This is a genomic window from Shewanella sp. UCD-KL21 (assembly GCF_001957135.1).
Classification (GTDB): Bacteria; Pseudomonadota; Gammaproteobacteria; order Enterobacterales; family Shewanellaceae; genus Shewanella.
Genome location: NZ_MPHK01000003.1, coordinates 173,015 through 230,685, shown reverse-complemented (window position 1 = coordinate 230,685; position 57,671 = coordinate 173,015). Strand labels below are relative to the sequence as shown.

At 40.9% G+C, this 57,671-nt stretch carries 55 protein-coding genes (2 of these 55 running past the window's edge); 32 read left to right on the top strand and 23 right to left on the bottom strand.

The window, feature by feature from the left end:
• A protein-coding gene (locus BM739_RS04595; RefSeq protein ID WP_175609485.1) for a hypothetical protein crosses the window boundary here: on the top strand, window positions 1-1,002 show its 3' portion. 948 nt of this gene lie to the left of the window's left edge; 1,002 of the gene's 1,950 nt are visible here — the last part of the coding sequence; the start codon falls outside the window, past its left edge; it ends in the stop codon at window positions 1,000-1,002.
• Between the two features lie 115 nt (window positions 1,003-1,117).
• Here BM739_RS04595 and hda read toward each other — a convergent pair whose 3' ends face one another.
• Both hda and BM739_RS04585 read right to left on the bottom strand, forming a co-directional pair.
• Window positions 1,118-1,828, bottom strand: a complete 711-nt coding sequence (gene hda, locus BM739_RS04590) for a DnaA inactivator Hda (RefSeq protein ID WP_076537757.1) — start codon at window positions 1,826-1,828, stop codon at window positions 1,118-1,120.
• A gap of 53 nt (window positions 1,829-1,881) precedes the next feature.
• A complete protein-coding gene (locus BM739_RS04585; RefSeq protein WP_076537754.1) occupies window positions 1,882-3,012 on the bottom strand; it encodes a DUF2066 domain-containing protein in 1,131 nt (376 codons plus the stop codon).
• A gap of 186 nt (window positions 3,013-3,198) precedes the next feature.
• Here BM739_RS04585 and BM739_RS04580 point away from each other — a divergent pair, with 186 nt between their 5' ends.
• On the top strand, window positions 3,199-4,425 hold the full coding sequence (locus BM739_RS04580) for a uracil-xanthine permease family protein (RefSeq protein WP_076537752.1): 1,227 nt from the start codon (window positions 3,199-3,201) through the stop codon (window positions 4,423-4,425).
• A 159-nt stretch (window positions 4,426-4,584) separates the two neighbouring features.
• Here the strand turns inward: BM739_RS04580 and grxD are convergent, their stop codons facing one another.
• Window positions 4,585-4,926 (bottom strand): Grx4 family monothiol glutaredoxin, encoded by a 342-nt coding sequence (gene grxD, locus BM739_RS04575; RefSeq protein WP_076537750.1) that lies wholly within the window; start codon window positions 4,924-4,926, stop codon window positions 4,585-4,587.
• 233 nt (window positions 4,927-5,159) lie between these two features.
• On the opposite strand from grxD, the gene sodB reads away from it, so the two are divergent.
• The 4 genes from sodB to BM739_RS04555 all read left to right on the top strand — a co-directional run bounded on the left by sodB (window position 5,160) and on the right by BM739_RS04555 (window position 10,970).
• A complete protein-coding gene (sodB, locus tag BM739_RS04570; protein WP_076537748.1) occupies window positions 5,160-5,744 on the top strand; it encodes a superoxide dismutase [Fe] in 585 nt (194 codons plus the stop codon).
• A gap of 317 nt (window positions 5,745-6,061) precedes the next feature.
• Window positions 6,062-7,996, top strand: coding sequence for a PrkA family serine protein kinase (locus tag BM739_RS04565; RefSeq protein ID WP_076537745.1), 1,935 nt, complete (start codon window positions 6,062-6,064; stop codon window positions 7,994-7,996).
• A 70-nt stretch (window positions 7,997-8,066) separates the two neighbouring features.
• Complete coding sequence (locus tag BM739_RS04560; protein ID WP_076537743.1) at window positions 8,067-9,338, top strand: YeaH/YhbH family protein; 1,272 nt, start codon at window positions 8,067-8,069, stop codon at window positions 9,336-9,338.
• 9 nt (window positions 9,339-9,347) lie between these two features.
• Window positions 9,348-10,970, top strand: a complete 1,623-nt coding sequence (locus tag BM739_RS04555) for a SpoVR family protein (protein ID WP_083698063.1) — start codon at window positions 9,348-9,350, stop codon at window positions 10,968-10,970.
• A 79-nt stretch (window positions 10,971-11,049) separates the two neighbouring features.
• Here the strand turns inward: BM739_RS04555 and fadR are convergent, their stop codons facing one another.
• Window positions 11,050-11,781, bottom strand: a complete 732-nt coding sequence (gene fadR / locus BM739_RS04550; RefSeq protein WP_076537943.1) for a fatty acid metabolism transcriptional regulator FadR — start codon at window positions 11,779-11,781, stop codon at window positions 11,050-11,052.
• Window positions 11,782-12,226: 445 nt separating this feature from the next.
• Here fadR and nhaB point away from each other — a divergent pair, with 445 nt between their 5' ends.
• A complete protein-coding gene (gene nhaB / locus BM739_RS04545) occupies window positions 12,227-13,813 on the top strand; it encodes a sodium/proton antiporter NhaB (RefSeq protein WP_076537740.1) in 1,587 nt (528 codons plus the stop codon).
• A gap of 110 nt (window positions 13,814-13,923) precedes the next feature.
• Window positions 13,924-14,433, top strand: a complete 510-nt coding sequence (gene dsbB, locus BM739_RS04540; RefSeq protein ID WP_076537737.1) for a disulfide bond formation protein DsbB — start codon at window positions 13,924-13,926, stop codon at window positions 14,431-14,433.
• Window positions 14,434-14,440: 7 nt separating this feature from the next.
• Here the strand turns inward: dsbB and BM739_RS04535 are convergent, their stop codons facing one another.
• The 3 genes from BM739_RS04535 to BM739_RS04525 all read right to left on the bottom strand — a co-directional run bounded on the left by BM739_RS04535 (window position 14,441) and on the right by BM739_RS04525 (window position 16,309).
• Complete coding sequence (locus BM739_RS04535; protein WP_076537734.1) at window positions 14,441-14,881, bottom strand: YcgN family cysteine cluster protein; 441 nt, start codon at window positions 14,879-14,881, stop codon at window positions 14,441-14,443.
• Between the two features lie 40 nt (window positions 14,882-14,921).
• Entirely contained in the window at window positions 14,922-15,896 is a 975-nt protein-coding gene (locus BM739_RS04530) for a lytic transglycosylase domain-containing protein (RefSeq protein ID WP_076537732.1), read from the bottom strand.
• A 134-nt stretch (window positions 15,897-16,030) separates the two neighbouring features.
• Window positions 16,031-16,309, bottom strand: coding sequence for a YcgL domain-containing protein (locus BM739_RS04525; protein WP_076537729.1), 279 nt, complete (start codon window positions 16,307-16,309; stop codon window positions 16,031-16,033).
• A gap of 122 nt (window positions 16,310-16,431) precedes the next feature.
• Between BM739_RS04525 and minC the strand changes: the two genes are divergently transcribed.
• From minC to minE, 3 genes are read left to right on the top strand one after another with little or no spacing between them, the layout of a single operon-like run.
• Window positions 16,432-17,097 (top strand): septum site-determining protein MinC, encoded by a 666-nt coding sequence (gene minC / locus BM739_RS04520; RefSeq protein WP_076537727.1) that lies wholly within the window; start codon window positions 16,432-16,434, stop codon window positions 17,095-17,097.
• A gap of 28 nt (window positions 17,098-17,125) precedes the next feature.
• A complete protein-coding gene (gene minD / locus BM739_RS04515; protein ID WP_076537724.1) occupies window positions 17,126-17,935 on the top strand; it encodes a septum site-determining protein MinD in 810 nt (269 codons plus the stop codon).
• A gap of 2 nt (window positions 17,936-17,937) precedes the next feature.
• A complete protein-coding gene (minE, locus tag BM739_RS04510; RefSeq protein WP_076537720.1) occupies window positions 17,938-18,198 on the top strand; it encodes a cell division topological specificity factor MinE in 261 nt (86 codons plus the stop codon).
• A 144-nt stretch (window positions 18,199-18,342) separates the two neighbouring features.
• On the opposite strand, the gene rnd is transcribed toward minE, so the two are convergent.
• The 8 genes from rnd to BM739_RS04470 all read right to left on the bottom strand — a co-directional run bounded on the left by rnd (window position 18,343) and on the right by BM739_RS04470 (window position 27,350).
• Window positions 18,343-19,455 (bottom strand): ribonuclease D, encoded by a 1,113-nt coding sequence (rnd, locus tag BM739_RS04505; RefSeq protein ID WP_076537941.1) that lies wholly within the window; start codon window positions 19,453-19,455, stop codon window positions 18,343-18,345.
• 69 nt (window positions 19,456-19,524) lie between these two features.
• Window positions 19,525-21,198, bottom strand: coding sequence for a long-chain-fatty-acid--CoA ligase FadD (gene fadD / locus BM739_RS04500; RefSeq protein WP_076537717.1), 1,674 nt, complete (start codon window positions 21,196-21,198; stop codon window positions 19,525-19,527).
• A gap of 230 nt (window positions 21,199-21,428) precedes the next feature.
• Window positions 21,429-22,343, bottom strand: a complete 915-nt coding sequence (locus BM739_RS04495) for an alpha/beta fold hydrolase (RefSeq protein ID WP_139326815.1) — start codon at window positions 22,341-22,343, stop codon at window positions 21,429-21,431.
• 43 nt (window positions 22,344-22,386) lie between these two features.
• Window positions 22,387-23,163 carry a class I SAM-dependent methyltransferase gene (locus tag BM739_RS04490; RefSeq protein WP_254843468.1) on the bottom strand — a complete coding sequence of 259 codons (777 nt, stop codon included), beginning with the start codon at window positions 23,161-23,163 and terminating at the stop codon, window positions 22,387-22,389.
• A 165-nt stretch (window positions 23,164-23,328) separates the two neighbouring features.
• Window positions 23,329-24,015 carry a M50 family metallopeptidase gene (locus BM739_RS04485; protein WP_076537711.1) on the bottom strand — a complete coding sequence of 229 codons (687 nt, stop codon included), beginning with the start codon at window positions 24,013-24,015 and terminating at the stop codon, window positions 23,329-23,331.
• Window positions 24,008-24,424, bottom strand: coding sequence for a hypothetical protein (locus BM739_RS04480; protein ID WP_076537708.1), 417 nt, complete (start codon window positions 24,422-24,424; stop codon window positions 24,008-24,010). Before BM739_RS04480 ends, BM739_RS04485 begins: the two co-directional genes overlap by 8 nt.
• 127 nt (window positions 24,425-24,551) lie before the next feature.
• On the bottom strand, window positions 24,552-25,259 hold the full coding sequence (tsaB, locus tag BM739_RS04475; RefSeq protein WP_076537705.1) for a tRNA (adenosine(37)-N6)-threonylcarbamoyltransferase complex dimerization subunit type 1 TsaB: 708 nt from the start codon (window positions 25,257-25,259) through the stop codon (window positions 24,552-24,554).
• A gap of 147 nt (window positions 25,260-25,406) precedes the next feature.
• Complete coding sequence (locus tag BM739_RS04470; RefSeq protein WP_076537702.1) at window positions 25,407-27,350, bottom strand: ATP-dependent DNA helicase; 1,944 nt, start codon at window positions 27,348-27,350, stop codon at window positions 25,407-25,409.
• Between the two features lie 586 nt (window positions 27,351-27,936).
• Between BM739_RS04470 and hisG the strand changes: the two genes are divergently transcribed.
• The 8 genes from hisG (at window position 27,937) to hisIE (ending at window position 35,231) form a co-directional block, all read left to right on the top strand.
• Window positions 27,937-28,836 (top strand): ATP phosphoribosyltransferase, encoded by a 900-nt coding sequence (gene hisG / locus BM739_RS04465; protein ID WP_076537699.1) that lies wholly within the window; start codon window positions 27,937-27,939, stop codon window positions 28,834-28,836.
• Window positions 28,837-28,862: 26 nt separating this feature from the next.
• Complete coding sequence (hisD, locus tag BM739_RS04460; protein ID WP_076537934.1) at window positions 28,863-30,149, top strand: histidinol dehydrogenase; 1,287 nt, start codon at window positions 28,863-28,865, stop codon at window positions 30,147-30,149.
• 24 nt (window positions 30,150-30,173) lie between these two features.
• The gene (hisC, locus tag BM739_RS04455; protein WP_139326814.1) at window positions 30,174-31,235 is read left to right on the top strand and encodes a histidinol-phosphate transaminase; all 1,062 of its coding nucleotides are present in this window, start codon (window positions 30,174-30,176) and stop codon (window positions 31,233-31,235) included.
• Window positions 31,236-31,379: 144 nt separating this feature from the next.
• Complete coding sequence (gene hisB, locus BM739_RS04450; protein WP_076537696.1) at window positions 31,380-32,447, top strand: bifunctional histidinol-phosphatase/imidazoleglycerol-phosphate dehydratase HisB; 1,068 nt, start codon at window positions 31,380-31,382, stop codon at window positions 32,445-32,447.
• Between the two features lie 3 nt (window positions 32,448-32,450).
• A complete protein-coding gene (hisH, locus tag BM739_RS04445) occupies window positions 32,451-33,095 on the top strand; it encodes an imidazole glycerol phosphate synthase subunit HisH (protein WP_076537693.1) in 645 nt (214 codons plus the stop codon).
• Window positions 33,092-33,829 carry a 1-(5-phosphoribosyl)-5-[(5-phosphoribosylamino)methylideneamino]imidazole-4-carboxamide isomerase gene (hisA, locus tag BM739_RS04440; protein ID WP_076537691.1) on the top strand — a complete coding sequence of 246 codons (738 nt, stop codon included), beginning with the start codon at window positions 33,092-33,094 and terminating at the stop codon, window positions 33,827-33,829. The genes hisH and hisA overlap by 4 nt, the downstream gene beginning before the upstream one ends.
• Window positions 33,811-34,584: an imidazole glycerol phosphate synthase subunit HisF gene (hisF, locus tag BM739_RS04435; protein WP_076537688.1), complete on the top strand. Its 774-nt coding sequence runs from the start codon at window positions 33,811-33,813 to the stop codon at window positions 34,582-34,584. The genes hisA and hisF overlap by 19 nt, the downstream gene beginning before the upstream one ends.
• A 23-nt stretch (window positions 34,585-34,607) precedes the next feature.
• Window positions 34,608-35,231: a bifunctional phosphoribosyl-AMP cyclohydrolase/phosphoribosyl-ATP diphosphatase HisIE gene (hisIE, locus tag BM739_RS04430; RefSeq protein WP_076537685.1), complete on the top strand. Its 624-nt coding sequence runs from the start codon at window positions 34,608-34,610 to the stop codon at window positions 35,229-35,231.
• 116 nt (window positions 35,232-35,347) lie between these two features.
• On the opposite strand, the gene BM739_RS04425 is transcribed toward hisIE, so the two are convergent.
• Window positions 35,348-35,794, bottom strand: a complete 447-nt coding sequence (locus BM739_RS04425; RefSeq protein ID WP_076537682.1) for a DUF4826 family protein — start codon at window positions 35,792-35,794, stop codon at window positions 35,348-35,350.
• Between the two features lie 261 nt (window positions 35,795-36,055).
• Between BM739_RS04425 and BM739_RS04420 the strand changes: the two genes are divergently transcribed.
• From BM739_RS04420 to BM739_RS04410, 3 genes are all read left to right on the top strand, one after another.
• Complete coding sequence (locus BM739_RS04420) at window positions 36,056-37,087, top strand: Glu/Leu/Phe/Val dehydrogenase (protein ID WP_076537679.1); 1,032 nt, start codon at window positions 36,056-36,058, stop codon at window positions 37,085-37,087.
• A gap of 349 nt (window positions 37,088-37,436) precedes the next feature.
• Window positions 37,437-37,859, top strand: coding sequence for a CBS domain-containing protein (locus BM739_RS04415; RefSeq protein WP_076537676.1), 423 nt, complete (start codon window positions 37,437-37,439; stop codon window positions 37,857-37,859).
• Window positions 37,860-38,111: 252 nt separating this feature from the next.
• Window positions 38,112-38,456, top strand: coding sequence for a hypothetical protein (locus BM739_RS04410; protein ID WP_076537673.1), 345 nt, complete (start codon window positions 38,112-38,114; stop codon window positions 38,454-38,456).
• Window positions 38,457-38,639: 183 nt separating this feature from the next.
• On the opposite strand, the gene BM739_RS04405 is transcribed toward BM739_RS04410, so the two are convergent.
• On the bottom strand, window positions 38,640-39,032 hold the full coding sequence (locus tag BM739_RS04405) for a PliI family lysozyme inhibitor of I-type lysozyme (RefSeq protein WP_083698062.1): 393 nt from the start codon (window positions 39,030-39,032) through the stop codon (window positions 38,640-38,642).
• Window positions 39,033-39,514: 482 nt separating this feature from the next.
• Between BM739_RS04405 and BM739_RS04400 the strand changes: the two genes are divergently transcribed.
• Complete coding sequence (locus tag BM739_RS04400; protein WP_076537668.1) at window positions 39,515-39,973, top strand: nuclear transport factor 2 family protein; 459 nt, start codon at window positions 39,515-39,517, stop codon at window positions 39,971-39,973.
• 537 nt (window positions 39,974-40,510) lie between these two features.
• Here the strand turns inward: BM739_RS04400 and BM739_RS04395 are convergent.
• Complete coding sequence (locus BM739_RS04395) at window positions 40,511-41,203, bottom strand: SDR family oxidoreductase (protein ID WP_076537665.1); 693 nt, start codon at window positions 41,201-41,203, stop codon at window positions 40,511-40,513.
• A 134-nt stretch (window positions 41,204-41,337) separates the two neighbouring features.
• Window positions 41,338-42,504, bottom strand: a complete 1,167-nt coding sequence (locus BM739_RS04390; protein WP_076537663.1) for an MFS transporter — start codon at window positions 42,502-42,504, stop codon at window positions 41,338-41,340.
• Between the two features lie 192 nt (window positions 42,505-42,696).
• Between BM739_RS04390 and BM739_RS04380 the strand changes: the two genes are divergently transcribed.
• The 3 genes from BM739_RS04380 (at window position 42,697) to BM739_RS04370 (ending at window position 45,889) form a co-directional block, all read left to right on the top strand.
• The gene (locus BM739_RS04380; RefSeq protein WP_076537659.1) at window positions 42,697-43,578 is read left to right on the top strand and encodes a LysR substrate-binding domain-containing protein; all 882 of its coding nucleotides are present in this window, start codon (window positions 42,697-42,699) and stop codon (window positions 43,576-43,578) included.
• A 115-nt stretch (window positions 43,579-43,693) separates the two neighbouring features.
• Window positions 43,694-44,791, top strand: a complete 1,098-nt coding sequence (locus tag BM739_RS04375; RefSeq protein WP_076537656.1) for an alkene reductase — start codon at window positions 43,694-43,696, stop codon at window positions 44,789-44,791.
• 9 nt (window positions 44,792-44,800) lie between these two features.
• The gene (locus BM739_RS04370) at window positions 44,801-45,889 is read left to right on the top strand and encodes an alkene reductase (protein ID WP_076537653.1); all 1,089 of its coding nucleotides are present in this window, start codon (window positions 44,801-44,803) and stop codon (window positions 45,887-45,889) included.
• A gap of 98 nt (window positions 45,890-45,987) precedes the next feature.
• On the opposite strand, the gene BM739_RS04365 is transcribed toward BM739_RS04370, so the two are convergent.
• The 4 genes from BM739_RS04365 to BM739_RS04350 all read right to left on the bottom strand — a co-directional run bounded on the left by BM739_RS04365 (window position 45,988) and on the right by BM739_RS04350 (window position 52,374).
• Window positions 45,988-48,384 (bottom strand): fatty acid cis/trans isomerase, encoded by a 2,397-nt coding sequence (locus BM739_RS04365; protein WP_076537931.1) that lies wholly within the window; start codon window positions 48,382-48,384, stop codon window positions 45,988-45,990.
• An 815-nt stretch (window positions 48,385-49,199) separates the two neighbouring features.
• Complete coding sequence (locus BM739_RS04360) at window positions 49,200-50,390, bottom strand: class I SAM-dependent rRNA methyltransferase (protein ID WP_076537650.1); 1,191 nt, start codon at window positions 50,388-50,390, stop codon at window positions 49,200-49,202.
• A 387-nt stretch (window positions 50,391-50,777) separates the two neighbouring features.
• Window positions 50,778-51,206, bottom strand: coding sequence for a DUF2057 family protein (locus BM739_RS04355; RefSeq protein WP_076537647.1), 429 nt, complete (start codon window positions 51,204-51,206; stop codon window positions 50,778-50,780).
• Between the two features lie 247 nt (window positions 51,207-51,453).
• Window positions 51,454-52,374, bottom strand: coding sequence for a LysR family transcriptional regulator (locus BM739_RS04350; protein WP_076537644.1), 921 nt, complete (start codon window positions 52,372-52,374; stop codon window positions 51,454-51,456).
• Window positions 52,375-52,585: 211 nt separating this feature from the next.
• Here BM739_RS04350 and BM739_RS04345 point away from each other — a divergent pair, with 211 nt between their 5' ends.
• From BM739_RS04345 to BM739_RS04320, 6 genes are all read left to right on the top strand, one after another.
• A complete protein-coding gene (locus BM739_RS04345) occupies window positions 52,586-53,275 on the top strand; it encodes a type 1 glutamine amidotransferase domain-containing protein (RefSeq protein WP_076537641.1) in 690 nt (229 codons plus the stop codon).
• Window positions 53,276-53,297: 22 nt separating this feature from the next.
• On the top strand, window positions 53,298-54,455 hold the full coding sequence (locus tag BM739_RS04340) for an iron-containing alcohol dehydrogenase (RefSeq protein ID WP_076537639.1): 1,158 nt from the start codon (window positions 53,298-53,300) through the stop codon (window positions 54,453-54,455).
• 417 nt (window positions 54,456-54,872) lie between these two features.
• Window positions 54,873-55,190, top strand: a complete 318-nt coding sequence (locus BM739_RS04335; protein WP_076537636.1) for a TetR/AcrR family transcriptional regulator — start codon at window positions 54,873-54,875, stop codon at window positions 55,188-55,190.
• Complete coding sequence (locus BM739_RS04330; protein ID WP_076537634.1) at window positions 55,187-55,540, top strand: hypothetical protein; 354 nt, start codon at window positions 55,187-55,189, stop codon at window positions 55,538-55,540. The genes BM739_RS04335 and BM739_RS04330 overlap by 4 nt, the downstream gene beginning before the upstream one ends.
• Before the next feature lies 1 nt (window position 55,541).
• Window positions 55,542-56,894, top strand: a complete 1,353-nt coding sequence (locus tag BM739_RS04325) for an efflux RND transporter periplasmic adaptor subunit (protein WP_076537632.1) — start codon at window positions 55,542-55,544, stop codon at window positions 56,892-56,894.
• On the top strand, window positions 56,891-57,671 hold the 5' end (the start) of the coding sequence (locus tag BM739_RS04320; RefSeq protein WP_076537630.1) for an efflux RND transporter permease subunit. It continues 2,327 nt past the right edge of the window; only the first 781 of its 3,108 coding nucleotides appear in the window; its start codon is at window positions 56,891-56,893; the stop codon falls past the right edge of the window. Before BM739_RS04325 ends, BM739_RS04320 begins: the two co-directional genes overlap by 4 nt.

The following is a 57,671-nucleotide window of genomic DNA, read 5'->3' as shown; positions in this document are numbered from 1 at the left end:
AACAGTGATTTTATCAAGCTATTACAATCAGTAAGTGCTGTTGTCATTAGCTATGATATTAGACCATCGTTTTACTGGGTGGCTACAGGCGCGATTTACCTCGACCCTGAATATTTATGGTTAACTCCAACTGAAAGAGACACCATCAATGAAGCACCTGATTATCGTAGCGATTTCGGTAACGATTTGAACTTCATTATGCCGTGGCGTTATGTGAAAAATAATGACTATGTGTCTATTCGCTATGATCGGGCAATCCGTCAATCTCGCACTATTGCAGATCTTACACCGCGCTTAGCCAGTTTGATGTATCACGAATTAGCCCACGCTAATGACTTTTTCCCGCGCTCTACCCATAGCCAGTTACAAGGCCCGACTTTAATTGATGACTTCTATCGTAGAACAGATAGCAATTCACTGGTATCTGATCAATTGCAAAATATTGAGCCATTAACCAGCGCTGAAATGTATGATTTAGCCGCCGTCAGCTTTTTAGGTGAAACCGCTGACGCGACTCAAAAAGCCTATGTGCCTAGTGATGTCACTAGCTTCTTTTTGACCGATCATGCTAATGATTTTTATAACTACTCGTCTACTCGTGAAGACGCTGCAATGCTGTTTGAAGAAGCCTTTATGAGCCATCGTTACCAAATTCAAAGGGATGTGGCAGTCACTGATACCGATGCTTTAATAGTAGATTGGGGACAGCGAGGCCGCATTGGCGCTGACGAACTCTCAACCAGAGCGGCATTTGTTATTAATCAAATGATGCCTGAAGTGGATGGTGAATCGTTATTAAATGGCTTACCTGCGCCAATAAACATGATTACCGGTCAAGATTGGTTTGATAATGTCGATATCTCTCCCAGCCTGTCAAGAAGCATGTCTAGAGCCAGCACAATGTCAAACATCAGTTCAGACGCTAACGCGGTGACACCAGCTAATAGGCCTGCGATACAAGTGGATCGTGAGCACAGAGATATGCCTATACCTTCGCGTTAACCAAATCAAAAAATGACCACTATCTTTTGTGGCAGCCAACAAAAAACCACCTTAATCGGTGGTTTTTTATTTAAAATTGGTAAGCTTTTATAAAAGCGTAAAACTCAATTGTCGCTTACAATCGCAGCATTTCTTTAATGAAAGGAATCGTCAATTTACGTTGATGCACCATAGACGCTTTATCAAGCTTATCGAGCACATCGAATAAAGTACGTAAGTCTCGAGCCATGCGAGTTAACAAAAATCGGCCAACCTCATCAGAAAGCTGCAAACCACGCATCGCTGCACGTCGCTGTAATGCCACTAATTTTTCTTCGTCTGCCATGGGTTGTAATTGATATATCAAGCCCCACTGCATCCGTGAAATTAAATCAGGTAATGCAAAACCAGCTTCTGTAGGCGATGAGGTACCGCTCACAATCAAGCGGCAATCTTGCTGCTCTTCAATACGATTGTATAAATGGAACAGCGCCTCTTCCCATATTGGGTGTCCTGCAATGGCATCAATATCATCGATACAAATTAATTGTAGCGACTCAATACCTTCAAATAGCTCAGGAGAAATACTGGCGTGAATGCCAAGTGGGATATATAAAGTACGGCGTTCTAAATCGTTCGCATGTGCACAAGCTGCGTGCATTAAGTGAGTACGGCCAGATTTTACCGGACCATATAAATACAAACTAGAAGCAAGGCTGCCTTCAGCGGCAGCCTGTAGCTTTTGGATTAACTCATCGTTACCTACGGCTGGGTAATAACTCTGAAAAGTTTCATCATCAGGTAAATAAACAGGTAACGATAATTGTTTTGGTGAGTTTTGGGTCACTCAAAAATTCTCTAATAATTGATACAAGCGTTAGTTAGTATAACACATTCAATCTAATGCCATTGATACAATAATGACACTGATGCTTCAGAATCTAGATTAGGATCAACATTATTCATACTGCTATCTTGTCCAGCATTAAAATTTACTGGGTTCTTGGCGTTAACAGCATCAATTTGCGTCAGTCTTTTATTAATATTCAGTAATTTTTCTAAATCGCTGGCATCCCCAAATAACGATAAGTTGTAAGTAACGGTATCAGCTTTAAACTGGCTTAAACTCACCGACTTAATCGCACTTAATTGGGTTAAGTAAGCTTCAATGTCAACTAACTGCGCCATAGATTGAACCCCTACTAGGGTTAACTTAGTTTGGGCGCTGTTTCCTGAATCAGCAAAAGCATATTGGCTAACAAAATATCCCGCTAGCGTTGATAAGATTTCATCAGTTGCCTGCTCATAATCCGCGACTTCTGCTTGGTGGCTAATTAAAGGCTGCATAACACCGTTAGCATTGGCTTTATCAAATAAAGCCACATTAAAGCGCACAAAACCGCCCACTTGATCAATATCGGCCATGGCAAAATAGTCCGCTTGGTAGCGTTTTGATGCACTGGCAACCACATCGGCAAACATGCCGCGTACATCAGAGACATTAACTTGCATCACGTCGTCTAAGTCCATCACGGGTAACAGGACTGGAATGCCTTTATTGTTGGCATCTAAATCGATTTGCGATCTAATATCAGATTCAGCAGCATCCGCTAAAATTGCTCTATCACCAGCATTTTCAATAGACATCCATAACAAGGTTGATGGACGTTGACGGCCCCACACTGGTAATTCTGCTTCACGAAGGGCTGCAATAATACGTTTATGATCAAAGTTTGCCTTTAACAGTAACTCATCATCCACTTGGCTGTAGCCGTATTGGGTCAGTAAGGATTCAGGCTTGTTGATATGACTTTTAATCAAGGGGTGTTCAAGCACTGAAGTTAAGCCAGAATTTTTTATAAATACAGTCGATAGCGCTTGTTTTAAGGCAACTTGTCGTTCATTTGTGGCTCGAGAAGTTACCACAACATCAGCTTCATCGAGTAAAGCGATTTCAGCAGCAATAACAGTAAAGCTGTTTAAGCTAAACACACAACTAATCACAAAGAACTGAATTAAAAGTTTTAACATGGCAAAGTAAACGCAATCTAAGAAAAGTGTTCGAAGTGTAGCATATTAATTTTACTTCTAAAATTACATTACTGTGCAGAAATAGCCATCAAACGGCAGTTAAAGATGATCTAAAATACAGACATTATCAGCAATTTCACTTATCTTAAATTCGAAACTCTCATTTATTACCAACATAGGATTTATATGAAACGCTTGTTCATACCCTTACAGGGCGCACAAATGCTGTTTGTTGCATTTGGTGCCTTAGTATTAATGCCATTGTTAAGCGGGCTTGATACAAGTGTCGCCCTATTTACTGCCGGATTTGGCACACTTTTATTTCAAATCATCACTAAGCGCCAAGTGCCTATTTTTTTAGCCTCATCATTCGCGTTTATAGCGCCAATTATGTATGGGGTACAAACATGGGGCATTCCCGCCACAATGGGTGGACTCATGGTGGCTGGTTTCGTTTATGTGTTGTTAGGTTTGATGGTCAAGGTCAAAGGAAGTGGCTTTATTCATAAGCTTTTACCTCCAGTTGTTGTTGGGCCTGTCATTATCATTATCGGTTTGGGCCTTGCGCCTATGGCCGTGAACATGGCGCTGGGTAAAACAGGTGATGGTAGTACCGTTATTGTTGAACAAGACATTGCACTATTTATCGCGCTAATGTCATTAGCGACCACGGTATTAATTGCCGTTTTTGCTAAAGGTGTGCTTAAGCTAATGCCGATCCTTGCCGGTATTTTGGTGGGTTACGGCTTAAGCTTGGCGTTCGGTATTGTCGATTTTAGCCCAGTTGCACAGGCAAGTTGGCTTTCTGTACCCAAATTTGTTGCCCCTGAATTTCACTGGCAAGCGATACTGTTTATGATCCCAGTGGCCATAGCGCCAGCCGTTGAGCATATCGGCGACTTATTAGCCATTTCGAATGTGACAGGTAAGGATTACTTTAAAAAGCCAGGTCTACACCGTACGTTAACAGGTGATGGCGTAGCCACCATTGCAGCCTCAGCATTAGGCGGACCACCAAACACGACTTATAGTGAAGTCACCGGCGCCGTAACCCTGACAAAAAACTTTGACCCGCGAATTATGACTTGGACAGCCATCACGGCGATCACCTTAGCCTTTATTGGTAAATTAGGCGCATTAATGCAAACCATTCCGTTACCTGTCATGGGTGGCATTATGTGTTTATTATTTGGCTCCATCGCCGCAGTTGGCTTAAACACCCTTATTAGAAATCAGGTAGATTTAAATGAGCCACGTAATCTCAGCATTGTTGGGGTAACTTTAGTGTTCGGTATTGGGGGAATGGCTTTTGGTATTGGAGAGTTTAGCCTGACAGGCATTAGCCTATGTGGCTTAGTGGCGATTGTAATGAATTTAGTCTTACCTATGCCAAAAGAGCCTAAAGCCGATTAAGTTTTCATCTCACATTACTATTGTAGGCAACAAATTGTAGACAACAAAAAACCCTTAATTTAAGCAAATTAAGGGTTTTTACTTTAAATGTTCATCTAGCCAGTGTTTAAGCTTTGAAAAATTCCAAGCTAACGCGTACTGGCGCAACAATAAAGTGACTTATTCAGCGTCTTCTTCAGTGCGGAACTTATCTGCTGTTGCTGTGATCATTGGCTGTAACTCACCTTTTTGGTACATCTCAGTGATGATATCGCAACCACCGATAAGCTCACCTTCAATCCACAACTGTGGGAATGTCGGCCAATTAGCGAATTTTGGCAATTCAGCACGGATATCTGGATGCTGTAAAATGTCTACGAAAGCAAACTGCTCACCACAGTTGATCATAACCTGCGCGACTTGAGATGAAAAACCACAGCTAGGTAACTTTGGTGACCCTTTCATGTATACAATGATTGGGTTTTCACTGATTTGCTGCTTAATTTTGTCTACTGTTTCCATTTTTATTCCTAAGTGCTACTTAATAATATAAGGCTATTGTACGCCAGCTTTCATCATAACAAAATCCCACAGTTTGTAGGGTTTTGTTAGAAAATGATTTTTTCGATTGACTGTATCGACATATTTCATCAAACAATGATTCACATCACAAAATATTTAAGTACAATGTCATGGTGAGCATGTCATACCAAAAGGTATATAAAACGATAACCTAAGTCCATGGAGAGATACTAATGGCTTTCGAATTACCAGCATTACCATATGCTAAGAACGCACTTGTACCACATATTTCTGAAGAAACTATCGAATTCCATTACGGTAAGCATCACAACACTTATGTTGTTAAGCTTAATGGTCTTGTTGCAGGTACTGAATTTGAAAACAAAACTTTAGAAGAAGTTGTTAAAACTTCAACTGGTGGCGTATTCAACAATGCAGCTCAGATTTGGAACCACACTTTTTATTGGAACTGTCTAGCACCTAATGCTGGCGGCGCTCCAACGGGTGCTATCGCTGAAGCAATTGATGCAGCTTTCGGCTCATTTGAAGAATTCAAAGCGAAATTTACTGATTCTGCAGTAAACAACTTTGGTAGTGCTTGGACTTGGTTAGTTAAAAATGCTGACGGTTCTGTGGCTATTGTTAATACAAGCAATGCTGCGACTCCTTTAACTGACGAGTCAGTAACACCATTGATGACTGTTGATGTTTGGGAACACGCTTATTACATCGATTACCGTAACGTTCGCCCTAACTACCTAGCAGCTTTCTGGGAATTAGTTAACTGGGAATTCGTTAACGCAAACTTCGCTGGCTAAATGCTAACAAGTTTACAATGAGATGAATAAAAGGAGCTAATTAGCTCCTTTTTTATTGGTTTATGCTTAGTGTTTCTGTTTCATCTTTACTGCTCAAACCAAGCAACTACATTTGCAACAGTTGCATTTGCAACGTTTTATCTTTGTTTTTATTAGAATTTTTTACAATTCCCCATTCGCTAATCTCAAATCCCTGACCTAGACTTTATCTAACGGCCATTAAAAAAGCACCACTATTTTGTTTAAATTAAAACCGGCTTAACACCATAAATGCGCTGTCACTCAAGTACTTTCACCTTAGTTTAAAGGGGTTTCTTATGGGCATATTCGAACATTACCAACAACGTTATGAGCAAAAACTAGACGAAGAATACTCACTACAGCAGTTTCTTGAAATCTGTAAGGAAGATAGAAGTGCTTATGTGTCGGCGGCCGAACGGATGCTAATGGCCATCGGTGAATCTAAAACCATCGATACTTCAAAAGACCCTAAACTCAGTAGAATTTTTTCTAATAGATTAATTTCTTACTACCCAAGCTTTACTGATTTTTATGGAATGGAAGAGTCCATTGAGCAAATTGTCTCGTACCTTAAACATTCCGCTCAAGGTTTAGAGGAATCAAAACAAATCCTCTACCTATTAGGGCCAGTAGGTGGTGGTAAATCATCATTAGCAGAAAAACTTAAAGCCTTAATGCAAAAGGTACCTATTTACATCTTAAGTGCCAATGGCGTACGCAGCCCCGTTAACGATCACCCTTTATGCTTATTTGACCCCGATGAAGATGCTGAGCTGCTCACTAACGAATATGCCATCCCACCACGCTATATTAAAACCATCATGTCACCATGGGCAGTAAAACGTTTACATGAATTTGGTGGTGATATTACTAAATTCAAAGTGGTTAAGGTTTACCCTTCGATCTTAGATCAAACCGCTATCGCAAAAACAGAACCCGGTGATGAGAATAACCAAGATATTTCTGCATTAGTGGGTAAAGTTGATATTCGTCAGTTAGAGCATTTTTCACAAGATGACGCCGATGCTTATGCTTATTCAGGCGCATTATGCCGTGCTAACCAAGGGGTGATGGAGTTTGTGGAAATGTTTAAGGCACCGATTAAGGTGTTGCATCCACTGCTTACCGCTACACAAGAAGGCAACTATAACGGTACTGAAGGCTTATCTGCTTTACCTTATAACGGCATGATCTTAGCTCACTCCAACGAATCTGAGTGGACCACCTTTAGAAATAATAAAAACAATGAGGCATTTTTAGACCGGGTTTATATTGTAAAAGTGCCCTACTGTTTACGCGTGTCTGAAGAGATAGAGATTTATCAAAAACTACTGTCAAACTCAGAACTCTCTAAAGCGCCTTGTGCCCCTGGCACCTTAGAAACCTTAGCTCAGTTCAGTATTTTGTCGCGCTTAAAAGTACCTGAGAACTCCTCGATTTACTCAAAAATGCGCGTCTACAATGGCGAAACGTTAAAAGATACCGACCCTAAAGCCAAGTCGTACCAAGAGTACCGTGATTATGCCGGTGTCGATGAAGGCATGCAGGGGTTATCCACTCGTTTTGCATTCAAAATATTATCTAGAGTGTTTAACTTTGATGATACTGAAATTGCCGCAAACCCAGTGCATTTATTTTATGTACTTGAAAAACAGATCGAACAGGAACAATTCCCTGCGGAGTTAAGTGAAAAGTACCTCGAGTTTTTAAAAGGTTATCTCATTCCTAAATATGTTGAATTTATCGGTAAAGAAATTCAAACCGCATACTTAGAGTCATACTCTGAATACGGTCAAAACATCTTTGATAGATACGTGACGTATGCTGATTTTTGGATTCAAGATCAGGAATTTAGAGACCCAGAAACTGGCCAGCTATTTGATCGCGCGTCGCTAAATGCTGAATTAGAAAAAATCGAAAAACCTGCTGGTATTAGTAATCCAAAGGATTTTCGTAATGAAATCGTCAACTTTGTATTGCGCGCCAGAGCCAATAATGACGGTAATAACCCACTGTGGACCAGTTACGAAAAACTTAGAGTGGTGATTGAGAAAAAAATGTTCTCCAATACCGAAGACTTATTACCGGTTATTTCGTTTAACGCGAAAACCTCAGCAGATGATCAACGTAAACACGATGACTTTATCAATCGCATGATGGAAAAAGGCTATACCCAAAAACAAGTGAGATTACTTTCAGAGTGGTATTTGAGGGTACGTAAATCGTCATAAGTATTGCTAACTTTGCCCTTAACTTAATCCGTTAAAAACCGTTAAGGGCAAAGTCCATTAGGAGTTGTGTATGGCAAATTTTATTGATAGACGCCTCAATGCAAAAGGTAAAAGCACTGTCAACAGACAACGTTTTATTGAACGCTACAAAAAGCAAATCAAAAAATCGGTCAGTGAAGCCGTAACCAGAAGAAGTGTTACTGATATCGATAAAGGCGAGAAAATCAGTATCCCAACACGTGACATCAGCGAACCAACATTTCATCAAGGCCAAGGCGGCGTAAGAGAGCGTGTCCACCCGGGTAATGATCAGTTTAATAAAGGCGATCAAATTGAGCGCCCCAAAGGCGGCGCTGCCGGACAAGGTAGTGGTGAAGGTGAAGCCTCTAACAGCGGCGAAGGTAAGGATGAATTTTTATTTGAAATATCAAATGATGAATATTTAGAGCTGTTATTTGAAGATTTAGCACTACCTGATTTACAGCAAACTAACGCGAAGCAAATGGTTGAGTTTGAAACATATCGCGCAGGTTACACCAATGTTGGCGTACCAGCGAACATCAATATTGTTCGCTCACTACGGTCTTCACTGGCAAGACGTATTGCCATGACTGCAGGGAAAAAGAAATTACTCGCCGAGCTTATTAAGCAGCTTCACGAGCTTGAAAATACCCCCGGCACCCAAGCTGAATTGATCATGGATTTAAAACAGCAAATTGAAGATCTCAAAAAACGTATTGACAGTGTGCCTTTTATAGACAGTTTCGATTTACGTTTTAATAATTTTTCCAAACGTGAAAAACCATCTAGTCAGGCTGTGATGTTTTGCCTAATGGATGTCTCAGGTTCAATGGATCAAGCCACCAAAGATATGGCAAAACGATTTTATATCTTACTGTATTTATTTTTAACCCAGACCTATAAAAATCTTGAAGTGGTCTACATCCGCCATCACACCCAAGCAAAAGAAGTAGACGAGCATGAATTTTTCTACTCCCAAGAAACTGGCGGTACCATTGTTTCTAGCGCATTGAACTTAATGCATGAAATTCAGCAAAAACGTTACCCAGCTGATGAGTGGAATATCTATGCTGCACAAGCCTCTGATGGCGATAATTGGGCTGATGACTCTCCTGCTTGTCGGCAAATCCTTGCTGAGAAAATATTACCAGTATCTCGCTATTTTAGTTACATCGAAATAACCCGTAGAGCGCATCAAACGCTTTGGCGTGAATATGAAACCTTACAAGCACAATTTGGCAATATCGCCGTACAACACATCAAAGAAGTAGACGATATTTATCCTGTGTTCCGTGAATTATTCAAAAAGCAGCCTAGCTAAGGGGTCATAATGACAAAACCGACTACTGACGACAAAAATGCTGGCATTGAAGAGCGACAAAACACACCGCAATCAGCCAATAATGCCGAAACATCACAGCCTAAAGGGCATGGCAAACAACCTTTAGATGATGGCCCTGATTGGACCTTTGAGCTGCTCGAAACCTACATGGCAGAAATTGAAAAAGTGGCGGCTTTTTACAAATTAGAAAGTTATCCCAATCAAATTGAAGTGATCACCGCAGAGCAAATGATGGATGCCTATGCAGGTATCGGTATGCCGATTGGTTACACCCATTGGTCATTTGGCAAACGTTTTATTGAAACGGAGCAAGGTTACCGCCGCGGTCAAATGGGATTAGCCTACGAAATCGTTATTAATTCCGATCCGTGTATTGCTTATCTAATGGAAGAAAATACCATTACCATGCAAGCCCTTGTGATGGCTCACGCCTGTTTTGGCCATAATAGCTTCTTTAAAAATAATTACTTATTTAAAACCTGGACCGATGCTAGCTCGATCATTGATTACTTGGTGTTTGCTAAAAACTACATCCGCGAATGCGAGTTAACCTACGGTGTTGAACAAGTTGAGCTAACCCTCGACTCTTGCCATGCATTGATGAATTATGGGGTTGACCGTTATAAACGCCCTGCTGAGGTGTCGTTTAAAGAAGAAAAAATGCGCCAAAAAGACCGTGAGAGTTACTTGCAGAGTCAGGTTAACGATCTGTGGCGCACCGTACCCGTTAACCCTGATAACATAAAAGCGGAAAATGAAATTAAATTTCCTGAAGAGCCACAGGAAAATATCTTATATTTTATTGAAAAGAACGCCCCATTACTTGAACCTTGGCAACGTGAAATAGTCCGAATTGTACGAAAAATGGCGCAATATTTTTATCCGCAAAAACAAACCCAAGTAATGAACGAAGGTTGGGCGACCTTTTGGCATTACACCATATTGAATCATATGTTTGATCAAGGCACTGTCACAGACAGATTTATGTTGGAATTTCTGCAAAGTCATACTGCAGTGGTCGCCCAGCCCGCCTACAATAGTCCACATTATAGCGGCATTAATCCCTATGCATTGGGCTTTAATATGTTTGTTGATATCAGGCGTATATGTGAACACCCTACTGAAGAAGACAAACGCTGGTTTCCTGAGATAGCCGGCAGCGACTGGTTAACAACGGTTACATTTGCAATGGAAAACTTTAAAGATGAAAGCTTTATAAGCCAATACCTGTCGCCAAAAGTTATGCGAGATTTTAAACTCTTTAGTGTGTTAGATGATGATAGTTGTAACCGCTTATCTATTTCAGCTATTCATGATGATAGTGGTTACCACTTGATCAGAGAAAAATTGTCACAGCAATATAATTTGTCAAATCTAGAGCCAAATATCCAAGTGCAACAAGTAAAAATAAATGGTGATCGGTCATTAACATTACGCTACATCCCCAATAAGCGTATTCCACTGAGCCACAGCCACGAAGAAGTACTAAAACATTTACATCGTTTATGGGGCTTTGATGTCAGCATCGAACAACTTGAAGAGTCGGGTAATGTAACCAAGTTGTCGCAATGTCCCCCAGCTAAAGTCGAAAATAAGATGACGACCATGTGATCACTGTTACAGGGTTTCATTAACTTAAGCCATAAAAAAACCAACCTCGCGGTTGGTTTTTTACTGTATTAATTAGCTATTATTTATTACTGATAGCAATCTCTGCAGGCATATCATCACGCAACTTTTGCCACATAACGCCGCTGTTAATGCCATTTGCTTTCATCAACCCATTAACGTCATGGTATTTGTGCTCAATGGCTAAGACTTCCAGCTTTTTGTAAAAGTCTAGTGAGATGGCTCGCGCCTCTTCACTCGAGAAATAATAGCGACCGACTCTGCTATACAATCCCTTGAAGCCATTGAGAATAAGTACATACAGCGGGTTTCCTGAAGAAAACGCTAACGCATGATGTAATTCGTAATCATAATCAGCATAAGCTTCAGCAGTGTCTTCTAACTGATGAATTTTTGCTAATACCGCTTGGGCTTTTTCTGGGTTATTTCTAATGGCGCCGCGAAAATAAATAATACTCACATTGGCTCGCGCTGAAAGCAGCTGATCAACCAATAACGGAAAGCCCTCAGGGTTTAAATCGGCAATAGTTTCTAAAATATTTAAGCCAGAGGTTTCCCAAAAATTATTCACTTGGGTTGGTTTGCCATGTTGAATTTTGAGCCAACCATCACGCGCTAATCGTTGTAACACTTCTCTTAATGTTGTTCTTGTTACGCCAATTAATTCTGATAGTTCACGCTCTGCGGGTAATATCGATCCCGGTGGAAACTTATTTTCCCAGATGGAACGTACAATCCATTTTTCTGCAAAACTTGCAGGACCCTTTGCATTGATAATTGTCAACTTTAACATCCCGTGGTTAATCAATAGACAGATCATACCAGAGGAAATATAAATACACACCATACATAGCCGTTAAAGCTTTCATTCAGCCTTGTTGTTGGTTACTTATTCATCAATAGCAGATAAGTTTGTGACGCAGCAGTTATATTCGTTGGCTATTTGTCGAATGATAGATTTTCTTGGATTACAATCATTGAAGTTTGCGCTAAAATACCGCGTCAAACAAAAGGATGTAAGTTAGCGATACAGCTAACGAATTTTGAAACCAACAAATATAATGCGTTTAAATGACTGATAAAAAAGGCTATGACGAAAAATTGTTTACTGAGCAAGATAGTTTAGAAACAATGTAATTCGTCTTATTCAAAGTCAGCTGTAAATACGTCGCTCTATTTGTCACGAAATTCCTTCCAGTAAATTTCACTATCACAAAATCACAACTGGAGAGGCTATTATGCCGTCAACTGCTGGTAATGCATTTTTTCATAACTTCTTGGGTAATTCACCAAGATGGTATAAATATGCAATATTGTTGTTCCTCGTTATAAATCCATTATTATTTTTCTATGTCAGCCCATTCATCGCAGGTTGGGTACTGGTAGTAGAATTTATTTTTACCCTTGCAATGGCACTAAAATGCTACCCATTACAGCCAGGCGGCTTACTCGCCATACAAGCTGTAATAATAGGCATGACCTCCCCCACACAAGTTCTACATGAAATAGAAGCTAACCTCGAAGTATTACTATTATTAATCTTTATGGTTGCTGGTATTTACTTCATGAAGCAATTACTACTTTTTGTGTTCACTAAAATGATCACGAAAGTACGTTCAAAAATTGTTGTTTCATTGATGTTTTGTACCGCTTCTGCTTTTCTGTCGGCCTTTTTAGATGCCCTAACGGTGATCGCGGTTATCATCGCTGTAGCCATTGGTTTCTACTCGATTTATCACAAGGTGGCATCAGGAAAAGACTTCAGTTCAGATCATGACCACACTAAAGAAGATCGTGAACAGTTATGCGATGAAGAGTTAGAGGCTTTTCGTGGTTTCTTAAGAAACTTACTAATGCACTCTGGTGTAGGTACTGCTCTTGGCGGTGTTTGTACTATGGTCGGTGAACCACAAAACTTAATTATTGCAGCCCAAGCTCATTGGCAATTTGGTGAATTCTTTATTCGTATGTCACCTGTTACCATGCCGGTATTAATTGCAGGCGTAGCCACTTGCTTTATTGTTGAAAAATTTAAATGGTTTGGCTATGGCGCACAACTGCCAGATGCGGTTCATAAAATTTTAAGCGATTATGCTGCCTATGAAGATGCAAACAGAACCACTGCCGATAAGATGAAACTGGTTGTTCAGGTTCTTGCAGGTATTTGGTTGGTGGTGGGTTTAGCCTTCCATTTAGCCTCTGTTGGTCTGATTGGGTTATCGGTTATCATCATAACCACGGCATTTAATGGCGTGACAGATGAACATGCGATTGGTAAAGCATTTGAAGAAGCCTTGCCTTTCACAGCCTTACTTGCGGTATTTTTTGCCGTGGTTGGTGTGATTATTGATCAACATTTATTCGCCCCTGTTATTCAATGGGCATTAAGCTTTGAAGGTAACGCCCAATTAGTGGTGTTCTATATTGCTAATGGCTTATTGTCGATGGTGAGCGATAACGTGTTTGTGGGTACTGTCTATATTAATGAAGTCAAAGCGGCATTAATCAGCGGCCAAATCACTCGTGACCAATTTGATTTATTAGCAGTCGCGATTAACACAGGTACTAACCTGCCTTCTGTTGCGACCCCTAACGGTCAAGCTGCATTCTTATTCCTACTGACCTCGGCTTTAGCACCACTAGTAAGACTGTCCTATGGCCGTATGGTTTGGATGGCACTGCCTTATACGATTGTACTGTCAATTGTCGGAGTTGTTACTATTGAATCTGGCTTCTTAACCGATATGACCCAGTATTTTTATGATAGTCACATCATCATCCACCATACTGCAAAAGACGTTATTGGCGCTGCAACCGGGCATTAATGTTTAATAATTTGAACATTATCAATTAAGCACCCTCTAATGAGGGTGCTTTTTTATATGCCGTTGAATTTTCATACTAATAATAAATATAATATCGAAAGGAGTTTGATTTGAATCGTTTACAGAGTTTCACTCGTTCACGTAGCGCTTGGTTAATATTACTTATGTCAGCAATTGCCCTAGAGGCTGCTGCGCTATTTTTTCAATACGTGATGCATTTAGCCCCATGTGTCATGTGCATTTATGTCAGAGTGGCGGTGTTAGGATTAATTATTGCCGCTATGGTGGGGCTGATAGCACCAAAATTCTGGCTAACCAGAATATTGGCTATCGGAGCTTGGGGAGTCAGTGCTGCCTGGGGATTAAAGTTATCTCTTGAACTGAATAAACTACAGGCCGACCCATCGCCATTCTCAACTTGCTCGTTTTTTCCAGAATTTCCAACATGGATGCCACTGGATAAATGGTTGCCAGCAGTATTTTCCCCTACTGGCATGTGCAGTGATTCGCCTTGGACATTCTTATCAGTCAGCATGGCGCAATGGATGGTTGTCACTTTTATGGTTTATTTAGTGGTACTGGCAGTGATGATCATTCCAGCAGTAAAACCAGCTAAATAAAGACTTATTATTCAACGTCTTTTAATGGCCAAAGTACGATATAGTCTTCTAGCTCACGTACTTTGGTTTCATTAATGGTTTTACCCTTCACCGATATGCCAGCTTCATGCATGGCCTCTTTCGAACCTGTCAGTAACGGATGCCAGCTGGGAAGCGTTTTGCCTTGGTATAAACGCTTATAAGCACAAGAATCCGGTAGCCATGTTAATTCAGCTACATTATCTGCAGTAATGGCCGTACAGGCTGGAACATATTTGAAGCGTTCGGGATAACGTCGACAACCGCCAGTTCCATCATCTAACAAATGACAAGCTGCATTGGTGTAATACAACTCTTCTGTTTCATCATCGATTAATTTGTTTAAGCAGCATTTTCCACAACCATCGCACAGTGATTCCCACTGTACGATACTCATTTCTTCGAGCTTTTTTTCATTCCAAAAAGACATAGTTCAATAGTAATAAAATAACATTGGCGCTATTGTATCACTAATTGATTGGCGGATTTTTGATTCGTTCAGAAAGGTAAGTCACAGTTAATAAAAAATGTTCGCTGTTAGACCATTTTTGAAGCAGTTTGAAATTATTATACACCAGATATTGGCGACCTTTTTCACCGTCAGGCATTAACAATGCAACTTGCATATCATCACGCTTGGGCAAATCATTACCGTTATAGCGACGTACGCCAAGCGCTTGCCATTCATTAAAAGTTTTAGCATTGTCTATGCCGGTATCTTCAACGGTTAATGCTTCAATTGAGCTAACTTGACGCCCCCAGGTTTCATCATTACGCCAACCAGATGCCTGCAGCATTGATGCTGCAGTTGCAAAGGCATCGTACTGATTATTCCAAATATCTTTATTGCCATCACCATTGCCATCTTTAGAAAATGCTAAGTACTGTGACGGCATTAATTGTAGGTGGCCCATAGCGCCAGTTGATGAACCGATTAATTGCTCGTATTGAACCTCATTAGATTCAATGATGCGTAAAGCTGCTATAAATTCATCAATGTAAAATTGCTCACGATTGCCAGAATAAGCATTGGATGCAGTAACAGATAAAATCGGGAAATTACCTTGTTGCTCACCAAATTCTGAGGTTAATCCCCATAGCGCAACTAAAAAGCGCGGCTGAACCCCATAACGGTCACCAATAGCAACGATAGCGTCTTGTTGCTCTTTCAGCATCGCTCTTGCGGTAACAACGGTTATTTCAGGTACATTTTTAGGAATGTAACTTTCTAGATTCAAGCTGGTTTCAGAGCCTTTTACTGTGGCTCTTTTAAACACTTTGATTTTTGAGAAATGTTCATCGATCGTGTTTGAGGAAATACCCGCAGCGATAGCTTTATCTTTAAGTGAGTCTAAATAATCATCAAAACTAATATCTTGCTGCGCAAAAACCACATTCACAGCTAACAAATAAACTATTACAGATGAAATGACCTTCCAAATCATAAATTGTCCTAAATTAACTCAGCATTGCTATTCTTATTTTTATTAACTAAACGTTAACACGTTTTAGCAGGCACCGGAATAGTAAAATATATAATTATATCATAAACAAACTATAACTATTTTCAAAAATATCGCTAGTCATTTAAACCTAAACTTCTACGATGCTCTGCCAGTAAATTAACAACAGGGGGCGGTATTTGTAAATAGTAGCCTTTGTCAGCAAGCTCAGTTTTTACTTTTTCAATGTCGGCCATGGCAAGTTCAGTTCTTTTTAATAAAGGCACCATCATCACCAGTTTAGGTACGCCAAACATTTTCATTAAAGCCTCAGGAACGGCATCGAAATTGTCGCGCTTCTCGACAAATAAATAGGTATCAACTTTTCGACTACTTTTATATACAGTACAAATCATCTTGGGGTTAAATTCCTCTGTTTCTTGCTTGATAGTAAACAACGCACACTATAACATGGACAATGATTAAATTAATTGTAATTCAGTTCTTAGACTGACATTTTTTGGAGAGTTAAGCCTGGATGGCCACACAAAGTCTCGAGTTAAAAGCTACCTCTTTCACGCTTTCAGTACTCCATATCAACACCCATGATTTCAACGCTATTGCAGCTGACTTAGAAAGTAAATTATCTCAAGCGCCACAGTTTTTTATTGGTGCACCGTTAATCTTAAATTTAAGTGCAATTGAGCAAGAAAACATTAATTTAGCCGCATTAAAACAACTTCTTACTGATAACCAACTCATTATAGTTGGTGTAACATCAGCAAATGAAAGCATTAGTAGCCAAGCCAAACTATTAGGCCTTGCAGTGGTTAAATCAGGCAAACAAGCTAAAAGTATGCCTGCGCCATTAAAAGAAACCAAAATAGTGAAGCAAAATATCCGTTCAGGACAACAAATTTACGCAAAAAATGCAGATTTAGTCATTTTTGGTGCGGTTGGCAATGGCGCAGAAGTCATTGCAGATGGTAGCATTCATATATACGGTGCATTACGCGGCAAAGCAATGGCCGGGGCGTCTGGCGATGTTAATAGTATTATTATTGCCAATGCATTAGACCCCGAACTCGTTTCTATTGCTGGGCAGTATTGGTTAGCTGAACATTTACAACAAAACTGCAGTGACCAACGCGGCTGCATTCGCTTAAATGGCGAAACACTCATGGTTGAATCATTGCCACAGTAAGTGGCAACTTAAAAGGATATATAACAACATGGCACAGATTATTGTTGTCACATCAGGTAAAGGCGGTGTTGGTAAAACAACCTCAAGCGCAGCAATAGCGACTGGCTTAGCCTTGAAAGGAAAGAAAACAGTCGTCATTGATTTTGATATCGGTTTACGAAACCTTGATTTAATTATGGGTTGTGAACGCCGAGTCGTTTACGATTTTGTTAATGTGATCAATGGTGAAGCCAATCTTAATCAAGCATTAATTAAAGATAAGCGTTGTGACAAACTGTTTATTTTACCGGCGTCACAAACACGTGATAAAGATGCCCTGACTAAAGAAGGCGTTGGCGGTGTATTAGAAGAGCTAAGCAAAGATTTCGATTATATTGTTTGTGACTCACCAGCAGGGATTGAGCAAGGCGCAATGATGGCATTGTATTTTGCTGATATTGCTATTGTCACCACCAACCCAGAAGTCAGCTCAGTACGAGATTCTGACCGTATTTTGGGAATGTTGCAAAGCCGTTCACGTCGCGCTGAACAAAATTTAGAACCTATTCAAGAGTTTCTATTACTAACACGTTATTCTCCTGCTAGAGTTAAAACAGGTGAAATGCTCAGTGTTGAAGATGTGAATGAGATTTTGGCAATTAAATTACTTGGGGTCATTCCTGAGTCACAAGCAGTGCTAAAAGCTTCAAACTCTGGTGTGCCAGTAATTATCGATGACGAAAGTGATGCAGGTCTGGCTTATGCTGATACTGTACAACGTTTACTTGGTGAAGAAGTACCATTTAGATTTCTGACAGAAGAGAAAAAAGGATTCCTAAAAAGGATATTTGGTAGCTAATTATGTCTATACTCGACTACTTTAAAAGTAACAAAAAAACCAACACTGCGGTCACAGCTAAAGAGCGTTTACAAATTATTGTTGCGCACCAACGTGGTGAACGTGACGCGCCAGATTATTTTCCGAAAATGAAACAAGAGATCCTTGAAGTCATTAGAAAATATGTACATATCTCTGAAGATCAGGTGTCGGTTCAATTAGAACAAAATGATGAAAACCTATCTGTATTAGAACTTAATGTGACCTTACCTGAAGGTAAGTAAGCCTGAGCTTTTACCTGAGTTTGTGCCTGAGTTTGTGCCTGAGTTTGTAAAAATATACTCTCCAGTAACGAAGAGCGTAAAGAAAAGCCAAGAGTTTACTCTTGGCTTTTTTGTAGCAGCAATTTTTACACTAGATGTGGCAATTTAGCTAAACTTGATTGCAGCAAGGGCATCTTTTACTAGCTTGGCGCGCCAGCCTTTTAATAACAAAGGTTTTTCTGCAGGTTGCTTATTGTACAACCACATTAAAAACTCATGAATTAAACGTTTAGAACCGATAAACTCAATAGCAACATCATGCTGCTCTGCCACCTGAATAAGAATATTTTTCACTTCTTTAAATGAGGCTTTGTAACCATTTTTCAGCGCGATTACATCTACCGCTTCAGGCAGATTGTCTAGGTCAGCCGTTTGTAACACTTTAATCAGTTCTTTACCGTGAAAGCGTTTTTCATGCTCTGTTAGATCATTTAGCTGATTAAGCTCAATCACTGTCTTAGGTTGTTTTTTAGCTAATGCAATTAAGGCATGATCTTTAATGATAAACCCAAGGGCGGAGTCTTTTTTCAGTGCTTTTTGTAAGCGCCAAGTGGCTAATACTTTCAAGTAAGCTAGCTGCTGCGGAAATAGTTGAAAGGCATTTTTCACTTTTAAATAAGCAAACTCTTCATCAGGCGGAGTTAAACGCCCTTCTGTCATGCGCTCACCTTCTTCAAGTAGCCAATCCATACGGTTAGATTGTTGTATTTTCGCTAACAATTGCGGGTAAAGCTTATAAAGGTAATACACATCATTTGCAGCGTATTGCAGTTGTGCATCAGTCAGCGGCCGTTTCATCCAGTCGGTGCGTGACTCACCTTTATCTATTTCGATATCCAAAAAGGTATTGACCAGCTTCGCATAACCTAAACCATGCCCTAGGCCTGAAAAGGTCGCTGCAATTTGACTATCAAATAACGGGCTTGGCTGACATTGACCATAACGCGCGAACACTTCTAAGTCTTCACTGCATGAATGAACAAGTTTAGTGATCTTCGTATCTGACAATAACTGCCAAAATGCTGATAAATCAGCTAAGGCAACGGGGTCAATTAACGCTAGTGTCTTGCCATCATAGGCTTGAATAAGCCCTAACTTTGCGTAATAAGTTCGTGTTCTAACAAATTCGGTATCAAGCACAAGTAATTCACTTTGCTGATACTGTGCTACTAATTTCGCTAAACTTTCTGGGTCGCTGATATATTCAAACGATAACAAAATACGCTCCGATTTCATCTTTTTAACCAATATAAAGCTAATAAAAAGCCGGCTATTGCCGGCTTTACTTTACGCTGATTTAACTTCGTCTCGAAGTTCTCGTCGTAAAATTTTACCTACATTGGATTTGGGTAACTCATCTCTAAATTCTACCAGCTTTGGTACCTTATATCCTGTTAAATGTTGGCGACAATGCTTAATGAGATCGCGTTCAGTCACAGTGTTGTCTTTTGCAACAACAAAAATCTTAACTAATTCCCCGCTTGCATCATTTGGGACACCAACAGCAGCAACTTCAACCACTTTTGGGTGCAATGCCACCACGTCTTCCACTTCGTTAGGGAAAACATTAAAGCCAGAAACTAAGATCATATCTTTCTTGCGATCGACAATATAAAAGAAGCCGAGTTCATCCATGTAACCAATATCACCCGTGGCTAACCAACCATCTTTATCAATCACTTTGGCGGTTTCTTCTGGGCGTTGCCAGTAGCCTTTCATTACCTGAGGGCCTTTAGCAAATAACTCACCTGTTTCACCTTGGGCTAATACCTTACCGTCATCATCTCTGACTTGAATGAAAGTCGAGGGAGCAGGAAAACCAATTGAGCCATTGTAACCTTCGAGGTTATAAGGACAACAGGTCACTAGTGGTGAGGCCTCGGTTAAACCATAGCCTTCTAACAGGCGCGTTTTGGTAATGGCTTGCCATTTATCAGCCACCGCTTTTTGCACCGCCATGCCGCCGCCAATTGAGAACTTTAAGCGGCTAAAATCTAAATTTTTAAAATCTTCGTTATTTACTAAGGCATTAAATAAGGTATTAACCCCAGTTAAGGCTGTGAATGGGTATTTCTTAAGCTCACCAATAAATGCTGGCAAATCTCTTGGGTTAGTAATAAGTAAGTTTGTACTGCCCTTGTGCAAAAACAATAGGCAATTAACAGTTAATGCAAATATGTGATAAAGCGGTAAAGCGGTAACCACAAATTCAGAGCCATTTTTTAAGGCTGGGGAATAAGCGCCATTAGCTTGCAAGACATTACTGACCACATTGCCGTGAGTTAACATTGCGCCTTTAGAAACACCAGTGGTGCCACCGGTGTACTGTAAAAATGATAAGTCATCAGTGGTTATCTCAGGCTTGATATATTGTAAACGGCGACCTTTGGTAAGCGACTGTCTAAAAGATAATGCATGAGGCAAATCATATTTAGGCACCATCTTTTTGATATATTTAACAATAAAATTAACTAGGGTGCGTTTAGGTGCACTAAGCTGATCACCAAGGCCGGTGATAATCACTGACTCTACAGGGGTTTCTGCAACAACTTCTTCAAGGGTGCGGGCAAAGTTAGAGACCACGACAATAGCTTTAGCACCTGAGTCGACTAACTGATGTTTAAGCTCTCTAGGGGTGTAAAGTGGATTTACATTTACCACTACCATTCCTGCACGTAAAATACCAAACAGTGCAATAGGGTATTGCAGTAAGTTTGGCATCATTAACGCAACACGATCGCCTTTTTCAAGCTTGAGTTCATTTTGTAAATAGGCAGCAAATGCACGACTTCTTTCTTCTAACTTACGATAGGTTAATGTCGCCCCCATGTTGATAAAAGCAGGCTGATCAGCATATTTAGACACTGCTGTTTCAAACATGTCTACCAAAGAGGTAAATTGTTGAGGGTCAATTTCTGCTGGTACATTTTCTGGTAAATTATTAATCCAAGGATGGTCCACAATTTTCTCCTATTTAATTAGCCCATTGCTATGAAGGAGCCCTTCAATATTGGCAAGGTCTAAAAATCACTGCTCTTTAAAACTAGCGTAAATTTTTATTATTGTTAGTCGCAGCAAAGTTGTTTTCGTTAATTTTTATTGTTTAGCCATAAAATCATACGACCGTTTAAATTCGGACCATAATCACATAAATGAAATAAAAATCCTAGTGATTTCACCACATCAACAAACTAACTTAGAATAAAAGTTCTAATTTTATCGGCCACAAGCTTTGCACTACCCATATGTAGGTGGTGATCACCTTCAATTTGTATATGTGATAGGCGGCTAAACCATGATAATGCTTGAGGTAAAGCTAATTTTAACTGCTTAAAGCCCTGCTCGCCTAATATTAATAAACATTGGGTATCGCTGATGCTCATTAATGCGTCAACCTGCTCAAAGGTTAAACGATAAGGTGAGTCTAGCTTAAGGCGGGGATCACTTTTCCAACATAATTGCTGATGTTTAATTTCAACATTACGTTTAATGATTAACTCGCACCATACTTTATCAAGCCCAGTTAACTGATGACGGGCATTAACTGCTCTATCGAGGGTAAAGCTTTGCTTAACTGTTGCTAAGTTCGCAGTCGATGATTTAGCGCCATTAAAACGATTATGCTGTTGAAAGCTATTAATTAATCGCTTTTGGGCGTGAGTTGGCTTTTCATATAACGGCGCTAATGCTTCAATCAAAATGAGCTTATCGACTTTGTGGGCAAAGCAAGCATTATAGGCCGCCGCAATGATACCACCTAAAGAGTGACCAAGGATGTTGATGGGAGTTGAAGGGCTTACATGATTGATTAATTCATCCAAGTCATAAATGTAATCAAGCCAATGAAGTGGATAACTGCCAGGTCTATGTTGTGAATTACCGTGACCCGGCCAATCAATAGCGAGTAGTTGATATTGGCTTAATATCCCCTGAGAATGTAACGCTGTCGCTAAAGGTTCAAAGCTATCTGCATTATCTAACCAGCCATGTAAAGCCAATAAAATAGGCTTGTTTTTACAGCCATAGCGTTTGGCGCTTAAACGAATATGAGCCAATTGAAAATCGACTTCTTCAACTGGCAGCGATTGTTCAATTGACTCATTCATAAGCACTTAATTGACTCTTTTTATCTGAATGTCTAACTTAAGATTACTTAGCTTTTTTGACGAATTTTAGCGTCATGCGATCGCTTTCACCAATAGCAAGATACTTGTCTTTATCTTGCTCTTTTAATGCTAAACGCGGTGGTAAAGTCCAAACTCCTTTCTCATAGTCTTTGGTGTCTTTAGGGTTAGCATTAATTTCAGATGTTGCCGCTAGCGTGAATCCCACTTTTTCAGCTAGGGTAATCATTTCAGCTTGATCCATATAACCGCTTTCAAATGACATACCTGGATTTGATCTGTGTTCTACTACACCAAACACCCCCCCCTCTTTTAACACTTTATAAGATGCAGTGAAGGCATTTTCTAATTGCGCTTGCCCAGCCCAGTTGTGGAGGTTTCTGAAAGTCAGTACATAATCAACACTGTTATCATCCCCTAAAGCCAATGATGCTGGCGGCTGGAATGTCACTGTTGAAGCATTGCCTAATACCGCTTTGTTTTCAGCAAGCCAAGCTTCAAATTTTTTACCCGATTTGGCGTAATACTGAGCTCTTTTTGTGTCTTCTTTTGGGTTAGTCTCAAAAATTGCCCCAATATATTGACCTTTTGCCGCGAGGTAAGGCGCTAGAATTTGCGCATACCAGCCACCGCCAGGCCATAATTCAATCACGGTATCATCAGGTTGAATACCTAAAAATGTTAAGGTTTCTGCTGGGTTACGGTATTTGTCCCGTGCGCTACTTTTCTCAGTTCTGAAATCACTGGCGACGGCTGCAGCCAGTTGTGGGTTAACCTTAATAGCCTGTGGGTTTTCAGCCATGCCATGGTTATGAGCTATTGCTGTATTAGTGACAGCAGACAAGCCTAAAACGCTAAGCCCAATAGCGGTAGATAATAATAACGTACGTTTCATTGTCTTCTCCCTGAATAAATTGTCTCGAAAATATCAGCAACTGGTACGGCAAAGGTTGCTAAGTCGATCACTTTAGCCGATTGGCAGCTTTTTGTCGTCAACTCTTTTCCAACACATCCATAACATAAAACAACTGAATATCAGCCACATAATTACCCAAATCCAAGCAGGAATCCAAGTCAGTTGCGACAATTTAGCTGCATCGCCTTGGCCTACAACTCGAAATAGTACCGTAGGGCTTGCCATAGCATTCAAGACAATCATTAATCCCATGACCCGTAATAAGCTATTAAGTAAAGCATTATGATCAAATTTAAGAGGTAATAAGAATACAACCGCAAGAGATATTAATATGCCGATGGTGAGTAGATCTCGTGCCCACAGGATTAATGAACCAATAACGGTTATTCCTAATATGCCTAAGGTAAAGCGGATCCCTGCTCGCCAAGTGGCTAACAAGAAAATCATGTAGCCCCACAACGCAGCGCCGGGGTAGCCAGCAAAAGTAATTAATGGCGCAAAGCCCCCTTGAGTAAAACAAAGGCCTGCACCATTGGGAAACAGCTGGATTTTAGTCACTATGCCGCCAGATAAGATGGCTGCTATACCATGAGATATTTCATGGAAATAACTTTCAAACCATTTGAATGGAATACTAATGAAAGGCAATTTGGTAATTAAAAAGGCAAATAGTAATTCGAGAAAAAAGCGACCTTTTGAAGGGATAGCGGAAAACTTGTTCGGTGCAGCATCATGCATATAAATCTATTCCTACCATTTGTTGAATATGTTCTCGTTGCGCCGAATGTTGGTTTATTAAATATTCTTGTATCGCACCGGCACTGGCCAATGTCTGACAATGGTCTTTGAATGGCTTATCTCTCGTCGCTGACGCCATGTCATTGTCGTATTGCAATTTAGCATCAAGCTTGGAATCAAATTCTACACTAGTTAGCGCCGGTAACTGTTTACTGTCATCTTTAGCGGCATCAAGCGTGTCTGTTTGATTATTTACTTGAGTTTGATTATGGACTTGAGTTTGATTTTGTAATGCAGAAAGCTTATCAACACCATTAGTTGCGATAGCTGAAACCTTGGTATGGCCATTAATATTGCTGGGATTATAGGAGGATAAAGGCTGAACTGAAGTCTGTAAGAAAGCATTCATTGTTATCACTCCTATTATAAAAAAGCCATTATGGCGCATCTAACAACGGCAACCCAATCGGCCTTAATTGTTAGTCAGTGATAGCAAACATTAGCTCCCTATCACTGCTGCAAACACATGGTCTTATTTATTCACGACCAGGTAATTTTGTCCAAGTGACTTTGTCACGTAAATACACAGGTGCAAGTTCATCCACTGAGGTAGCTAGTCCTTGCTCATGCCCTTTTATAGCTAACTTAATCATAGCTGATGCGTCAGGTAATGTTATTTGGGTCGTCTGTGTTGTCGCTACATCATTCAATAAATCTGGATAAGCTACAAAACCAGTACCAGATATATGCATTGGCTTTTGCTTATCTAAGATAAGCTCAACTGAATCAGGGCTAGAAACATGCTCAGCCCCCACTAGAGTTGCAATGCCGTCGACATTTTTGAACTGTCCCCAATAAATTTCACTCATACGGGCATCGATGGCACAAAAAACCTGTTCAGCTTGCTCAGTTTCAATGGCCATTTGCGCCATTGCAGCCAAGGTTGAAACACCAATAACAGGAATATCGTGCCCAAGCGCTAAGCCTTGGGTCATACTGGTACAAATACGAATCCCGGTAAAACTGCCAGGTCCACGACCATAGGCTATTAAATTTACATTTGAAATTTTAATGCCGGCTTCGGTTAGTACCTCATCAACCATAGGTAATATACGTTGGCTATGCTCTCTTGGTGCATCAAACACGCGATTATACTGTTTGTTGTCATGTAACAAAGCCGCTGAACAAGATTCAGTGCAAGTATCTAATGCGAGAATCGTTAAATCTGTATGAAGTTGAGTCATGTAAAAACGTGTTTACCTTACCATTAACTATGGAAAAAATGCTGGGCTAACTAATGCTGAGTATGATGATTTAGCTAATAAACCTAAAGCCTGTAAGGCATTTTATCGGCACTGAATCAGCTAAATCATCAACTGCAGTATAATAACTTATGGGATGCTTTTTAAAAAGCTTAACGCTTTATCTAAATCTCGGGTGCGATGCATTGGCGGTAACGAGTTAATAAAGGCTTCACCATAAGCTTTGTTTACAATGCGATTGTCGCACAAAATTAACACGCCGCGATCTTTCTCATCGCGAATTAACCGTCCGACGCCCTGCTTTAAACTGATCACCGCTTGGGGCAGAGATATACTAGCAAAGGGATCTTTATTACTGCGCTCAGCATTGGCTGCACGGGCGCGGTACAAGGTATCATCAGGTGAGACAAACGGCAGTTTATCGATAATCACGCAACTAAGTAGCCGCCCTCTTACATCGACACCCTCCCAAAAACTGCTGGTGCCCAGTAATACTCCATTACCAAGTTGCCTGAACTTGTTTAACAGACTTTGTTTACTGGCCGAGCCTTGCACCAATAAGGGGTATTGCACCCGCCTTTGTAAGGCAATCGCCACTTGCTGCAACATATTATGACTGGTAAATAGTATAAATGTGCGCCCTTGGGCCGCATTGATGGCTTGAATACAAACATCCACCAGCTGATTAACATTAGCTGCGCTCTGGCCTGATTTGGCTAAATGGCGCGGCACGCAGAACATGGCTTGATTGGGGTAATCAAATGGGCTGTCTAAAATCATTTGCTTGGCTTTCGATAAGCCCATTTCATCGGCAAAATGCGTTAACTGGCGATTAACCTGCAAGGTCGCCGAAGTAAAGATCCACTGGGTTTGTTTATCAAATAATTGCTGACATTGTTTGGCAATATTAATCGGCGAAATTCGTAACATAGTATGCTGACCGCTGGGCTCAATACTATAAGCAGCATTGCTGTCATTGCATTCAAAGTAACTATTAAGATTTGCCACCAATGTTGATAACTTCACTACAATGTCATCTAAAGATTCACTTCGTCCGACGTGCTCGGTGGTAACTTGTGTTAATAAATTAAATTCTTTCAACAATTCCCAAGATGAACTCGCAAGCGCTTTATTGGAAATAACCTGTCGCCAATCAGTAACATCAGCATCAATCAAGTCATTTTGCCACGCAGCCAATTTGACTAAACAACGTTGGCTTAATTGCTCAAGCTGAATGGTATCGCGCAGCTCGGTGCGATAGACCTCAATGATACGATTAAGTAATCTGTCTAGCTCTCTGGTTGGAATTTGTTGGCCAAAATAATTAATACACACATCAGGCACCAAATGCGCCTCATCAAACACCACCACATCAGCATCGGGCAATAACTCGGCAAAGCCGGTGTCCTTTAATAAACGGTCGGCAAAAAACAAGTGATGATTCACCACCACAATCTTGGCATCTTGTGCTTTTATTTTGGCTTTACGACTAAAACACTCATCATAAAAACTGCAACGTTTGCCGGTACAAGTTTCTTTGGTGCTGGTTACTGTGGCAATGGTGGCTGAATTTTCAGCCACAGCGGTCAAGTTACCAATATCACCATCTTTGGTCACACTGGCCCATTGATTAATTTTAATGAGTTCATCAACCACTTTCGGTGGCATCTGACTAATGTGTTGTAAGTTTTTCTCCAATCTTAATTGGCACAAGTAATTACTACGGCCTTTTAACAAGGCGGTTTTGGGCGCCACTGAAAACATCTTCAGTAATAAAGGTAAGTCTTTAAAAAATAACTGCTCTTGAAGGTTTTTACTGCCAGTGCTGATGATAATTTGTTTGCCACTTAATAACGCCGGGATCAGATAGGCGTATGTTTTACCCACCCCAGTACCAGCCTCAAGGATCACATTATGCTTTTGAGCTATAGCATCGCTCACCGCCAGCGCCATATCGTATTGGCTTTGTCTGGGGCGATAGGAATGGATCCCCCTCGCTAATGCGCCTGTTGGCGAAAAAGCCAGTTGTACTTCTTTTTGTAATCGAGTGGTCACATTTGACTCTTTCAGCATTGATAGTAAGCAACTTATATGTGGCTTATTATCTATTTTAATCGCTTAGGTAACAATCTTTGCCTATCAATTTATCAATATAAAGTTGCTATTCAAACAGTAATCTAGGCTCACTGTTTTTACTGCCCTGTATAAATATCAATAAAATCCTTAGCGTTACATAAACTAATGTTTATCATTAACTTGTATATACAAACTGCACAAATAAACGCCTAAACACCACGTAATTATCCCCCTGATATAAGATATATTTTTTATTTTAAAAAAATACAAAATATGTGTTTATTCTGTATTGCAAACAACCCTAAAAGCGGTTAACGTGTTTGTACACAAATTACAGTCTGTCACAAAATAGGTTGTAAAAAAATTACAGACGTTAATTTAAAGAGAATTTATTATGTTCATCCGAATCAATACAAATCATCATCATCACCATATGCGGTAGCCTTCGGATGCTAACTGCCGAAGGACTATTTCCTTCAGGCGGTGGACAAAATACCCAAACCCCTGAAAGAAATTTCAGGGGTTTTTTAGTTTTAGGTTTTAAATATTTGTTTTTTATATCAATTTTATTAGGGGCTTCATTATGAGCGAAAATAACAGACTACGTATCGCAATCCAAAAATCTGGCCGACTTTCAAAAGAGTCTCAAAAGCTATTAAAAAGCTGTGGCGTTAAATTCAATGTTAATGAGCAGCGCTTGATTGTGCACGCTGACAACATGCCAATCGATTTATTGCGGGTACGTGATGATGATATTCCGGGTTTAGTCATGGATGGTGTGGTTGATTTAGGCATTATTGGTGAGAATGTTCTGGAAGAAGAACAAATAGAGCGCCAAACACTGGGCAAACCATCAGATTGCGTTAAATTACGCGAACTTGATTTTGGTGCCTGTCGTTTATCACTGGCGGTACCTAATGAATTTAGCTACCAAGATGCTAGCTCTTTAGAAGGCTTACGTATCGCAACGTCTTACCCCAACCTGCTACGCCGTTATATGCAAGAAAAAGGCATTAACTATAGCGACTGTATGCTTAAAGGTTCAGTTGAAGTTGCGCCACGTGCTGGCCTTTCTGACGGGATCTGTGATTTGGTTTCAACGGGCGCCACCCTTGAAGCCAACGGCTTATACGAAACTGACGTTATCTACCGTTCAATGGCTTGTATTATCCAATCAGCACAAGAGCAAGTGCCTGCTAAACAAGCGCTAATTGATAAAATTTTATCCCGTATGAATGGTGTGGTGCGCGCTCGCGAAAGTAAATATATCTTGCTACACGCGCCGACTGAAACATTAGATCAAATTGTGGCTTTATTACCGGGTGCTGAAAACCCAACAGTGCTGCCATTAAATGATGATAGCAATCGGGTTGCTGTTCACGCTGTCAGCACTGAAGATTTATTCTGGGACACGATGGAAGAATTAACCGCCTTAGGGGCAAGTTCAATTCTTGTTATGCCAATTGAAAAAATGGCGGGGTAGCCTTTATGGCAAATGTGAAGCAGCAAATGCAAATTCTTCAATGGGCCAAGCTCGATGCTAAGGCGCAGCAACAAGCCTTAGCTCGCTCGCCATTAATTGGTGATGACAGTGTAGAGCAAACCGTGCGCGACATTATTAATGCAGTGGTAAAAGACGGCGATCAAGCGTTAACGCTCTTTAATCAAAAGTTTGATGGCGTTGAAGTCGACACCTTAGGGTTAACTGAGCAGCAAATTAATGCCGCCTGCAGCCGCGTCTCTGATGAGGTAAAGCAAGCCATTGCGGTGGCCTCAGAAAACATTGAACGCTTTCATCAGGCGCAAACCTTTAGCCCTATTGATGTTGAAACTCAGCTTGGGATCCGCTGCGAGCTTCGCTCTGAAGCCATTGAAAAAGTGGGTTTGTATATTCCTGGCGGCAGTGCGCCACTGATTTCCACCGTCATGATGCTAGCGCTGCCAGCAAAAATTGCCGGATGCCAACAGCGGGTTTTAGTTAGCCCGCCACCAATTAATGATGCCATTGTTTACGCAGCACAGGTGTGTGGCATCACTGAGATTTATCAAGTTGGCGGCGCACAAGCCATTGCAGCCCTCGCCTTTGGCACTGACAGTATTCCTCAAGTAGATAAAATTTTCGGCCCTGGTAATCGCTTTGTCACCGAAGCTAAACGTTTAGTATCCCAAGATGGTCGCTGCAGTGTATCTATTGATATGCCAGCAGGTCCTTCTGAAGTGTTAGTGATTGCCGATAAAGACGCTGAGCCCGCTTTTATTGCGGCTGATTTATTATCCCAAGCTGAACACGGCCCTGATTCACAAGTGATGTTAGTTACTGAGTCTATCGAGTTAGCTGAAAAGGTTAATCTGGCGCTTGAGTCGCAATTAAAGACCTTATCGCGCAGTAATATTGCCGCTCAAGCACTGAGCTGCAGTCGCAGTATTATTGTGAATGATATGGAGCAAGCGGCGTTAGTGTCTAATTTATATGGGCCAGAGCACTTAATTATTCAAACCAGTCATCCACGCGCAGTACTTAAACAAGTTCGCGGCGCAGGTAGTGTGTTTCTTGGGGCTTACACGCCAGAGTCAGTTGGAGATTACGCCAGCGGCACTAACCACGTACTGCCGACATACGGTTATAGCCGCTCGGTATCAAGTTTGTCTCTTGCTGACTTTAGCCGCCGCTTTACCGTACAAGAACTAAGCGCCCAAGGATTACAAAGCTTAGCTAAGACTGTGATGGTATTAGCTGAAAATGAATTACTCGATGCCCATAAGCAAGCCGTTGCCATACGTTTAAACAGCCTGTGAAATAAAAAGTGAAGTGAGATTAGGATGATGACTGATTCGATGAGTACGCCAATAGCAGCCAAACTTGCACGACCAGAACTGCTTGAGTTAACGCCTTACGAAAGTGCAAGGCGTATTGGCGGTCAAGGTGATGTATGGATAAACGCTAATGAGTCGCCATTTAATAATAGTGAGCTCAATAAGCTCAATCGTTACCCTGAATGCCAACCGACAAGTTTGATTAATGCTTATGCTGAATATTCAAAGGTAAGCGCAGATAATATTGTCACTTGCCGCGGGGCTGACGAAGCTATTGAATTATTGATCAGAGCATTTTGTGTTCCTGCAGTCGACAGCATTGCCTGTTTTGGCCCAACTTATGGCATGTATGCCATAAGCGCTAAAACCTTCAATATTGGCGTCACTAACTTATCGCTGACTAAAGATTATCAATTACCCAATGCTTTTGCCCAGCAAGTTGGCGACGCTAAAATCGTGTTTATTTGTAATCCTAATAATCCTACTGGCACCATCATTGATAAAGACACCATTGAAACGGCAATTGCCTCGATGCCTAACGCTATTGTGGTGATTGATGAAGCCTACATTGAGTTTTCGCCGCAATACTCCGTGGCTGATTTAATTCCTAAATATCCTAACCTTGTGGTGTTACGAACATTATCTAAAGCCTTTGCATTGGCTGGCGCTCGCTGCGGCTTTTTAATGGCAAACAGCGACATTATCGATTTGATCATGCGGGTCATTGCGCCATATCCAGTGCCTTTACCAGTGCAACAAGTGGCAGAAAAAGCCCTGTCGGATAACGGCATTTCACTAATGGAGCAACAAGTTGCTAGCCTAAAACAACAAGGCTTAAGACTGACAGCCTCATTAACAAAAGCTGGCGCAACAGTGTTGCCCGCTAACGGCAACTTTGTTTTAGCAGAATTTGATAAGGTTGAATTAATTGCCGCAGCACTCAAGCAAGCGGGCATTGTTGCCAGAGCTTATAAAGACCCAAGACTTGCTGCACGTATTCGTTTTAGTTTTAGCTCACAAACTGATACCGATAGATTAATCGCCGTACTTGATAGGCTTAATCAGTAACAACAGTGCTAACTATTAAGTAAAAGGCATCACACTCATACCTTATTAAAAATATAATCGCTGGATGAAATTGCTACAGATAACGCATTAAATTAAGACGTTAACATCCTACGACACAGAATAATGAAAATTGAAGGAAGTAAGATGAAACAGAAAATACTCTTTATCGACCGAGACGGTACTTTAGTTGAAGAGCCGGCAGTAGATAAACAGCTCGATCATTTAGACAAATTGGTGTTTGAGCCACAGGTTATCCCTTCTCTGCTTAAGCTACAAAAAGCAGGCTATCGCTTAGTCATGGTGTCGAATCAAGATGGTTTAGGCACAGACTCGTTCCCTCAGGCAGATTTTGATGCACCACATAATATGATGATGGAGATATTTTCAAGCCAAGGGGTGATATTTGATGATGTGGTTATCTGCCCTCATTTTGATGCAGACAACTGTAGTTGTCGTAAGCCTAAACTTGGCTTAGTGAAAGATTACTTAACTCAAGGCAAAGTGGATTTTACCACCTCTGCCGTCATTGGCGATCGCCACACAGATATTGAACTGGCTAATGCCATGGGTATTGCCAGCTTTCAATATCAACGTGATGGTTTAGATTGGTTAGCTATTACTGATGCCTTACTTAACAAAGGCCGCACTTCAGAAGTCATTAGAACCACCAAAGAAACCGATATTAGAGTAAATGTAAACCTAGATGACACTAGCAAAGGCGTTATCAACACCGGCATTGGCTTTTTTGACCACATGCTAGATCAAATACAAACCCACGGAAATTTCAAAATGGACGTCACTGTTGATGGCGATTTAGAAATTGATGATCACCACAGCGTAGAAGACACAGCCCTTGCCATTGGCGATGCACTGCGCCAAGCATTGGGTGATAAGCGTGGTATTGCCCGTTTTGGTTTTAGCCTGCCAATGGATGAAGCCAGTGGTGAGTGTTTAATGGATATATCAGGCCGGCCTTTCATTAAATTCAATGCTGATTTTGAACGTGAAATGGTCGGTGAAATGGCCACAGAAATGGTGCCGCATTTCTTCCGCTCTTTTGCTGATGGGCTGCGCTGCACATTACACATTAGTACCACGGGCGACAATGATCACCACAAGGTGGAAGCTTTGTTTAAAGTATTGGGCCGTACCCTTCGTCAAGCCGTGAAAGTTGAAGGGGATATTTTGCCCTCAAGTAAAGGCGTTCTGTAAGGAATGAGTATGAATACTGACACTACTGTGATTTTAGACACTGGCTGCGCCAATTTAAGCTCTGTGCGTTTTGCCTTTGAACGCTTAAATGCCGACGTAATCGTGACACGTGATCATGACGTTATCAAAGCCGCAACTCGGGTAGTCTTACCCGGGGTTGGCACTGCTGGCGCGGCAATGGATGCACTGAATAGTCGTGATTTAACTGAGGTTATTAAACAGCTCAAGCAACCGGTGATGGGCGTTTGCCTTGGGATGCAAATGATGGCTAACAAGTCTATCGAACACGGTGGCCGCTCAGAAACAGGCCGCAGTGACAATGATATTACTTGCCTTGGCTTAATCCCAACACACATTGATCACCTTGATAGTAAAGGGCTGCCACTACCTCATATGGGCTGGAACCAAATAAGCGTGTCAGATCACCCGCTATTTGAAGGGATAAAAGATGGCAGTTACCTGTACTTTGTCCATAGCTTTAAAGCGCCTATTAGCCAGTACACCATCGCTACCTCTGAATATGGTGAAAAGTTTAGCGCCGCCATTGGCAAAGACAATTTCTTTGGGGTGCAGTTTCACCCAGAAAAAAGCGCCAAAGTCGGCGCCCAAATATTACAAAATTTCCTAAATATGGGGAAACCAGCATGATCATTCCAGCAATCGATTTAATTGATGGCCAAGTAGTGCGTTTGTACCAAGGTGACTATGCCCAGCAAACCACTTTTAATTTAAGCCCATTAGCACAATTGCAATCTTATCAAGACCAAGGTGCAAAACTATTACACATTGTTGATTTAACTGGCGCGAAAGACCCTGAAAAACGCCAAATAGCACTCATTGGTGAATTAGTGGCCGGCCTGAGCACCGACATACAAGTTGGCGGCGGTATTCGCTGCGAACAGCAAGTTAAAGAGCTGCTTGAGCTTGGAGTTAAACGAGTCGTTATTGGCTCATTAGCCGTAAAAGAGCCAGCATTAGTTAAAAGCTGGTTGGTAAAATACGGTAGTGAAGCCATTTGTTTAGCCCTTGATGTCAATATCAACCAGCAAGGCGAGAAAATTGTTGCAGTATCAGGCTGGCAAACCGGTGGCGGTAAATCCCTTGAATCATTAGTCAGTGAATATAAAACCGTGGGTTTAAAGCATGCTTTAGTCACTGATATTAGCCGTGACGGCACCCTTCAAGGCGCGAATAATGAGCTTTATCAAGAGCTAGCAACCACCTACCCAGATATTAACTGGCAAGCATCAGGTGGCATTGCCTCACTTGATGATGTTGTCGCCGTAAGAGACAGTAACGCCGATGGTATTATCATAGGTAAAGCACTACTTATTCAAAACTTTACCGTTGAGGAGGCAATATCATGTTGGCCAAACGCCTAGTACCTTGCCTTGATGTGCGCGATGGCCAAGTGGTCAAAGGGGTGCAATTTCGTAATCATGAAATTATTGGTGATATTGAGCCCCTTGCTGCGCGTTACGCCCTAGAAGGCGCCGATGAATTAGTCTTTTACGACATTACCGCCAGTGCCCATGAGCGGGTGATTGATAAATCCTGGGTAAGCCGGGTTGCTGCGCAAATTGATATCCCTTTTTGTGTCGCAGGCGGCATTAAAACCATTGAGCAAGCTCGGCAAATGCTAGCTTATGGCGCAGATAAAATTTCAATCAATTCTCCAGCGCTTACAGATCCTAGCTTGATATCAAGGCTTCAAGATGAGTTTGGCCGTCAATGTATTGTGATTGGTATTGATTCATTTTATGACGCCGACTCAAACAGCTATAAAGTAAAGCAATTTACCGGTGATGAAGCCGCCACTAAAGACACCCAATGGTATACCCAAGACTGGGTTGAAGAAGTCCAAAAGCGTGGCTGTGGTGAAATTGTATTAAATGTGATGAATCAAGATGGTGTGCGCGGTGGTTATGATATTACACAATTGAGTATCGTGAGAGCGATATGTGATGTGCCACTTATTGCATCAGGCGGTGCTGGTACTATGGCACATTTCAAAGAAGTATTTGAGCAAGCAAATGTCGATGCCGCCCTTGCTGCGAGTGTGTTTCATAAAGGCATTATTGATATCAATGAATTAAAACAATACCTAGCCCAGCACAAGATCGCGATCAGGCTATAACTTACAAAACAACAGAGAACACTATGACAACACAAATTACCTTTGATGGCAGTAAGTTAGATTGGGAAAAACAACAAAACTTAATTCCTGCTGTAGTGCAAAACCATCTGACAGGTAAAGTCTTGATGCTAGGTTATATGGACCCAGCAGCACTGGCTAAAACCCTTGAAACAGGCAAAGTCACCTTTTTCAGTCGCTCAAAACAGCGCTTGTGGACAAAAGGTGAAACCTCAGGCAATACCCTAGATTTAGTCGCCATTGATCAAGATTGCGATAATGATAGCTTGCTTGTGCAAGTCATCCCTCATGGCCCAACTTGCCATACCGGCACAGAGAGCTGCTGGAAAGATGGTAATGCCCATAGCTTTATCGATAACTTAACCAATGTGATTATTTCTCGCAAAGGCCAAAGCGCCGAATCAAGTTATACCGCATCGTTATTTGAGCGTGGCACCAAACGAATTGCCCAAAAAGTCGGTGAAGAAGGTTTAGAAACAGCGCTAGCGGCAGCCACTCATGATAAAGAAGAATTGATTAATGAAGCTTCAGATCTGATGTATCACTTAATTGTGTTACTTGAAGATCAAGCGTTATCAATGAGTGATGTGAATAAAAATTTAATGCAACGTCATTTAGACAGTAAATAAAGCGCTTTTTAAACACACGTAATTTAGTAACAAAAAGGCACTCGTTTTATATAAAAACGAGTGCCTTTTATTTTAAGCGTCTGAACTTAATAATTAATAATTAAGTACTAAAACGGTTAAGCTTGATCAGCCCACAGTTTTTCATCGCCATGCATCTTATAAAGACTTTCAGCACGAGACACTAATAAGTTAGCAAACTTCAATTGAGTTTCATCTCGGGTCGCCCCAGACTTATGTAGGTTTTCTGCTTTAAGTTGCCACATCATTGAAAAATGACGAATCGCATCGCGGGCAGTTGCAGCAACTTTAACATCAACATAATCAGACGGTAAATCACCAGACATCACCCAAAATGTTTGCTTAGTTGGCTGCTTAGACTCCATTTTCCAAATCGCTAAATAAGGCACTAAATAACGGCTTTCATCAGCAATAACTTTTGATGGTATTACACCTTTTTCAGCGAGAAATCGGTTCGCTTTTTGAAATTGTGTTTTTACCCATTCCTGTCTTAATTGCTCAGGATCTTGTTGCGCCGTTGTCTGCTCAGCCACGGATTCACTCATACTACCTTCCTATTTTATTGTTATTTGTTGTCATCATTAATTCAACAATTGCACTCATTTCTAGCTAGAAATGTTACGAAACGATTAAAAAGTTTACGTTTACGTAAAGTGGCAAGCAAAATTGCCACGTAGATCACAAAATTATATGAATCTAACTTTGTTGAGAGTATCGCTAAATGCTATCGTTCTGCAATAAATATCATAAGCCGTCGTTAATCAGCACTGGTTGACGACTAATAAATCGCACAGCGGAGATCACAAGTGGCTCTATTTAATCATGTCTCGTTTGATGAACACGAACAGGTCGTGTTTTGTAACGACAAAGAAAGTGGCTTAAAAGCAATTATTGCCATTCACAATACTAACCTTGGGCCAGCTGTTGGCGGGTGTCGTATGTGGAACTACGATTCAGATGATGAAGCACTGACTGACGTATTACGTCTTTCACGTGGTATGACTTATAAAAATGCACTTGCTGGATTAACCATGGGTGGCGGTAAGTCAGTGATCCTTGCCGATCCTAAAACTACAGATCGTGAAGCATTATTCCGCGCTTTTGGCCGCTGTATTCATACACTTGGCGGTAAATATTTTTCAGCGGAAGATGTTGGCGTAACCACTGCTGATATCATGATTGCTCATGAAGAAACCCCGTACATGGCAGGCCTTGAAGGTAAAAGTGGTGATCCTTCACCTTATACTGCTTTAGGTACTTACCTTGGCATTAAAGCAGCGGTAAAACACCAACGTGGTCTAGATAGCTTAAAAGGCCTTAAAATTTCAGTTCAAGGTGTGGGTCATGTGGGATATTACTTATGTAAACACCTACATGAAGAAGGCGCTGAATTAATCGTAACTGATATTCATCAAGCATCACTTGATAAAGTGGCGACTGAATTTGGCGCGACAGTGGTTGCTCCACAAGACATTTATACTCAAGATGTTGATGTGTATGCGCCATGTGCTTTAGGTGCCACTATCAATGACACGACTATCCCGTTATTAAAAGCAACCATTGTTGCGGGTTGTGCCAATAACCAATTAGCGGAAGTACGCCATGGTGAAACATTAAAAGACATGGGTATTTTATACGCCCCTGACTATGTCATTAATGCTGGCGGTATCATTAATGTTTCGTTTGAAAGTGATTATGATGCAGCTAAATCAACTCAAAAAGTCGAAGAAATCTACAACACGCTACTAAAAATATTTAGCCAAGCTGATGCAGAAAACCGCACCACAGGCGATGTTGCTGATGATATGGCACGTGCCATTATCAATGGCGCAAAGTAACTGTTAGCGCAGTTGATTTAATAACAGCCGAATAAGTAAAAATACTTAAACGAGCATTGATTGCTAAAGAGCACCTATTTAAGGTGCTCTTTTTGTTTCCGCCCTCTGACGGGTCAATAAATCACCTTTATAGCCATCTTTAATCTCAATTTAAAACTTATCTGACAATTCCTGTTTAAACTCAGCTTTAACTCACCTTTTACTCACCTCTAACTCAGAAATAAGCCTTGAAGCGTTGCACTTTACACCTCAAAGTGGCTGAATTAACCCCCATAAACTGCATCTTTGTTTGATATTTGTTGTCGCTGCAATTGTCTGATATAACTTAATAAAGGAATGGGAGGAAGCGATGAAAACAATTGAACATGTAATGAGTCCTCGAGTTGTCACTGTTGAAATGGATGACAGAATAACTATCGCTAAAAACATTTTTGATAATATGCCGTTTCATCATTTAGTGGTGAAGGATGAGCATAATCAAGTTGCTGGTGTTTTATCACGAAAAGATTTATTTAACGCCATAAGTCCTAATTTAGGCACAGCTGCAGAGTTAACCCGCGACATTGATACACTACAAAAACGGGTCCATCAGGTAATGTCACACCATCCGATCACCGTTGGGCCAGATATATCAATTGAACAAGCCTCACAAATATTACTAACTGAAGGTATTACTTGTTTACCGGTACTTAAACACCAGCAGCTTATTGGAATCGTAAGCTGGCGAGATCTACTATCCCATTATTGTCATTTAGGCTGCAGCGCCGCTTAAAATACATCTAGTGATTGCTGGTTTGTCACTCTGCACTTATTTGCCCCTTGAGGTTAAAATCATTACCGATCTCAAGGGTGGTCCCTGTATTGCGCCGAATATACAAGTATTGTCAGCTTTTGAAATAAAAAATATTTTCCTTATTTCAACAAGTACATAGTCTAAGATTCAAAAATAGTTCATCTGATAAACTGGAAAACGTCATATTTGTCTGCTTATCTTAAGGTAGCTTTAGCAGCCAAGGAGTAGGTCATGACAAGTTTTACATATCAGCTGAATCAAGAGAAAATTGAGTTGCATGCCAGTGACTGGAGTGGTGTTGAGCGAGTATTAGTTAACGACAAAGTGGTTTCAAGCAAAATTAACTTTGGTCAGCGCAGTACTCACCAAATTAAGCTACAAAATGGCAACCCTTGCATGTTGCAATTGCTTATTGATCCCCAAACAGAACAGCTTACCTGTCGGGTGTACAAGCAAAACGAATTGATTGCCAATTTGAAAGAAGGTAAAACCAAGCTGTTAAGCAGTAAAATTATTTTTGAAGCCAGTGTATTACTCGCCTGTTTAGCAAGCTTAGGGCTTTACTGGATGAGTTAGAGGCTTATTGGTTAGTGTGCCTTTGACTTGTTAAATTAACAAGGCTGCTAAAAACTTAAATTAACAAGACTGCTAAAATGTATGTCACCACACAATAAAAGCCACTTTAAGTGGCTTTTTGGTTATTTATTCATTCATTTATTTATTGAATACAACATAGGAAAAAAGGCCGTGAATGCCCTATTAGCATAATGACAAGCTGTCATTATTGATACAAACCAGCTGCGTGTTTTCATAATTACCGCTACCCGCAGTTACTGTGGTAATGGTTATTTTGCGAAGCGGTTCAGACTCAATAGCCACCGACAATATGCTGCCATCTCGGGCAATAATCAGCCCATCAATAAAGTCCCCCACTATCAAGTCAGCATATAATTTTACACTCATCGTACCGATTGAGCGTGGTTCAAGCCGCCCTTCTGCAATCACTAGGGTTTGATTATTATCAAGTGGATACGCTTTAATAAACGTGCTGCTGGTTGATGTATTTATCTGATAACCATCCTCAGCATAGGAATGACTAGCAATGAACAACAACATCGCGCTTAATAACATCAGTAGTTTCGATTTCATCATGTCACCTATATATTGGTCAGCAAACTTAACTATAGCAGTTGTTTAGACTTCTTAGAGCTACCTTGTCCCTTTCAAGTTAGATAGTAACTTGCTAGCGGACTGTTAATGGCAGAGACTAGTTTGCTAAAAGTTTATAACTCAAAAATTAGTTTGCTAATTACCAGCAGCTCATATTTAATAGCAATAGTGAACTGAGTCGATAACAATTAACTTAGGTAAGCTGTCACAGCCTTTAACTGCAATATCAAGCTTTTTTATCTTTTCGCTTTATCATTTTTAGTTACTAGCGTAATTTGCTGGTTCATTATTAAACCTTTTAGTAACTTAAGGTTTTTGTTTGGTTTAAAACCTAAAAATATTGTTTTGCCAGTAGCTTATATCAAGCCAATTAAGCAGGACTAATAAGGGTTAAATTTGCTACTACACGGGCAATTCTGACCCATTATTGGGGCCTGACTCCCAAATTAACATAGGAGGTTATTTTGAAAAGACTGTTTTTATTTTTGTTATTCCTTTCGGTATCTATGTCAATTAATGCAGATGAAATTGATTTAACAGAGTTTGGAAAATCTTACTTTTCAGCATGGAAAGCTACCCAAACACCAAATGCAACTAAACAGGACCTAGAACATTATTTGTCATTTTTAAAAGATGATATAGGACACCAACACCTACCTTATGCTCCAGACGATTCTCGCTTATCGGATGGAAAAAACAGCATGCGAAATGGAATGTCGTATTACCTGGGCTCCCATGTAGATTATTCAGCCGAACTTTTACAGGTTGTGCCAAGTTATAACGTCGTTGTTATTACTTACTCAACTAAAAGCAGTGGTATTCATCCTCAAACTAAAGAAATGATGCATCAGAGCTACGACACTATGGAAGTATTAGAAATAGAAGACGGCAAGGTGTCTGTCATTAGGAAGTATTCAGAATAGCGCATGGTTATAACCGTACCAAGACCAGCAGGCCTTTAAATTGAGATATGTATATCCTATCCTCCCACCTGCGGCAGGCAATGGATTAGATTGAAGTGATGACCTTCAGTAATTGAGCCAATATAAATCAATTATAAAGTTGATGGCCGTAACACCTTTACGCTACTTGTCCGTTAACTAACTTAATCTGTATCAGATTTTGTCCGAAAATTTTCCATCGATTTTATAATGTGCTTAGAGTTTTTTCAGTTATATAGTGACTGCTAATAAAATAATTAATCCCCTAAGATGTTAGCATTTCATCGGGCTTTAATGCGGAAAGCTTCCAAAAATCACAACTTGGTATTGGAAGCTTTTATCTAGACAATACCAAATCATAGGTATTCATCGCCTTCCCACGTCCAATCAATTTGAGAAATATCGTAAGATACTTTTTGCATATAGCAGCCGAACAAAGCAATAAAAAAGAGCATTAAAATCATAAAGGTGAATAGCATTTTCTAGCCTCAGAAGGTGTAAGTTACGTAAATAGCCGATTTACCATGGCAGTTGAGTGCCATCGTAAACAAAAAATGAACCTGAGTGTTTGGCTTTTAAATTATCAATAACATTAAGCATTCCCTTGATACTTTCTTCTGCTGTCAACTTGCCGTCTTTGCCGCCCATATCGGTTTGCACCCAGCCCGGATGAATGGCCATGGTTTTTACCCCAGAGCCCGATAGCTCACAGGCCAATGATTTAATAATTTGATTAAGTGCTGCTTTTGATGCTCGATAGCTGTATCGGCCTCCAGAGCGGTTATCATCTATGCTGGCCAGTATTGAAGTCATCCCGATAATGGTTTTATCTTGGCCTGCGAGAATATTATTGAGTAAGGCCTGCGTGATTAACATTGGCGCAATGGTATTAACCTTTAACACCTCGACCCATCCTTGCTGATCCATATTGCCTAAGTTGTCACATCCTTCACCACTCACCCCTGCGTTATGAATAAGCACATCAATAGGTTGCTCTTTAAATACCTCAGTTAAAGCGAGAATATCTGTTTCATGACTAACATCTAACGCATAAGGGCAAATGCTTGAATACTGCTGTGCTAACAGGGTTAACTCATGCGCTGAATCAATATCGCGACAACAAGCGATGACCTTGTATTGACGCTGTGCATATTGCTTTGCAAGCTCTAGTCCTAAGCCACGATTTGCTCCAGTAATAAAAACGGTTTTCATTGAATGCCTCTTATCAGTTTCAATCTTGTCTAATACCAAACAATATCAGTTGCGAAAAGCTGGCCAATGCGGCGGCATTGACCAGCTCTAAGAGTAAGAATCATGTTTATTTCATCAATACTCTTTTTATATCACTAACTTTCTGCACGCTTATCAAGGCGACCACTAAAGCGGGTCAAAGCAAGCGCTATCAGTACCACTACCGCACCGACCCAAGGTGTATGCATTAAGCCAGCTTCAGCGACAATCATCCCTCCGCCCCATGAACCAAGTGCAATACCAACGTTAAAAGCTGCGATGTTTAAACCTGAAGCAACATCCACTGCATCTGGTGTATATTTTTCAGCAAGTTTCACTACATATACTTGTAAACCAGGAACATTACCGAATGCAAATGCTCCCCAAACTAAAATCGTAGCTACCGCGGCGATAGGGTTAACGGCGGTAAAATTGAACACGATAAGCACAGCAGCAAGACCAGTAAAAATAATGGTAAGGGCTTTTATTGGGCCCATTTTATCGGCCATTTTTCCGCCCCAAATGTTACCAATCGCAACTGATACACCATAAACCAACATAATTAAACTAATTGCATTAGCACTAAAGCCAGTTTCTTGCTGCAAAATCGGAGCAAGGAAAGTGAATGCTGTAAATGTGCCACCATAACCCAGTGCAGTAATCGCATAAACCAGTAACAATCGAGGTTGAGTTAATACCTTAAGCTGCGATGAAAGCTTAGCTGCGGCAGGTTGTTTTAAGTTATTGGGTACTAAGAAAGCACTACCAATTAATGCGATTAAACCTAATAGCGCAACGATTAAGAAGGTTGATTGCCAGCCAAAGGTTTGACCAATGAAAGTCCCAAGGGGCACGCCTGTGACTAACGCCACGGTTAAACCAGTGAACATAATCGCAATGGCGCTTGCGGCTTTTTCTTTGGGCACTAAACCTGTAGCAATGGTTGAACCAATTGAGAAAAATACACCATGGGCTAAACCCGTCAAAATACGAGCGACAATCAAGGTGTTATATCCAGGTGCTTGCCATGCTATTAAGTTACCGACAACAAACAGTGACATGACGGTAATCAATACGTGTTTACGATTCCACTTTCCTGTTAAAGCCGTTAAAACCGGGGCACCAATGGCAACACCAAGTGCATAAAGGCTAACCAGTAAGCCTGCTGAAGGTAGTGATACATTTAAGTCGGAGGCCATGGTCGGGAGTAGCCCCACGATCACAAACTCCGTTGTTCCAATAGCAAAGGCGCTGAGCGTCAATGCGAGAAGTGCTAAAGGCATAATATTTACTCTCTGTTGTTTGAAAATGACCAGCAATAGCCGATGTATTGGTCGCTATGCAGTCGCGTTGTTAATTGATGGGGTGCATTTTGCATTAAAGATGTTTTGTGAAAAACAGAGGTTTTTACAAATGATATTTGTTATAAATGCAATAAAGCTAATGAGCGAGTGGATAAAATTGAGGGCAATAGCATGCGAACAAAATCTGATGATTTAGCCATTTTACTAGCTGTAGTCGATACCGGAGGTTTTTCAGCGGCAGCAGAGAGCCTAGATATACAAGTCGCGCGAGTATCCAGAGCGGTCAGTAAAGTGGAGAGCCAACTTGGGGTCACTATTTTAAACCGAACCACCAGACGTATTGAATTAACCGATGAAGGACGCCAGTTCATTGACTCAGTGCGAGTGGGGTTAATGCAATTACAGCAGGCGGAAGAAGATATTATTTCCCGTGGGGAATTGCCCAAAGGCCGTTTACGTGTCGACGCGGCTAGTCCGTTTGTGTTTCACCAACTGGTGCCATTGGTGCAGTCATTTAATCGAGCCTATCCCGATATTGAGCTAGAAATAACCTCCAATGAAGGCATTGTGGATTTGCTAGAAAAGAAAACCGATTTAGCAATCCGTATTGGTACGTTGAGCGATTCGACCTTACATGCTCGGTCGCTGGGTCGAAGCCCCTTGTATATTGTGGCTTCGCCAGAATATATATCAAAACGGGGGCTGCCGACTAAAACCAGCGATCTTGCTCAGCATAATCTCATTGGATTTGTCGCCCCCAAGATTTTGAATGACTGGCCTTTAAAAGGTTTTACCCAACTAGACGCTTTGATGTCATCAAGTAATGGCGAAACCATTCGACAAATTGTGTTGGCAGGAAATGGCATTGCATGCCTATCAGGGTTTATGGTGAATAAAGATATTGCCGAAGGACGTTTAATCTCGCTGCTGGAGAGCGAAAAAATCAGCCACCCAAGAAGAGAGCAAGTCAACGCGGTGTATTATAAGACTTCTTCTGTGGCCAAGCGGATTTCTGCTTTTATTGATTTTATAAAGCCAAAGCTAACCCTGTAATCCGCTTAAACAAGCCAATTATTGCAATTTCTACAAATATTATTTGCCTTTATTGCTATAAATGATTGGTGATTGATTTGCTAGTATGCCCCTATCAAATGAAGAGGGCTCAACTATGTCACTATCACTATATCAACCATTCACGCTGGGTGGACTCACACTCAAAAACCGCATTGTCATGCCACCGATGACGCGTTCAAGAGCCAGTCAGCCTGGTGATGTCGCCAATGACATGATGGCAACCTATTACGCTCAGCGTGCCAGTGCAGGATTGATTGTGTCTGAAGGCACGCAAATTTCAGCTACTGCAAAAGGCTATGCGTGGACCCCAGGTATTTACACACCAGAGCAGATTTCTGGTTGGCGTAAAGTGACAGACGCTGTGCATGCCAAACAAGGCGCGATTTTTGCGCAGTTATGGCATGTAGGCCGAGTGACTCATCCAGATAATATCGGTGGCGAACAACCCGTTTCTTCATCCGCGCTAAAAGCAGAAAATGTAAAAGTCTTTGTCGATAACGGCAGTGATGCGCCCGGTTTTGTTGATGTGGTAGAACCCAGAGTGATGACAAAAGCCGATATTCAGCAAGTGATTGAAGATTACCGTCAAGCCGCATTGAATGCCATTGACGCAGGTTTTGATGGCATTGAACTGCATGCCGCTAATGGTTATTTAATTAACCAATTTATTGATTCAGAGGCGAATGATCGCTTTGATGAGTACGGTGGCTGTCTTGAAAACCGTCTGCGTTTTCTTGATGAGGTTGTTACTGCCATGGTCGATGCCATTGGCGCAGATCGCGTTGGTGTGCGCTTGGCACCTTTAACGACCCTTAATGGTACTGTTGATGCGAACCCTATTGAGACCTATACCGCTGCTGCAGCGTTACTCAATAAACATCATATTGTGTACCTACATATTGCTGAAGTTGATTGGGATGATGCACCAGATACCCCCGTCTCATTCAAACGTGCAATGCGCAATGCTTTTCAAGGCGTGCTGATCTACGCAGGTCGCTATAACGCAGACAAAGCAGAACAGGCTATTAATGATGGATTGGCAGATATGATTGGCTTTGGTCGACCTTTTGTGGCTAATCCAGACTTGCCCGAGCGCATGAAAAATGGCTATCCCCTTGCTGAGCACGACCCAAATACCTTGTTTGGTGGCGCTGAAAAAGGGCTCACTGACTATCCAATTTATCAAGCTTAGGGGAAACACATGTTAAACACATTCAAAGGTAAAACATTAGAAACTAATAATCGGATTGCGATGGCACCGATGACTCGTTCACGTACTTCTCAACCAGGTGATATACCGAATGAGATGATGGCGACATATTACCGTCAACGAGCCAGTGCTGGACTCATTGTATCTGAGGGCACCCCGATCTCAGCGGCTGCACGAGGTTATTCGATGACTCCGGGCATTTATACCCCAGAGCACATTGAAGGCTGGAAAAAAACCACCCAAGCCGTGCATCAAGAAGGCGGGAAAATATTTGCTCAACTTTGGCATGTGGGTCGACGTAGTCATTCTGATATTTCAGGTACTAAGCCGTTAGCCCCATCAGCAATTAAAATCCCAGATCAAGTATTTGGCCCACTAGCTGAAGGTGGCTTTGGGATGATTGAAACTGAAATGCCACGGGAGATGACGCTTCAAGACATTAAGAGCACGATTGCGGATTTTGTACAAGCTGGCAAAAACGCCGTTGAAGCTGGTTTTGATGGAGTGGAAGTGCATGCTGCACATGGGTACTTATTTGATACTTTTTTGCGTTTAGAAAGCAATAAACGAACTGATCAATATGGCGGTAGCCAAGACAACCGCATACGTTTTCTACTTGAGAGCTTACAAGCACTTACAGAGGCAATTGGCGCTGAAAAAGTCGCCGTACGTTTATCGCCTCATATCGGTGAAGGTTTTGCTGGAGATGACGCTGAGATTGTTTCATTAACCCTAGCATTATTGCAAAAATTGCAGCCAATGAACCTTGCCTATGTGCATTTTTCAGAAAACATTTCGCGTTATGTAGAGGTGCCTGAAGCATTTCGTCAGCAGGTACGGAGCATCTACACTAACCCGATAATGGTTGCAGGGAAATTAACCAAGCAATCTGCACAAGCATTACTTGATAAGCAGTATGCCGATTTCGTTGCCTTTGGTACCCCTTTTGTCACCAATCCAGATTTAGTCGCCCGTTTTGCTCATGATTGGCCACTGACTGAGTTTGATGCCGATGCCAGACTTACACTGTATGGTGGCGCTGAAGCTGGTTACATCGATTACCCTACTTATCAGGGCTAATATACTAGGCACCAAGGACAACCCCTTGGTGCCTTGTTTTTTATTGAGCGATCGGAAAAACGATGCAACAACATAATTATCTTACATCGTTAATGCATTTACCTATTTTGGGTTCGATTGTAATCAAGTATGCCTGCATCTATTGGATGATTTTTTTTGTATTGCGTCATCAATATGTCACTAAATGCCCAAAAAGAAGGGTCAGTTCTTCGAACGCCAAAGTTATCTAATAACCTTTTGTAATCATCATTGGTTTTAACCTTGAGTACTTGAGCGACTAATGCTGGCAGCTCAGCTTCTTTTACGCGCCAAAAAGCATTGGGGTAACTGCCAAGTAGGCCGTTAACCAGTGTCACATCATCGCGTTTATATAGCCTGTTGGATTCTTCATCAAATAAGCTAGAAATGTTCTTATGGGCACTGTTTCTTATTAAGGTGAAAAGCTGAGGTTCCACAGAAGTATCTTCAGCTTCAATCACAATATAAGTAAGTTCAGGGAATATAGATGCACTTTCCCCTTGTAGATTATTAATTCTTTGAAGGTGCACCTTACTCTCATCTGAAAGCTGGGTTGACTCAAGTGCATAACGTGTCGGTGTGACCTTTGCTAGTCGCTGCTTGAGCATTTGAAATAGTTCATGTTTAGGGTCGTTTGTCGTATAAGTAACTTCTGTGGGTTTGCTAAGTTCATTGATATTACCTTCAAGATGTTCAGTTAAATATAGACTTGCATCTTGATACCAATCAGCAAGCTCTTCGTGACGGTTTTTCGATGGTAACAATGTTAAAAAGTTAGTTTCACCTTCCATGCGAAGCAGATCCATGTACATGCGAGTAATCAATTGATGACCAAAATTACCATAGACATCATAACCAGCCACAAGCAGGTAATGAATGCGCTCTAATAACGAATAACTGATTACCCAGGCCGTTTTAGGTTGCTCACCGATTAAGCCTTTCACGACTGATGCATTATCGAAATGGCGAAATACCGTTAGGCTAGCATTAGCATTCGTGCCATTGCCGTCCCAAATTAGCTGAGTCGTTAAGTGCTCATTATTTTCGAACTCTTCTTCTAAAAAGGCATTTTTAGCTCGAAGAAAGCGGCCCTGTTGTCTGGCATATTTAATCCAATTACTCACAGGCCGTAAAGTATTGCTTTCTTGCTCTGCTGGAAGGGTCAGGTTGTCGGCCTGTGAGCGATAGAACTCATTTGATTGTAAGGAGTTAGCCATGTCGGGATCGACAAAAAACACCCAAAATCTGTCATTAATAACATCAAGTGCAAGCTGTCCTCGACATACCGGGCCTTTTATATACGCCATAATGGTATTTTGCGCATTATCGAGCATAAACTTATAGCGCGCCTCGACTGGTAATTCTGTGAAGGCGATAAGCGGATTTGCAGCAACTGATGGTTTATAGCTTGGTAAAGCGGTAACTGTATAATTAGGTTCAACAAACAATGACTTTATACGCTTAAGCTTTTCATCGCTAAGTGCATATGGCATATGTGTTTTATCGACAATGGTTTCGCGAACTTGTTCTAAGCGATAATAAAAAGAATCAGTCTTTGGATCATCGTAAGGTCGACGTGTTGCGATGACATCGATGACTTCTCCAGGGGCGGTTTTCGATCTAACCAATTTAAAAAAAGTGGGTACCCCTTGCGGGCCAATTTCCTTGTTCTCGAAATATAAATGTGAAACAAACAAATGTTCAAATATATAGCGACTTGATAGTTGTTGTTTTAATGATTTTTTATTAAGGAATGTTTCCCATTTCTGCACCGCTGTAAATTCATCGCTTGAAGGAGGAGCGACAGCTGTCATTGGTGCTCCATCCACAAGCCACTGCAACAAGATATTATTTTCATTGCTTGATATTTGCGGTAAGCCATAAGGCATCCCCCATTTAGGGAAGTCCTCTTCATAGCTGTCCATTTCTTCAATCGATGGGCACTGTTGGTTATGATCAAGGGAGAAGTCCCACGAGTCATCAAGTATGTCTTCAGTTGGTAAAGGATGGCTTTGTTTTAACAGTAGCATTCGCGCAATAACACCGGCTTGTATATTGGCTACTGGTGATTGTGAGCGTTCATTCAGTACTGGAGTAAAGCCTTTATCACGCCATTGCGCCGTTGTTTGGGCATCGAGAAACATGCGAGTAGTATTTGCCGAAAGTAACCGCGTACCTTGGTACACTTTATCTTTATTCGCACCACGGTCTATACCTTCAGCGGATGACATCTTAAGTTGACAAGGCGCATCGTAACAAGCGTGACAAACAACACAGCGGTTATCTATTATAGGCTTTACATCATTGACATAGTGCAAAGCCTCAGCAGATGTAGGGTCTAGCATACGTCGTTGCGGTAGCGGTTTGCCGTATAAATGATCGTAATTAAAACCCACAAAAATCGCACAACCTGACAAGATAACAGCAAGCAAAATGACCATAGTGCGCTTGTAGTACGTCAAAAAAAGTTTATACATAGTCAATTGGCAACCTCTTGGTTTAGGGTATTTGCGTATAATCATTATCGATGCTTGTGGAGAAAATTTGCTTACCCTTCAAGAGTCATCTTTTTCATCTTTTTCATCTTTTTCATCTCATTCAGCGATTCTGCATTTAAAAGGTTCAAAGGTTCAAAGGTTCAAAGGTTCAAAGGTTCAAAGATAACAAATGAATTAAAGAATAAATATTTTAGCTTTTGGATTCGCCTTTGCCGCTTGCTTTGGCATTGCACAGCACCGCGCGACACTAATGAGTTATCCCTATTTGATCATCTGCAACATAGCGTGTGATTTATTTAATTCTTCAATCACTTGGCGTGGGTTTATTGAATATGCGCTGATATGCGCTAACACGCTAGTTCAATATCAATTAACCCAGCAGAGTTGCCAGCCAGACCGCCAAAACCTAAGTTAAAAGTAGTCTAGTTATACTGCGCTATCAATAAGAACACATAGCCGCGTTAAATTGAGTGGATAAACAGCGCGAACGTACCCATAAACAACTGGTATGTATCTGGTAGGGTTTTGCGCATTAGCGCTAGCTTGCAATTGTGCAAAGACAGATTTAACTCTTTATGGTGTTTTTAACTGAAAAACCACTGAGGATAAATAAAAAGTCTGGCTTTTAATTATTTAAATGAAGCGAAATTATGGGGTAAGCTGCAGGCATGCTGACAAAATACGTCTTGAGTTAATATCTGCCTACTTCAAGTTATTTTGGGCATAAAAAAGGCTACCCGAAAGTAGCCTTAAACCCCTGCCCTGAATCAAGCTTCAGAGCAAATGCTGCAAAATTAGCAGACTCTGGCAACTAAGCCTTTTAAATAGAACCCTTCAGGAAAGCCGCTACCGATTGGGTGATCGCTCGCTTGGCTTAAGCGATCAATAAACTGCACATCACGCTTAGCATCTAAGGCTGCATCTGCGACAACCTTTTGGAATAAGTCCGCAGGCATCAAGCCAGAACAAGAGAATGTCAGTAAAATGCCGCCTGGATTTAATAACTGCATTGCAATCATATTGATGTCTTTATAACCACGACAAGCACCGTTAAGTTGGGCTTTATTATCGGCAAATTTAGGTGGATCTAATACGATTACATCAAAGGTTTTACCCTCGTCACGATATTGGCGTAGTAGCTTAAATACATCAGCTTCATGGTAATTAACATGATCATCATTAAAGCCATTGATTTGCATATTTTTACGGGCGGTATCTAATGCTAACGCTGACACATCAACGTTTTCAATGCTCGCGGCGCCGCCTTTAGCAGCGTATAAGCCAAAGGTGCCGGTGTAACAAAAACAGTTAAGTACTGACTTATCTTTTACAAATCTGGCCGCAATATTGCGGTTATCACGTTGGTCTAAATAAAAGCCAGTTTTATGACCTTTAGTGACATCAACTGCGATTTTAATGCCGTTCTCTTCAATGATCACTGGCATTTCTGGCAGCTCACCATGAAGTAAACCCGTTACCGGCTTTAAGCCTTCTTTTTTACGAGAATCAACATCTGAGCGCTCATAGATAGCGCAATCAGGATAAAGCTCAGCGAGGACTGAGACTAAGGTATCACGCCAGTAATCTGCGCCAGTGTTAAGTAACTGACACACTAATACATTGGCGTATTTATCGATGGTTATGCCTGGTAGTCCATCTGATTCAGCAGCAACCAGTCTGTAACCGGTTAAACCCTGCTCAGCAATTAATGCTTCTCGGCCTGCTTGGGCTCGTTGAATGCGGCGAACAAAAAAGTCTCTATCGATAGCTTCTTCTTTATCAAAGCTCCAAATACGCACTTGAATTTGCGACTCTGGTGACCAAGCACCACGACCTAACCAATGACCATCATGGGCAACAACATCAACAGTTTCACCAGCTTGTGGTTTTCCTTTAATATTGTGTATACCACTTGCAAAAACCCAAGGGTGTTTACGTTCGAGTGATTTCTCACGCTTTGGTCTAAGCTTGATTCTGATAGCCATGATGTTGCCTTTTTCAAATTGGGATACGGATGATAAGGATCCTCAGAAAGGAACGCAAGAAACAATAGTAAAATATAGCGTATAGCAGGCTTTAACGGATTAAATAGCAAGATGATGTTGCTAAAATGATGTTACTAAAATGATGAGACTAAGATGAGGTCTAGCAGCGCTAAATCTATGCACGGCTGACTGTACTTTGCAGAATATAAGCAGTCATTAGGTTATTTTCTTGTTTATATTTACAGCTCAAATATGAGTTTCCCCATTGTTTATATCAATATTCCCCTTTAAATTTACAAGCTAAAAAACGCTAGTTAAAATAAATTCAATAGCGTTTTTAAATTACTTGAAATTAAACAGCAAATTACAACGACAAAATAGTAACCATTACTTTTCATGTAATAACAGGGTAAATAATTGAGACTGGCTTAATAAGGTAATATCTTTATAGTTATTACCATCTGTGGTTAATGAAATAATCGGGTTTTGTATAAAGTCTTTGGCATCATCTGCAGAATACAATTCTGGTATGTCTAAATGATATGTTTCACTGCCCTGTACATCGAGTCTTAAATATAGCGGCTCTGATTTTACCCAATAACCTGAGTCATCGGCATTATCTTGAAATAAATCGCTATAGCTAATTTCTAGAAAGTGCAGGCCTTGGCCTAAGTCTACCTCACGCTGAAACTCAACGATAACTCCATTAACACTATCGACATCAAGATCGTCATGAAAGGTTATGCTGGCGGACAGGGCTGTAAAACTGCTGAGTAATAATCCCATAGCAATCGCTAATGTTAATTTAGTCTTCATGTTCAACTCCAATAAATTAATCGTTAATGTCACTTATATTCAAGCTAGCAACTGTGCTTTCACAACGGTCATTTAATTAGACCTAACGCCGCCATAAAAAATTTCACTGCATCACTATTTAATTTATTTACTAGTTAAAAAATCAAAAAATATAAACAACATATATTAATAATCATCAAACCAATCAAGGGGTAAAATAACAATCATTAAAAATGATAATATCAACTTCCTTGCCTTAAAACTTAACTCATAAAATTGATTGTTCAAGGCTTCGTATTTTTTTATCAAAGTACGCTTTTAAAAAATCTAACAATAAGCGCACTTTTTTAGAGTCTGTCGCCCCGGGGGGAAATACCCCATAAATAGTAATGTCACTGAACTGGTAATCATCTAATACGGTTTCTAAACTGCCCTGTTTCACTTTTGGCCAAGCATCATAGGTTGGCACTCGCCCTATCCCATGGCCGCCTTCAATGAATGCAGTGCGCGCTGAGGCGTTATTGGTGGTAATTGAGCCTTTCATTTCAATACTAAATGAGCGTGAGCCCTTATTAAGATGCAGCACTTTTTTTTGTGGTTTATACATTACCCAGTCATGAGTGGATAAATCAGCTGGGGTTTCTGGCCGGCCGTACTTATTAAAATACTCGACCGAGCCACATAGGCAGGTTGTTAGCACACATAATTTAGTTGCTTGTAAAGCTGAGTCAACTAATGGCGCACCGCGAATCGCTAAATCAATTCCTTGATTGATAATATTTACGATTTCATCAGTTAACATCACATCAAGTTCAATTTTGGGGTACAAACGTTTAAATTCATTAAGGGCTGGCACTATGGTTTCTAAGCCTGCGTTGACGGGACAGGTGATCCTAATCAAGCCCATAGGCTCACTTTTCATATTCTCAATTTGTTTGTTGGCCGTGTTAGCTTGATCGGCAATCACTTTACAAGATTGATAATAGGCTTCACCTTCTTCGGTCAAACTAATACTACGAGTAGATCGATTTAACAGTCTCACCTCTAAATGCGCTTCAAGCTTTTTTATGTGGTAACTCACAACCGCCCTTGAAAGGCCAATATGCTTTGCTGCGCCGCTTAAACTGCCCTGCTCAACAACTTGGGCAAATACCACCATGCTTTTCAACTGCTCAAATGACACATTCATTTTTTAATATCCAAGAGTTAACTTACTGGACTATTGTATCAATTATTTAAACAATGAAGTCAATTATATCTGCATTGTCAGACGGTGATTGGCTTTCTATACTGTAACCACTTTCAACAAAGAGATAATGACTTGCTCTTTTGAATCACTCTACATCAGAACTTATGCAAGCTTTGTACTTGCCGAAATAACAAAATAAAAGGGTTTTAAAATGACACAGAAAAAAGTATTAATGGTGCTTACCTCTCATTCAGAATTAGGCAACACGGGTAACAAAACCGGATTTTGGGTCGAAGAGTTTGCCGCTCCATATTATGTGTTTTTAGATGCTGGTTTTGAAATCACCCTAGCATCACCAGCAGGCGGACAGCCACCGATTGACCCAAGCAGTGAACTAGAAGGCTTTCAAACCGCTGACACTCAGCGCTTTGATGACGATAGCCAAGCTAAAATGGCACTGGCTAACACCAACGTATTAGCTGATATTAATGCCAGTGATTACGACGCGGTATTTTATCCAGGCGGTCACGGCCCACTATGGGACTTAACAGATAATGCAGACTCTATTCAGTTAATCGAGCAATTTATTGCCCAAAACAAACCTGTTGCTGCGGTATGTCATGCTACGGCCGCGTTACTTAACGTAAAACAAGATGACCAGTACCTTGTAAAAGGTAAAGCGGTAACAGGTTTTACAAATAGTGAAGAAGATGCAGTGCAATTAACTGATGTGGTTCCGTTTTTATTAGAAGATGAATTGCTAAAACGTGATGCAGATTACCAAAAAGCAGCAGACTGGCATGCGTTTTCAGTTCAAGATGGGCTAGTTATTACAGGCCAAAACCCTGCAAGCTCATCATTAACAGCACAAAAATTAGTTTCTCAGATCACTGAGTCATAAATTCGTTATTTAGGATATTCTCATGCTTAATTTTACATTCCAAAATACCACTAAAATTCATTTCGGTGAGGGCCAAATTAGCGCCATCTCAAAGGAAATCCCAACGTCAGCTAAGGTATTAGTTATTTATGGCGGCGGCTCCATTAAATCAAATGGTGTATATCAGCAAGTCACTGATGCGCTCAAAGATCACACATGGTTTGAGTTTTCAGGTATTGAGCCTAATCCCCAATACGATACCTTGATGAAGGCCCAAGCCATCATTGAAGCAGAAAACATCGATTACTTACTGGCTGTCGGTGGCGGCTCAGTGGTTGATGGGGTTAAATTTATTGCTGCAGCAGCAAAATTTGAAGGTGGTGATCCTTGGGATATCGTCGCTAAAGGCGCAAAAATAACACAAGCATTACCTATCGGTGCCGTATTAACCTTGCCAGCAACGGGTTCTGAATCCAATGGCGGCTCTGTTATTACTCGTAATGGCAATAAATTGCCGTTTGGTAGCCCATTAGTTCGTCCATTATTTGCAGTGCTTGATCCTTCAGTCACTTTATCTTTGTCGGATCGTCAAATTGGTAATGGTGTTGTTGATGCATATATCCACATCATGGAGCAGTACTTAACCTTCGATGTAAACGCTAAAGTACAGGACCGTTTCAGTGAAGGTTTACTACAAACCTTAATTGAAGAAGGCCCTAAAGCCCTTGCTGCTGAAACAAAAGATGATTTAGAGATCAGATCTAATATCATGTGGTCTGCCACTATGGCGCTTAACGGCTTAATTGGTGCCGGTGTACCACAAGATTGGTCGACACATATGATTGGTCATGAACTAACAGCAAGCCATGGTATTGATCACGCCCGTACTTTATCTATTGTGTTACCTGCGGTAATGAAAGTACGTCGTGAGCAAAAACATGCAAAATTAGTTCAATATGCTGAACGAGTATTTGGCATCACAACAGGTAGCGATGAGCAAAAAATTGATCAAGCGATTGTTGCAACTGAAGACTTCTTTAAATTGATGCAGGTGCCTACACGCTTAAGTGATATTGATGTTAGTGCTGAACAAGTTGATGTATTAGTTGCCGCACTTGAAAAGCATGGCATGACTAAACTTGGCGAACATGGCGATATTGACTTAGCTGTTAGCCGCGAGATTCTCACCGCCGCGATCTAATCAATAATAGATTTACCATTTCGATGAAAGGCTAGCAGTGCTAGCCTTTTTTAATGGCTAGCCGTTTTAATGGCAGAGTTTAGCTTTACTCTTAATCGCTCACTGTTTTTTACTTCTTTACTTCTTTACTTCTTTACTTCTTTAGCAATTAACACCACTAAATTTACTTAGTGGTTTTATGGGGTAAATTATGGCTTGGTGTTGTAGCATTAATCATTGACTTCAGAGCAGTAAACACACCTTCCCGCTAATACCAGCCTTCCCTAACGCTTGTATATGTGATCCAGTTAAACAATTCATCAGATGATGAATATTGAAGAATTAATTCACTAAAACAATCCGCCGCATTGCTTTACCATATTCTACACTTGATGAATTAATGGATACGCTTAGTATCTTCACCGCGGTGTTGAATTTATGCCTAAAAAAATAACGCCAGTTAAAAAGCCGGTCGGTAGGCCAGCTGCCAAAGCAGATAATCGCTGCGCACTCATCAATGCGGCAAAAAGCTTATTTGTCGATAATGATTACGATAAAGTCTCTATTCGCGCCATTGCAGCACTGGCGCAAGTTGATGCCAGCTTAATCCGCTATTACTTTCAATCTAAAATGGGGCTTTTTGCAGAAATGCTCAAGGAAACCATTGAGCCAGTTCATGCTCAATTAAATAATTCAAAGGAAAAATCGACTCAGATTCACCAGAAAAAATATTACTGGCCTATTATAAAATTATGAGTCAAAACCCAGATTTTCCGAAACTCATATTTCGCACTGCCAGCCTTAAACCCACCAAAAAAAACCAAGAGCTGCAAGCCAATTTATTGAGTTTATTTCCTAAAAAAAGGTTAGCCATCTTTGAAGAAATGCATCAGCAAAACCGGCTAAAGCAAGGTATTGATCCAATGTGCGCCAAAATGAGTTTTATTAGTTTAATGGTATTTCCATTTTTAATGCCTGACATATTTAAACAAGCATTGAATATTAAAACCTCAGCAGAATTTTTACAGCATTTAGCGAAGCAAAATGCACAAATATTACGTCATGGGCTTATTGCCAATGAATCTCAACCCAGTCAGGACGCTTAACATGACCCCGTTAAAAAGACGCTATGTTTTTCCAGGCATCATCGCCGGTATTATCATTTTTATCGCCGCGATATCATTACGCTCGTCACCAGAATTGCAACCCAACCATGATAAATCACGTCTGGTGGATGTTATTAGCCTGACAAAACAACCCGTACAACCTGTGATAAAAGCCTATGGCCGTGTAGCTCCAAAACATAGCTGGCAAGGCATTGCGGAAGTGGGCGGCAAAATTACTTATCGCCACCCTGAGCTTGAAACGGGCAGATTGATTAAGGCTGGCACCTTAGTGCTAACCATTGATCCACTGGAATACCAACTAAAACTTGCTCAAGCTGAAGCTAACTATAATTCAGCTCAAGCACAGTTAGTGCAGCTAACTCAGCAAGAAATAAACTTACAATCTAGCATAGAAATTGAGCGCCAACGACTGACCTTAGTTGATCAAGAATATCAACGTAAACAATCGTTAAATAAGAAAAACTTGATCTCAAAATCAGAACTTGAAACCCAAAAGCAAGCTTTACTGGCCCAGCGTAACTTAGTGCAAGACTTAACCAGCAGCTTAAGCTTGTTGCCCGATGATAAAAAAGTCACTGCGGCGCAAGTTGAGGTTAATCAAGCTTTACTGGAAGATGCCCAACGTCAACTCAATAATACTCGCTTTACTTTGCCTTTTGATGCACGCATTGCCGAGGTTAACATTGAGCAAGCTCAAGCCGTCACCAATGGCGCTGTGTTGTTCGAGGCCCATCAATTAGGTGCAGTTGAAATAAAGGCTGAATTATCATTATTTGATGCCGAAACGTTAATTCATTCAATTAATGAACTACCAAGAGATACCTCTGCATTACCTTCAATTGAAAAAGTTAACTTTGACACCCATATCACGGTCAATATGGGTAAAACCTTACACCAATGGCAAGCTAAATTGACCCGCGTTGCCGATACCATAAACCCAGATCAAGCGACGATAGGCTTTTATCTTGAAGTTGAACAAGATTTCAACCAAATGAATTTGTTAGCTAAACCGCCATTAACCAAGGGCATGTTTGTCACCGCCTATATTAAAGGTTATCCCTCAGAGCATTACGTTATCCCAGAAAAAGCCTTACATGGTGAGCAAGTTTATTTAATGGATCAAGACAACAAGCTGGTTATTAAACAGGTTGAAGTGCTATTTAGAACCGCCGATGGCGTAGCTATTCAAGGCGATATTTATCAAAATGACCGGGTGGTGACCAATGACTTAATTCCGGCCATTAATGGCATGGGGCTTAAATTATCAACAGCGAACCAAACCACTACCCCGGTAGCAAGCGATCTAGCGAATGACGAGGAGCAGGCACAGTGATTAATTTTTTCACTCGTCACCCCACCATTGCTAACTTAATGATGTTGGCATTTTTTGTCATGGGCTTAAGCAGTATTGGTAACATTAAACGTGAGACCTTTCCTGAATTTAGTCCGCCTTACATTATCGCCAGTGTGGTTTACCCCGGCGCATCTCCAGCAGAAGTAGAAGAAAGCCTGTGCCTGCGTATGGAAGACGCCATTGATGGCTTAAGTAATATCGAAGAAGTGAAATGTGACGCCCAAGAAGGCTTTGCATCAATGACGGTAAAACTGAATGGCAAAGCCGACATTGGCCGCAGTCTAGTGGATATTCAAACCGAAATTAACGCCATTAAAGATTTCCCTGCGCAAATTGACCCGCCAACGGTCAAAGAGCTTGATTGGGCAGAACCAGTTGTCGATATTGCCATCGCCGCAGATGCCAGTTTGCCACACCTTAAATCCTATGCTGAGGATTTAAAACGACGGTTAAAAATTGAGGCTGGCGTGAGCTTAGTGAGCGTGTCTGGCTTTTCAGATCATCAAATACGAGTCGAGTTAAACGAAGCGGACATGCGCCGTTTAGGGCTAACAGTGGCCGAAATCGCCGATAAAGTGGGCAGGCAAAATGTCCAAATGCCCGCTGGCAGTATTGAGCTTGCTGATAAAAACCTGTTGATCCGTTTTGATGAACGACAAATTACCCCTGATAACCTCAGCAAAATAATAGTTTCCTCTAATACTGAAGGCGGCGTAGTTACCTTAGGCGACATTGCTACCATTACCGATTTATTTG

What these genes read in the sequence shown, in the direction of transcription:
- BM739_RS04585 (WP_076537754.1), bottom strand. Translation starts at nt 3,012, where the DNA reads ATGTTAAAACTTTTAATTCAGTTCTTTGTGATTAGTTGTGTGTTTAGC.
- BM739_RS04580 (WP_076537752.1), top strand. Translation starts at nt 3,199, where the DNA reads ATGAAACGCTTGTTCATACCCTTACAGGGCGCACAAATGCTGTTTGTT.
- grxD (WP_076537750.1), bottom strand. Translation starts at nt 4,926, where the DNA reads ATGGAAACAGTAGACAAAATTAAGCAGCAAATCAGTGAAAACCCAATC.
- sodB (WP_076537748.1), top strand. Translation starts at nt 5,160, where the DNA reads ATGGCTTTCGAATTACCAGCATTACCATATGCTAAGAACGCACTTGTA.
- BM739_RS04565 (WP_076537745.1), top strand. Translation starts at nt 6,062, where the DNA reads ATGGGCATATTCGAACATTACCAACAACGTTATGAGCAAAAACTAGAC.
- BM739_RS04560 (WP_076537743.1), top strand. Translation starts at nt 8,067, where the DNA reads ATGGCAAATTTTATTGATAGACGCCTCAATGCAAAAGGTAAAAGCACT.
- BM739_RS04555 (WP_083698063.1), top strand. Translation starts at nt 9,348, where the DNA reads ATGACAAAACCGACTACTGACGACAAAAATGCTGGCATTGAAGAGCGA.
- fadR (WP_076537943.1), bottom strand. Translation starts at nt 11,781, where the DNA reads ATGTTAAAGTTGACAATTATCAATGCAAAGGGTCCTGCAAGTTTTGCA.
- nhaB (WP_076537740.1), top strand. Translation starts at nt 12,227, where the DNA reads ATGCCGTCAACTGCTGGTAATGCATTTTTTCATAACTTCTTGGGTAAT.
- BM739_RS04535 (WP_076537734.1), bottom strand. Translation starts at nt 14,881, where the DNA reads ATGTCTTTTTGGAATGAAAAAAAGCTCGAAGAAATGAGTATCGTACAG.
- BM739_RS04530 (WP_076537732.1), bottom strand. Translation starts at nt 15,896, where the DNA reads ATGATTTGGAAGGTCATTTCATCTGTAATAGTTTATTTGTTAGCTGTG.
- BM739_RS04525 (WP_076537729.1), bottom strand. Translation starts at nt 16,309, where the DNA reads ATGATTTGTACTGTATATAAAAGTAGTCGAAAAGTTGATACCTATTTA.
- minC (WP_076537727.1), top strand. Translation starts at nt 16,432, where the DNA reads ATGGCCACACAAAGTCTCGAGTTAAAAGCTACCTCTTTCACGCTTTCA.
- minD (WP_076537724.1), top strand. Translation starts at nt 17,126, where the DNA reads ATGGCACAGATTATTGTTGTCACATCAGGTAAAGGCGGTGTTGGTAAA.
- minE (WP_076537720.1), top strand. Translation starts at nt 17,938, where the DNA reads ATGTCTATACTCGACTACTTTAAAAGTAACAAAAAAACCAACACTGCG.
- BM739_RS04495 (WP_139326815.1), bottom strand. Translation starts at nt 22,343, where the DNA reads ATGAATGAGTCAATTGAACAATCGCTGCCAGTTGAAGAAGTCGATTTT.
- BM739_RS04490 (WP_254843468.1), bottom strand. Translation starts at nt 23,163, where the DNA reads ATGGCTGAAAACCCACAGGCTATTAAGGTTAACCCACAACTGGCTGCA.
- BM739_RS04485 (WP_076537711.1), bottom strand. Translation starts at nt 24,015, where the DNA reads ATGCATGATGCTGCACCGAACAAGTTTTCCGCTATCCCTTCAAAAGGT.
- BM739_RS04480 (WP_076537708.1), bottom strand. Translation starts at nt 24,424, where the DNA reads ATGAATGCTTTCTTACAGACTTCAGTTCAGCCTTTATCCTCCTATAAT.
- tsaB (WP_076537705.1), bottom strand. Translation starts at nt 25,259, where the DNA reads ATGACTCAACTTCATACAGATTTAACGATTCTCGCATTAGATACTTGC.
- BM739_RS04470 (WP_076537702.1), bottom strand. Translation starts at nt 27,350, where the DNA reads ATGCTGAAAGAGTCAAATGTGACCACTCGATTACAAAAAGAAGTACAA.
- hisG (WP_076537699.1), top strand. Translation starts at nt 27,937, where the DNA reads ATGAGCGAAAATAACAGACTACGTATCGCAATCCAAAAATCTGGCCGA.
- hisD (WP_076537934.1), top strand. Translation starts at nt 28,863, where the DNA reads ATGCAAATTCTTCAATGGGCCAAGCTCGATGCTAAGGCGCAGCAACAA.
- hisC (WP_139326814.1), top strand. Translation starts at nt 30,174, where the DNA reads ATGATGACTGATTCGATGAGTACGCCAATAGCAGCCAAACTTGCACGA.
- hisB (WP_076537696.1), top strand. Translation starts at nt 31,380, where the DNA reads ATGAAACAGAAAATACTCTTTATCGACCGAGACGGTACTTTAGTTGAA.
- hisH (WP_076537693.1), top strand. Translation starts at nt 32,451, where the DNA reads ATGAGTATGAATACTGACACTACTGTGATTTTAGACACTGGCTGCGCC.
- hisA (WP_076537691.1), top strand. Translation starts at nt 33,092, where the DNA reads ATGATCATTCCAGCAATCGATTTAATTGATGGCCAAGTAGTGCGTTTG.
- hisF (WP_076537688.1), top strand. Translation starts at nt 33,811, where the DNA reads ATGTTGGCCAAACGCCTAGTACCTTGCCTTGATGTGCGCGATGGCCAA.
- hisIE (WP_076537685.1), top strand. Translation starts at nt 34,608, where the DNA reads ATGACAACACAAATTACCTTTGATGGCAGTAAGTTAGATTGGGAAAAA.
- BM739_RS04425 (WP_076537682.1), bottom strand. Translation starts at nt 35,794, where the DNA reads ATGAGTGAATCCGTGGCTGAGCAGACAACGGCGCAACAAGATCCTGAG.
- BM739_RS04415 (WP_076537676.1), top strand. Translation starts at nt 37,437, where the DNA reads ATGAAAACAATTGAACATGTAATGAGTCCTCGAGTTGTCACTGTTGAA.
- BM739_RS04410 (WP_076537673.1), top strand. Translation starts at nt 38,112, where the DNA reads ATGACAAGTTTTACATATCAGCTGAATCAAGAGAAAATTGAGTTGCAT.
- BM739_RS04405 (WP_083698062.1), bottom strand. Translation starts at nt 39,032, where the DNA reads ATGATGAAATCGAAACTACTGATGTTATTAAGCGCGATGTTGTTGTTC.
- BM739_RS04395 (WP_076537665.1), bottom strand. Translation starts at nt 41,203, where the DNA reads ATGAAAACCGTTTTTATTACTGGAGCAAATCGTGGCTTAGGACTAGAG.
- BM739_RS04390 (WP_076537663.1), bottom strand. Translation starts at nt 42,504, where the DNA reads ATGCCTTTAGCACTTCTCGCATTGACGCTCAGCGCCTTTGCTATTGGA.
- BM739_RS04380 (WP_076537659.1), top strand. Translation starts at nt 42,697, where the DNA reads ATGCGAACAAAATCTGATGATTTAGCCATTTTACTAGCTGTAGTCGAT.
- BM739_RS04375 (WP_076537656.1), top strand. Translation starts at nt 43,694, where the DNA reads ATGTCACTATCACTATATCAACCATTCACGCTGGGTGGACTCACACTC.
- BM739_RS04370 (WP_076537653.1), top strand. Translation starts at nt 44,801, where the DNA reads ATGTTAAACACATTCAAAGGTAAAACATTAGAAACTAATAATCGGATT.
- BM739_RS04365 (WP_076537931.1), bottom strand. Translation starts at nt 48,384, where the DNA reads ATGTATAAACTTTTTTTGACGTACTACAAGCGCACTATGGTCATTTTG.
- BM739_RS04360 (WP_076537650.1), bottom strand. Translation starts at nt 50,390, where the DNA reads ATGGCTATCAGAATCAAGCTTAGACCAAAGCGTGAGAAATCACTCGAA.
- BM739_RS04355 (WP_076537647.1), bottom strand. Translation starts at nt 51,206, where the DNA reads ATGAAGACTAAATTAACATTAGCGATTGCTATGGGATTATTACTCAGC.
- BM739_RS04350 (WP_076537644.1), bottom strand. Translation starts at nt 52,374, where the DNA reads ATGAATGTGTCATTTGAGCAGTTGAAAAGCATGGTGGTATTTGCCCAA.
- BM739_RS04345 (WP_076537641.1), top strand. Translation starts at nt 52,586, where the DNA reads ATGACACAGAAAAAAGTATTAATGGTGCTTACCTCTCATTCAGAATTA.
- BM739_RS04340 (WP_076537639.1), top strand. Translation starts at nt 53,298, where the DNA reads ATGCTTAATTTTACATTCCAAAATACCACTAAAATTCATTTCGGTGAG.
- BM739_RS04335 (WP_076537636.1), top strand. Translation starts at nt 54,873, where the DNA reads ATGCCTAAAAAAATAACGCCAGTTAAAAAGCCGGTCGGTAGGCCAGCT.
- BM739_RS04330 (WP_076537634.1), top strand. Translation starts at nt 55,187, where the DNA reads ATGAGTCAAAACCCAGATTTTCCGAAACTCATATTTCGCACTGCCAGC.
- BM739_RS04325 (WP_076537632.1), top strand. Translation starts at nt 55,542, where the DNA reads ATGACCCCGTTAAAAAGACGCTATGTTTTTCCAGGCATCATCGCCGGT.